Raw genomic sequence first — 55896 nt, 5'->3', positions numbered from 1 at the left:
GGCGGTCATCTGGCCGTACATGGCCAGGCCCTTGGCATCCAGTTCGTTGAAGTGTTCCCAGCTGGCCCAGTGTGGCACCAGATTGGAGTTGGCGATCAGCACGCGTGGCGCGTTGCTGTGGGTCTTGAACACGCCGACCGGCTTGCCGGACTGCACCAGCAGGGTCTCGTCGTCGTTCAGTTCCTTGAGGGTCGCGACGATCTTGTCGTAGCACTCCCAGTTACGTGCGGCGCGGCCGATGCCGCCGTACACCACCAGCTCTTTGGGGTTCTCGGCCACTTCCGGGTCGAGGTTGTTCATCAGCATGCGCAGCGGCGCCTCGGTCAGCCAGCTCTTGGCGGTCAGCTGGTTGCCACGCGGGGCGCGGATCTCGATGTCGCGAAACTTGCTCATGGGGGCTCCTTGTTCTTGTGCGGAGTGAGGTTCGGGCTAGAGGGTCAGCAGATGGATCAGGCGCGCCACCACGCGGGCGGTGCGGTTGTCGATGTCGTGTTGCGGGTTGAATTCGGCGAAGTCGATCAGGCGCAGCTTGCCGCTGCCCTTGATCCGCTCCAGCAGCGGCTCGAGCAGCGCCAGCGGCACGCCACGGGCGGCCGGAGCACTGACTCCGGGGGCCTCGCAGGCCGGCAGCACGTCGATGTCGAGGGTCAGGTAGAGGGCGTCGCAGCCGGCCATAAAGGCGTCCAGCTCGGCGCCGATGGTCTCCAGGCTCGACTCGCGAATCTCGCGGTCCTCGCGCACCAGCACCTGCAGTTCGGCGGCGCGGGCGAACAGCGCGCGGGTATTGCTGGCGCGGCTGACGCCCAGGCAGGCGTAGCGGAACGGCCAGCCGCGGGCGGTGCTGGCCTCGGCGATCTGGGCGAAGGGGGTGCCGGAGGAATGCACATGGGCCGGGTCGCGCAGGTCGAAGTGGGCGTCGAAATTGATGATGCCAATCTTTGGGGCGGCCATCCGCGGAGCAGACTCGCCGCCCAGATGCTCGGCCAGGCCGGACCAGCTGCCGAAGGCCACCTCGTGGCCGCCGCCCAGCACCAGCGGCAGGTGGCCGGCGTCCAGCAGGGTGCAGACGCCACGCGCGAGGCGCGCCTGGGCCGCCTCCAGGTCGCCGTCCGCGCAGACCACGTCGCCGGCGTCGTAGGCCGGGCCCTGGCGATGCCAGGCCAGGTTGGCCAGGGCCTTGCGCAGCAGCGGTGGGCCGCCGGCGGCGCCAACGCGGCCGTGGTTGCGGCGCACGCCCTCGTCGCAGGCGAAGCCGAACAGGACCACGCCGGCCGGGCTGTCGGCCTGCAGCGGCTGGATGCGCTGGTGCCAGCGCGGGCTGTCCGGCTCGGGGTCGGTGCGGCCGGTCCAGGCCTCCATGGAGAAACGATCAGCGTGCATGAGTGATGGCTCCGGCGAAGATGCGTTGGCGCAGGCGCCCCGGCTGCACGGCGTAGGCCAGCTCGGCGGGGTGCTGGATGTCCCACAGGCACAGGTCGGCGGTTGCGCCGACGGCGAGGCGGCCCAGTTCGGGATGGCCGAGGGCGCGGGCGCCATGCGCGGTCATGCCGGCCAGGGCCTCGCGCGGGGTCAGGCGGAACAGGGTGCAGGCCAGGTTGGCCAGCAGGCTGGGCATGCAGATCGGCGAGGTGCCGGGGTTGGCGTCGCTGGCCACGGCCATCGGCACGCCGTACTGGCGCAGCAGCTCGATGGGCGGCAGCTGGGTTTCGCGCAGGCAGTGGAAGGCGCCGGGCAGCAACACGGCCACCGTGCCGGCCTCGGCCATGGCGCGCACACCGGCCTCGTCGAGGTATTCGATATGGTCGGCGGACAGTGCGCCGTAGCGCGCAGCCAGGGCGCTGCCGCCGAGGTTGGAGAGCTGCTCGGCGTGGGCCTTGAGCGCCAGTCCATGGGCTTGCGCGGCCTGGAAGATGCGCTCGCACTGGGCCGCAGAGAAGCCGATGCCTTCGCAGAAGACATCCACCGCATCGGCCAGGCCCTCGGCCGCCGCGGCCGGGATCATCTGCTCGCAGACCAGGCGCACATAGCCATCGTCATCGCCGGCGTATTCCGGCGGCAGGGCGTGGGCACCGAGCAGCGTGGTGACGACCCGCAGCGGACGCAGCTCGCCGAGGCGGCGGGCCACGCGCAGCATCTTCAGTTCGTCGGCGAGGGTCAGGCCGTAGCCGGACTTGATCTCCACAGTGGTCATGCCATCGACCAGCAGCGCGTCCAGACGCGGCAGGCTGGCGGCGATCAGTTCATCCTCGCTGGCCGCACGGGTGGCACGCACGGTGCTGAGGATGCCGCCGCCGGCCTTGGCGATCTCGGCGTAGCTGACGCCTTCCAGGCGCCGCTCGAATTCGTCGGCGCGGTTGCCGGCATAGACCAGATGGGTATGGCAGTCGACCAGGCCGGGGGTCATCACCCCGCCGCGCCCGGCTTCTTCGGCGCTGGAGGCCTGGGACTGGTCGAACTCGCGCTCGGGCCACAGGCCGGCAATGCGCTCGCCCTCCACCAGCACGGCCATGGGCTCGGGCAGCTGCTGCAGGCCATCGAACAGGATGACGTCGCGCCAGAGGCGACGTGGCCGGGGAGACAAGGGCATCGGGTTGTCCTCTCGCTTCAATGTATATACATGTAAAGTCAACGCATGGTGCCGTCAAGCATTGTCATCGGCGAGCTTGCCACCTCTATGGCAAGAGCCATTCAAGACAGGCTGCCCGAACCCAGAAAAGACGGGGCCTCGGCGCCGATCGACCATTTGTATATACATTAGATCGGGAGACGAACGGTATGTCCTGCCGAATCATCGACCTGCAGACACTGCCCGCTACACCCTGGAAGAACGGCGGCGGCACCACTCGCCAGTTGGCCATCGCGCCGCGTGCGGCCGGGCTGGAGGATTTCGCCTGGCGCATCAGCTGCGCCCGGGTGGCCAGCGGCGGGCCCTTCTCGCCCTTCCCCGGAGTCGACCGCAGCCTGGCCGTGCTCGACGGCGCCGGTCTCGATCTGCAGCTGCTGGGCGCCAGCCGCACCCTGCGCCCCTGTGGCGAGGCGCTGGCGTTCGCCGGCGAGGACGAGGTGACGGCGCAGCTGATCGACGGGCCGGTGAGCGACCTCAATGTGATGACCCGCCGCGACACCTGGCAGCACCGCCTGTGGCATCTGCATCTGGAGGGCGAGCGGGCGCTGCACAACGACGCCGAGGTACTCCTGCTCCTGTGCCACGGCGGCCAGGTGGAGATGCGGGACCGGGCAGCGCTGCTCGCGGGCCAGGCCCTGTTGCTGGAAGGCGAACAGGGCGCGCTGCTGCTGCGCGGCCGCGCCGCCTGCCTGCAGGTGGCCCAGCTGTATCGCCGCTCCTGAAACGCGAAACCCCGCCATGGGGCGGGGTTTCGGCGAACGCGGCGTGGCTTACTCGGGCTGCAGCACCAGCGCCTGGTCCGGGTTGCGGTGCCACTGCGGCAGCAGCGAACCGACGATCATGGCGCCCAGGCTGAACAGCAGGCCGGCCAGCTGCGGCGGCCAGAAGGCATCGTCGGTCAGGCTGTATTCCAGGTACAGCCAGGAGCTCAGGCCGGCGACGATGGCCAGCAGCGCGCCCTGGGTGGTGGCGCGCTTCCAGAACAGCCCGGCGAACAGTGGCACCACGGCGGCGACCAGGGTCACCTTGTAGGCATTGCCGACCATCTCGTAGATGCTGGCGTCGGAGTACATGGCGAAGGTCAGGGTGGCGGCGGCGCAGACCACGATGCTGATGCGCATGGCCAGGAGGAACTGCTTGTCGCTCATCACCGGCACGAAGCGCTTGAGCACGTTCTCGGTGAAGGTCACCGATGGCGCCAGCAGGGTGCCGGAGGCGGTGGACATGATCGCCGAGAGCAGCGCGCCGAAGAACATGATCTGGGCGAACAGCGGGGTCTTCTCCAGGATCAGGTGCGGCAGGATCATCTGCGCGTCTTCGGCCAGCCAGCGCTGGACCATCTGCGGATCGATGATCGAGGCGGCGTAGGCGAGGAAGATCGGCAGCATGCAGAAGCACAGGTAGAAGGCGGCACCGAACATCGAGGCGCGCGCGGCGATGTTCTCGGTCTTGGCCGACATCACCCGGGCATATACGTCCTGCTGCGGGATGGAGCCGAGCATCAGGGTCACCGCGGCGCCGATGAAGGCGACGATGTCCTTGGGCTCGAAGCTGTGCATGAAGGTGAACTTGCCCTCGCTGGCCGCCTTGCCGATGACCACGTCGGCACCGCCGGCCATGTCACCGATCAGCCAGGTCAGGTAGATCAGGCCGACCACGATGATCAGCATCTGGAAGAAGTCGGTCAGGGCCACCGACCACATGCCGCCGAACAGGGTGTAGAGCAGCACGATGAAGGTGCCCAGCAGCATGCCCTGGGTGGTGCTGATGGCGCCGTCGGAGATCACGTTGAACACCACGCCCAGGGCGGTCAGCTGCGCCGCGATCCAGCCCAGGTAGGAGAACACGATGACCAGGCTGACGATCAGCTCGACGTTGCTGCCATAGCGCTTCTTGAAGTAGTCGCCGATGGTCAGCAGGTTCATGCGGTACAGCGGGCGGGCGATGATCAGACCGACCAGCATCAGGCAGCCAAAGGAGCCGAACGGATCCTCGATGATCCCGGCGAAGCCTTCCTCGATGAAGGTTGCGGGAATACCCAGTACCGCCTCCGAGCCGAACCAGGTGGCGAACACCATGGCCGCGACGATGGGGAAGCCCATGCTGCGTCCACCTGCAGCGAAATCCTTGGAGTTCTTGACGCGGGTGGCGGCGTAGAAGCCGATACCGACGGTGACCAGCAGGTAGAGCGCAACGAACCAGATCAGCATGTTTCCCGTTTCCAGAGGCATCGGCCCGCCACATGCTGCCCCGCGAGATGCAGGGGCTGGGAACGGCGGACCACAGGTTTTTGTTATGTCCGCCAGGCTCGTTCGAGCGGCCTGGCGGCACGGTCGCGCAGTCTGGCAAAAACGTAAAATATGTCAAACGAAAACGACGAAATACCTGCACATTTGTTTCAGCACCTGGCCGCGTATTTTGCTAAGAGCATGAGAAATAGCGATTTTCCCAATGGAAGTTCGCAGTCACAGTTTTAAATTTTTGACACCTACCAAGCTTCGCAGCGCCCGTGCCAGAGCGCGCCTCCGCCGGTTCGCCTTGTAACAGCCAGTAACGCCCGCCGAATACGCACGGCTTGAGCCGGGCGGCCGCCTCCGGGATACTGCACGCCGATTTGCGCACCGCCTGCCTGCCATACTGCGGATGCGCCAAGTGGCCAACGGATTGCCTTCAGATAGAGACGGGGAGCCATCGTCGATGATGAAAAGAAGCGACTGGATCTGGACCGTCATAGGTTTGGCCGCAGTCGTATTTTCCTGCTACCTGCTCTACAAGGAGATCCGCACGATCTCCCTGAACGAGCTGCAGGACAGCCTCAACGCCATCGCCCTGCACAACTGGCTGCTGGCGGCCGGCGCCACCCTCGGCGCCTACGTCGCGCTGGCCTGGTACGACCGCATCGCCATCGCCCACCTGGGCAAGAAGATTTCCTGGTGGTTCATCACCCTCTGTTCCTTCACCACCTACGCTCTGGCGCACAACATCGGCGCCTCGGTGTTCTCCGGCGCCGTGGTGCGCTATCGGGCCTACACCAGCAAGGGCCTGGTGCCGTCGGAAATCGGCGTGCTGATCGTGTTCTGCTCCTTCACCTTCGCCCTCGGCGTGCTGCTCTCCGGCGGTGCCGTGCTGGTCTGCCAGCCTGACCTGATCAAGCGCGTGGCGGATGTCGGGCCCTGGTTGTCGGTGGCCATCGGCCTGCTCCTGCTCGGCCTGGTAGCCCTCTACGTGCTCGGTTCCTGGCGCCATTTCAAGCCGTGGAAGTGGGGCAAGCTGCATGTCGAATATCCGCGCCTGGGCATAGTCGCCCGGCAGCTGCTGGCCGGGCCGCTGGAGCTGGCCTGCGCGGCGGCGATCATCTATTTCGCCCTTCCGGTGGAGGGCAATCCGGGCTATCTCGTCGTGCTCGGCGTGTTCCTCGCCTCCTTCTCGCTGGCGCTGCTGTCCCACGCCCCCGGCGGCCTGGGTGTGCTGGAAGTGACCTTCCTCGCCGCCATGCCGGAGCTGCCGACCGCCGACGTGCTGGCCGCGCTGATCGTGTTCCGTGTGTTCTACCTGCTGTTGCCGTTCGCCTTGTCGATGCTGGTGGTGCTCGGCTTCGAATGGAGCCAGTGGAATCAGAGGCGCCAACGGCGCGATTGACCAGGACGGGGACGAGGCATGAGCACACACAGCATCGAGCGGATCTACCCGCCTGACCTCGACCCGGAAAACCCCAGCGACCAGACCACCCTGCGCATCCACCTGGAACGCTACGAGTTCGCCGCCCAGCACCTGAGCGGCAACCGTGTGCTGGACATGGCCTGCGGCTGCGGCTACGGCACCGCCCTGCTGGCCGAGCGGCACCCGGACAAGCAGGTGACCGGCGTGGACATCGATCCCGAGGCCATCGCCTACGCCCAGCGCCACTACCGCCTGCCCAACCTGCGCTATGTCTGCGCCGACGCCGAGCGCTTCGAGGCCGAGTCTGGCTTCGACAGCATCGTCAGCCTGGAGACCATCGAGCACCTGCCGCACCCGCCGCGTCTGATCGCCAACTACGCGCGACTGCTGGCCGCCGGCGGCCGGGTGATCGCCTCGGTACCGATCACCCCGACCCTGGATGGCAATCCGCACCACCTGCACGACTTCAGCCGGCGCTCCTTCCTCGCCCTGTTCCGCCACCATCGCCTGCGTCCGCATGCGCAGCACCTGGAGCAGATCCAGTGGTGGCAGTTCCGCGGCCTGTTCTCACGCCGGCCGGACCACGCCAAGCGACATCGTTCCGAGGGCGTGGGCAATGCGGTGCTCGGTTACTACCGGCGGCACCCCACCTACCTGTTTTCCCGCCTCGCGGCGATGCTGCGCTACGGCTTCAGCAACCGTTATCTGACCTGCCTGTTCCTCGCCGAATAGCCCGATCCAGAGCGGCCCTGGCGTTACATTACTGACATCGATGGGCACCATCAGGACGATCAACTTTTGTCTCGGCGGCGCGTGAGTACCATTTGCTCCGTAGCCACTTTCCAGCCCCTTCGAGGAGGCCCGAGATGAACAAACAACTGATCGCCAGCCTGATCCTGTCCACCCTGACCAGCGCCGCATTTGCCCTGCCGGGTGACGAACAACCGCCACTGACCGAACTGCAGCACATCAGCGCTCCGGCCACCGTTGCCGAGGGTGGCGCGGATCGCCTGATCGATAGCCGTGACGTCGCCGAGAATGGCGCCGAACGCACCAAGGCCTTCCGTGTCGCCGAAGGCGGTGCAGATCGCCTGATCGACGGCCGTGACGTCGCCGAGAATGGCGCCGAACGCACCAAGGCCTTCCGTGTTGCTGAAGGCGGTGCCGACCGCCTGATCGACAGCCGTGACGTCGCCGAGAACGGCTCCGAGCGCACCAAGGCCTTCCGCATTGCCGAAGGCGGTGCCGACCGTCTGCTCGACGGCCGCGCAGTTGCCGAGAACGGCTCCGAGCGGGTCGGTCGTCAGACCGCCTGACGTGGGCAGCAGTACCCCGAAGCCCGGCGCCCGCCGGGCTTTTTTATTGGGCGGCCGCAGCCGGCGGCAGGCGATGGATCCAGATGCGTTTGAGCACGGTGGTGAACTGCGCCGACAGGGTTCCGCTGTTGTAGATCTGCCCGTAGCGCGCGGCGATCTCGCGCACCCGCGGTGCCAGCTCGGCATAGCGGCGCGCCGGCAGGTCGGGGAACAGGTGGTGCTCGATCTGGTGGCTGAGGTTGCCGGTGAGGATATGCAGCAGCTTGCCGCCCTCCAGGTTGCTGGAGCCGCGCAGCTGGCGCAGGTACCAGTGACCGCGGCTCTCGCCCGCCACCGACTCCTTGCTGAACACCGCGGCGCGTTCGGTGAAGTGGCCGCAGAAGATCACCAGGAAGGTCCACAGATTGCGCAGCAGATTGGCCAGCGCGTTACCGGCCAGCACGGCCAGGGCATTGGCGCCGACGGCCAGCGCCAGCAGCGGGAACAGCAGGTAGTCCTTGCCCCACAGGCGCAGCAGCTTGGCGCCGAACTGGCGCAGCAGCGGGCGCACCTCGGCGCCGTCGATCTTGCCCTTGTACCACTTGTCCAGCCGCAGGTGCTGGATGGCCACGGCGTACTGGAACAGCAGCGCCTGCAGGGTCACCCACAGCGGCTGCCAGCGATAGAACGGCTTCCAGCGCTGCTCGGGGAACAGCCGCACCACGCCATAGCCGACGTCGTCGTCCATGCCGATCACGTTGGTCCAGGTGTGGTGCACGTGGTTGTGGGTGTGCCGCCAGAAGTCGGCCGGGCCGACTATGTCCCACTCGTAGCGGCGCCCGGCCAGCTCGGGATCGTTCATCCAGTCGTACTGGCCGTGCATCACGTTGTGGCCCAGCTCCATGTTCTCGAGGATTTTGCCCAGGCCCAGCAGCAGGCTGCCGAGCAGCCAGGTGGGCGGGAACCAGCCGAGCATCAGCAGCGCGCGGCCGCTCCAGCAGCACAGCCGCACCACCCCGCGCACGCGGCGGATATAGCGCGCGTCGGCATCGCCGAGGTCGGCCATGGTGCGGCGGCGCAGGCCGTCCAGCTCGGCGGCGAAGGCCTCCAGTTCGGCGGCGTTCAGTTCACGGTCGATTCGCATGGCACGCTCCTAGATATCGAGTTGCACATCGCCCAGGGGGGCGCTGACACACAGCCGGATCGGCTGGCCCGGCTCGGCGAACGGCTCGCCACTGCGCAGGTCGCGTACCGTGCCGGCCAGCAGGGTGCAGGTGCAGCTGGCGCAGATGCCCTGGCGGCAACCGTGGGCCGGACGCAGGCCATGTTCCTCGGCCTGTTCCAGCAGGCTGCGGTTGCTGTCACCCAGGGCCGCGACGCGGCTGCGGGCGAAGTCCAGGCGCACCGCCTGGCCGGGCTCGCTGATCCGCTGCGGCGGGCTGAAGGCCTCGACCTGCAGGAAACCGTCCCAGCTGTTGCGCACCGCCTCGACGAAGCCGGCCGGGCCGCAGGCGAGCAGGCCGAAGTCGCTCATGTCGAGCAGATGGCCGGCCTGGAAGCGCCCGCCCTGGGGATCGTGCCGTGCGTCCTGGCCGGTCAGCAGCCAGCGCACCTGCAGGTTGGGGTGGCGCAGCATCAGTTGCTGCAGCTCTGCCTGGTAGGCGCATTGCCCGGCCTCGCGCACGTAGTGCAGCAAGGAGACCGGCGCCGCATAACCGCGTGCCAGCGCCTCGCGCAGCAGGCCGAGCAAGGCGGTGATGCCACTGCCGGCGGCCAGCAGACCGACACCGGCAGACTGCTCCGGCCACTGCAGTTCGCCCTCGGCCTGGGCCAGCTCCAGTACGGCGCCGACGGGCAGATGGTCGAGCAGCCGATTGGACAGCCTCCCACCCGGCTGGCGACGAACGCCCAGCTCGATCAGGCCGCCGGCAGCCACGCGGGTCAGGCTGTAGCTGCGGCCATGGCGCACGCCATCCATCTGCAGATACAGCTGCACGTGCTGGCCGGCGCGCCAGTCGCGGGCGTTGCCATTGCAGCGCAGGCGCAGGGCAAGCAGGTCGTCGCTGACCCACTCACGCCCGACTACCCGGGCGAACACCCGGTTCAGGCGCCAGGCCGGATGCAACCTGGCCAGCACGGCATCCACTTCCGCCTCGCGCAGCCAGGCCCGCGCCGTCAGGGCACGCAGCGGCCACAGCAGCGGCGTCAGCCAGCGAACGAGAAACAGCGGCAGGAGGGACATGGGCCAATATTCCAGTGAACGACTGTTCACACAGAATGGACGAGCTAGGCAGCTCAGTCAACAGTCGTTCACTGAACGTCATTCGACGCCGGCAAAATGCATTTGCTAGAGTGCGCCGCAACCTCGCCATCACCCGAATGTCATGCCGCCACGCGCCGAACAGAAACAGCAGACCCGCCAAGCCCTGATGGATGCCGCACTCAGCCTGATGGACAGCGGCCGCGGCTTCGGCAGCCTGAGCCTGCGCGAAGTCAGCCGCACCGCGGGCATCGTGCCGACCGGCTTCTACCGCCACTTCGACGACATGGACCAGCTCGGCCTGGCCCTGGTCGCCGAGGTCGACGCGACTTTCCGCAGCACCCTGCGCGAAGTGCGCCACAGCCAGTTCGAGATGGGCAGCATCATCGAGGCCAGCGCACGCATCTTCCTGGATGCGGTGAACGCCAACCGCAACCAGTTCCTGTTCCTCGCCCGCGAGCAGTACGGCGGCTCGCAGCCGGTGCGCCAGGCCATCGCCTGCCTGCGCCAGCAGATCACCGCCGACCTGGCCGCCGACCTCAAGCTGATGAACCGCACCCCGCAGCTGGACGAGCCGGCGCTGGAGGTGGTCTCCGACCTGGTGGTGAAGACCGTGTTCGCCACCCTGCCGGAATTTATCGACTCACCCGACGAGTCGCTGCCCGCCCACCTCACCCCCGAAGCCAAGATGACCCAGCAACTGCGCTTCATCTTCATCGGCGCCAAGGGCTGGCTGGGCCTGGGCCAGGGCCGCGAATAAGCGCACCAACCAGGCTCACGCCCCACAGCAACGCACCACAATTGCGCACACCGAAGCCCCAACTTCTGGCATAACGCCGCCAGATTGGGGCCGCGCCGGCTTGGCAAGGGCCTTGCTCTAGCGACAGGACCATTCCTGGCCGGAAGCCCAACATGCTGGTGATCCATCACCGCCTCGAACCCCAGCCCTACTGGGACGAAGAACTGCACCTGACCTTCGACGCCCGCAGCAAGAGCCGCCTGCGCTGCTTCAGCGCGGCCGGCGAAGACGTCGGCCTGTTCCTCGAACGCGGCCAGCCCGCGCTACGTGATGGCGACTGCCTGCGCGCCGAGGACGGCCGCATCGTCCGGGTCTGCGCCCGCCCGGAAACCCTGCTGCACGTCACCTGTGCGTCGAGCTTCGAGCTGATTCGCGCCGCCTACCACCTGGGCAACCGCCATGTGGCCCTGCAGCTGGGCGATGGCTGGCTGCGCCTGCTCGACGACTACGTGCTCAAGGCCATGCTCGACCAGCTCGGCGCCATCACCTGCACGGTCGACGCACCCTTCCAGCCCGAACAGGGCGCCTATGGCGGCGGCCACCACCATTCCCACGCCGGCGAGGCCGAGTTCAGCTACGCACCGCGTCTGCATCAGTTCGGCGTGCGCCCGTGAATAAGGCCTGGGCCCTGCTGCGCCTGGCCAGCCCGCAGCTGCCGAATGATCTGTTGGCTACAGCGCAGCGGGTGCGGCCATGCATGCCCCTCTGCACGGAGCGAATCCATGAATAAGGCATGGGCGCTGCTCAGGCTTGCCAGCCCGCAACTGCCTATCGGTGGCTACAGCTATTCCCAGGGCCTGGAAATGGCCGTGGAGCGGGAGCTGGTACATGACCAGCACAGCGCGCACAACTGGATCGCCGACCAGCTGCTGCTCAACCTGGCGCGCTTCGAGGCACCGCTGCTGCTGGCCCACTGCCGCGCCGCGGCAAACGCGGACTGGCCACGACTGGCCGAACTCGCCGGACAGCACCGTGCCAGCCGCGAGACCCGCGAGCTGGCCCTGGAAAGCCGGCAGATGGGCTACTCGCTGCGCCAGTTGCTGGAGGGACTGCCCGAACTGGACCAGGAAGCCCGCGACTTTCTCGCCGACCAGTCCGAGCTGGGCCTGGCCCCGGCCTGGGCCCTGGCCGCCCGTGCCTGGGCGATCAGCCCGGACGATGCCCTCGCCGCCTGGCTGTGGGGCTGGCTGGAGAACCAGCTGGCGGTGCTGATGAAGACCCTGCCGCTGGGCCAGCAGGCAGCCCAGCGCCTGACCTCCGAACTGCTGCCGCTGCTGGAACAGGCGCAGCAGCAGGCCACCACCCACGAACCACACCACTGGGGCAGCGCCGCCTTCGGCCTGGCCCTGGCCAGCATGGCGCACGAGCGCCAGTACAGCCGTCTCTTCCGCTCATGAGAAAAGGAAACACGCCATGAACAGCCAACCCCTGCGCGTCGGCATCGGCGGCCCGGTCGGATCGGGCAAGACCGCCCTGACCCTGGCCCTGTGCCAGGCCCTGCGCGAGCGCTACAACATCGCCGTGGTCACCAACGACATCTACACCCAGGAAGACGCCCAGTTCCTCGTGCGCAACGAGGCCCTGGCGCCCGAGCGCATCATCGGCGTGGAGACCGGCGGCTGCCCGCACACGGCGATCCGCGAGGACGCCTCGATCAACCTGGAGGCGGTCGACCAGCTCAACCGACGCTTCCCCGGCCTCGACCTGATCATCGTCGAATCCGGCGGCGACAACCTGTCCGCCACCTTCAGCCCCGAGCTGTCCGACCTGACCCTGTACGTGATCGACGTGTCCGCCGGCGACAAGCTGCCGCGCAAGGGCGGCCCGGGCATCTGCAAGTCCGACCTGCTGGTGATCAACAAGGTCGACCTGGCGCCCATGGTCGGCGCCTCCCTGGAAGTGATGGACCGCGACGCCCGCAAGATGCGCGGCGACAAGCCGTTCGTGTTCAGCAACCAGAAGGTCGGCCAGGGTCTCGACGAGATCATCGCCTTTATCGAACGCCACGGCATGCTCAGTGCCGCCTGAGCCATGACGCCCTCTCCCCTCGGGAGAGGGCTGGGGTGAGGGACACCCCGCCAACGCCATGCCTTACCAGGAGTACCCACCAATGAATCTGCGCAAAACCCTGTTCGCCATCGCCCTGTTCCTCAGCCCGGCGCTGGCCTTCGCCCATGCCGGCCACGACCACTCCGGCCTGATGGCAGGCGTCGCCCACCCGATCACCGGTCTCGACCACCTGCTGGCGATGCTCGCCGTCGGCCTGTGGGCCGCGCAGCAGAGCGGCGCGGCGCGCTGGGCGCTGCCGGGCACCTTCGTCGCCACCATGCTGCTCGGCGGCCTGCTCGGCTTCTCCGGCGTGGAAATCCCCCTGATGGAGACCGGCATCGCCGGCTCGGTGCTGGCCTTCGGCCTGCTGGTGGCGGTTGCCGCGCGCCTGCCGCTGGCGGTGTCGCTCGGCCTCACCGGCCTGTTCGCCCTGAGCCACGGCGTGGCCCATGGCCTGGAGCTGCCGGAGCTGGCCAGCCCCTGGGGCTATGCCGTCGGCTTCGTGGCCGCCACCGCCGCCCTGCACGGCCTGGGCTACGCGGTAGTGCGTTACCTGCCGCGTGCCGCCGCACCGCTGGTACGCCTGGCCGGCACAGCTTCGGCGGGTGCCGGGGTCTGGCTGCTGGCCAGCTGAGAAGATGCTCACGGGCGTGCCCGGCACGCCCTTGCTAGACTGGCGGGGTCCATCCCCACGGTTCCCGCCATGCCTGTTCGTCCTCGCCGCGCGCTGATCGGCCTGCTGCTGTTGTGCTCCTCGATCGCCCACGGTGCGCAGCCGCAAGGCCTGGAAGTGACCTGGAACATGAGCCCCTGGCCGGGCCTGATCAACATGCAGGACGGCCGGCCCAGCGACGGCATCATCGTCGACCTGCTGCAGCAGATCACTCAGCGACTGCCGCAATACCGCCACAACCTCCGCCTGAACAACCTCACCCGCGGCCTGGAGCAGCTCAAGCGCGAGCCGCTGAGCTGCTTCCTGCCGACCTTCCCCACCCCCGAGCGCGACCAGCACGGCTACTACGTCGGCCTGTTCGTCGCCATGCCGCACCAGCTGGTGGTGCGCACCGCCGACCTGCAGCGCTTCGCCCAGGGCAAGGACGAGGTGTCGCTCCGCCAGCTATTGCGCGACAGCCAGCTGCGCGGCGGCCTGGTTCGTGATCGCAGCTACGGACCGATCCTCGACCCGCTGCTGCAGGCTGCCGAAGCCCAGCCGCAGCTGCAGCGCATCCAGACCAGCAGCGCCGGCAGCAACCTCTACGGCATGCTCGAACACCACCGTATCGACTACCTGCTGGACTACGCCGAGGTGGTGCAGTACGTGCAGCGCCAGCAGGGCGTGGCCCAGGGCCTGAGCCTGCTGCCGCTGGCCGAGGCCAGCTCGCCCTATGTCAGCGGCATCTACTGCAGCAAGAACGCCGAGGGCGCCGAGCTGGTCCGCCAGATCGACCGCATCGCCCGCCTGCCCGAGGTCATCGCCCTGTTCATCGAGGCGCAGAAGGCCTATATGCCACCGCGCACCCTGGCCCATTACCAGCCCTGGCTGGATCGCTTCTTCGCCGAACGGCCGCACAAGGACCTGACCAACCTGCCGCGCTAATGGCTATGACGGCCATCGAGATAATCTACGGGCCGGTGCCGCAGGGTCGGCCTAATCTGACGGCCAGCCCCAAGCGGAGATGCCGCCATGCCCATCCACGATTTCCTCTACGCCCTGCTGGCCTGCTACGCGGCCGGCGCCAGCGGCACCTGCCCGCAAGAGCTCGCCTGACCGATCGGACAGGGTTACCCTGTGCAGCCTTTTTCGCCTGGGAGCACCCTGCATGAGCCTGAAGTCCGTCTGCGTGTTCTGCGGCGCCAGTCCCGGCGCGCGCCCGATCTACCGTGAGGCCGCCGAGAACCTCGGCCGCAGCCTGGCCGAGCGCGGCCTGACCTTGATCTACGGCGGCGGCGCCGTTGGCCTGATGGGCGTGGCGGCGGACGCGGCCCTGGCCGCCGGTGGCGAAGTGATCGGCATCATCCCGCAGAGCCTGGAGCGCGCCGAGATCGGCCACAAGGGCCTGACCCGCCTGGAGGTGGTGGACGGCATGCACGCGCGCAAGGCACGCATGGCCGAACTGGCCGACGCCTTCATCTCCCTGCCCGGCGGCCTCGGCACCCTGGAAGAGATGTTCGAGGTGTGGACCTGGGGCCAGCTCGGCTACCACGCCAAGCCCCTGGGCCTGCTGGAGGTGGACGGCTTCTACGCGCGCCTGACCGACTTCCTCGACCACCTGGTGGCCGAGCGCTTCGTCCGCGAACCGCACCGCGCCATGCTGCAGGTCGGCGAATCGCCGGCCGAGCTGCTCGACCGCCTGGAAGCCTGGCAGCCCACCGTGGCGCCCAAGTGGGTCGACCGCTCGTAACGCCCGCGGCGCCGATGACAGTGGCGCGGCGCCATGCTACACAGAGGCCCCACCCAACAAGGATGTTTCGCCCATGCCCCTGCTCGCGCTGCTGCTCATCGCCTGCCAGATCGTCTGTGGCCTGCACGTGGTCCGTAGCGGCCAGGAGCGCTACTGGCTGTACCTGATCATCGCCCTGCCCGGCCTCGGCTGCCTGATCTACTTCCTCGGCATCATGCTGCCGGACATGCTCGGCAGCCGCAGCGGCCGCCGCGCAATCAACCAGCTGCACGACCGCCTCGACCCGGAACGCCATCTGCGCGCCCTGCGCGACGCCCTGGACCTGAGCGACACCCGCGAGACCCGGGTGCAGCTGGCCGATGAGCTGCTGCGCCTGGAGCAGCCCGCCGAGGCCGCCGACCACTACCGCGCCGCCCTGCGCGGTGTGCACAGCCATGCGCCGGACATCATGCTCGGCCTGGCCCGCGCCCAGTTCGCCCTGGACAACGCCGCCGCTTGCCGCGAGACGCTGGACCAGCTGATCCAGCACAACCCGCAGTTCCGCTCCGCCGACGGCCACCTGCTGTATGCCCGCGCCCTGAGCCGGCTCGGCGAGCTGGCCAAGGCCGAGGAGGAGTTCCACGCCCTGCTCGGCCACTTCGCCGGCCCCGAGGCGCGCTACCACTACGCCCAGCTGCTGCGCCAGGCCAACCGCACCAATGAGGCCCGCGCCCAGCTGGAGCAGATCGAGCAGTACGCGCGGCGCGCGCCCAAGCACTACCGCAACCTGCACCAGGCCTGCCTGGCGCAGGTTCGTGAAGAGCTCAAGACGCTGGACGCCCCGCAGCAGCAGAGCGCCTGAGGCCGGCCCTCAGCCGGCAGCCTGCTGCACGATCACCGTCTGCGCCGCCATCGGCGCCGGGAAGCCGGCCTCGCCGAGGGCATCCTTGATCACCTTGTTGCTGTCGAAGTAGACCTGCCAGTAGTGATCGGTGTGACAGTAGGGCCGCACCGCCAGCACCGGGCCGACCAGGTTGAACTCGAGGATCTCCACATCCACCGCCGGCGTCGCCAGCACGTTGTCGATGGCCGCGATGCGCTGCCTGAGCAGGGCCGCGGCGCTCTTCCAGTCGGCCGCACCGGACAGCTGCGCTGTCAGGTCGACGCGGCGGAAGGCGTTGTGCGAGAAGTTCTGGATGTTGTCGCTGAAGATCTTGTTGTTGCCCACCAGGGTCAGCACGTTGTCCGGAGTGTTGATCGCGGTGACGAACAGGCCGATCTCGGTGACGGTGCCGGTGACCCCGCCCGCGCAGATGAAGTCGCCGACCTTGAACGGCCGCAGCACGATGATGAAGCCGCCCGCCGCCAGGTTGGCCAGCAGCCCGGACCAGGCCATGCCGATAGCCAGGCCGACCGCCGCGATCAGGGCGGCGAAGGTGGTGGTCTGCACCCCGAAGTAGCCGAGGATGCCGATCACCAGCAGGATGTTCAGGGTCACCGTGATGAAGTTGCCCACGTAGCGCAGTACGGTCGGGTCGACCTTCTGCTGGCCCAGGGCTTTCTGCAGCAGGCCGACGGCGAAGCCGATCAGCCAGCGTCCGATCACCCAGAAAGCGATGGCCGCGAGCATCTTCGCGGCGAAGGCGGCGCCGTACTGCGCCACCATGTCCATCAGCTGGTTGACCTTGGTGGTCCCCACCGTGATCAGCGATTCGCCCTCTTCCATTTCCCTGCCCTCGCATGCCGTGAATGACAGCAAGAACGCTAGCACGCCATGGCCGAAACGCCCTGGCGGAGCGTCCGCTTTGCCGTTAGGGCAAGGCACTTGGCCATCGTATACACTGCTGAAGCGCCCCCTCGCTTCCCGGTCCACCCCATGCGCCCGATCCTGGTGTTGCTCGCAGTTCTGCTACCCCTGGCCCCGGGCTTCGCCGCTGCCAGCGAGGCGGTGCTGCGGCTGCTGACCTGGCCCGGCTATGCCGACGCCGACCTGGTGGCGCAGTTCGAGCAACGGCACGACGTGCGGGTGGAAGTCACCCTGGTCGGCAACGACGATGTGCTGCGCAGCAAGCTGGCGGAGAACAAGGGCGGCAACTACGACCTGATCGCCGCCAACACCGCGGAGATCGATCGCTACATCGACCAGGGCCTGTTGCAGCCGCTACAGCCGACACGCATCGCCAACACCACCCGCCAGCTCTGGCGCTTCCGCGATTACCCGAAGATTCCCGGCATCAGCCGCGCCGGCAAGGTCTACGCCGTGCCCTACACCTATTCGGAGATGGGCCTGATCTACGACCGCAGCCAGTTCACCGAGCCGCCGCAGTCCATCACCAGCCTGTGGGACCCGCAACTGCAGGGCCGGGTGCTGGCCTTCAACGGCAGCAGCCACAACTTCTCCCTGGCCAGCCAGGCACGCGGGCGCGACCCGTTCCGAATCGAGCCCGACGACTTCCCCCAGCTCACCGAGCAGCTGATCGCCCTGCGCCGCAACGTGCTGACCTTCTATTCGCTGCCCGAGGAGGCCGCCAGCCTGTTCAAGGACCACAAGGTGGCGCTGCTGTTCGCCAACTACGGGCGTCAGCAGCTCAAGCAGCTGCGCGACAACGGCGCCGACGTCGGCTACGTGATCCCCCGCGAAGGTGCCCTGGCCTGGCTCGACTGCTGGGCGATCAGCCGCGGCGCCCAGGACGTGAAACTGGCCGAGGCCTGGATCGACTTCACCCTGGAGCCGCCGATGAGCCGCGCCCTGGTCGAGCGCCAGGGCCTGTCCAACACCCTCCAGGAGGAAGAAAGCAGCGGCGTGCCCGGGCGCATGATCTGGCTGCGCCCGGTGGAGGACGCCGAGCGCCGCACCCGCCTGTGGGATCGCATTCTCTCCGGCGAACGCCCGCCGTTGACGGAGGCGCCATGAAGTTCGGCATCGCCTTCAAGCTCGGCTGTCTGCTGGCGGTGTTCGGTGTGCTGGTCTGCGGCCTGACCGGCTACTACTCCTACAGCAGCAGCCGCACCACCCTGCTCAAGGCCGCCGAGCGTGACCTGCTCACCGCCACCCAGGTGCTCGGCCGCAACCTGCGCGGCAGTATCGACGGCGTGGCCCGCGACGCCCTGCTCATGGCCGAAGTCTCCAGAGCGCGCGATCTGCCCCGGGTGTCGGACGAGGATCACCGCGAACACAGCGAAGATGACCTGGCCGAGCTGTTCCGCGCGCAGATGCAGGTGCACCCGGAATACATGCAGATTCGCCTGATCAGCGCCACCGGCCATGGCCTGGAGCAGGTGCGCATCGACCGCGCCGGCGAGCGTCTGCTGCACATCAGCGGTGCCAAGCTGCAGGAGAAGGGCCACTACGCCTATGTGTTCGACACCCTGCGCCTGCCGCCGGGCGAGGTGCGCCTGTCGCCGATCGTGATCAACCATGAGCTGGGCGCCCACTCGGGCCTGGGCAAGCCGACCCTGCACGTGTCCACCCCGGTGGCCGATGCCGACGGCAAGGCCGGCGCCCTGATCGTGATCAACGTCGACCTGGACCAGCTGTTCGCCCAGATCAAGAGCGATCTGCCCAGCCACTACCAGGTGTACCTGAGCAACCGCTGGGGCGACCTGCTGATCCACCCCGACCATCGCCGCACCTTCGGTTTCGACCAGGGGCGCCGGCTGTTCATCCAGGAGGAGTTCCCCGAGGTCGCCACCCTGCTCGGCGACGGCAAGCAGAGCAGCCTGGTCAGCCACACCGACGACAGCGGGCACGACCTGGTGGCCGCGTTCGTCCGCCTCGGCGTCAATGCCAGCACACCGGAACGCTTCATCATTCTCGGCCTGGCCCAGCCGGAAGACCATGTACTGGCGGAAACCACCCGCCTCGGCCAGCGCATCATCCAGGTGGTGATCCTCTCCAGCCTGCTGGCCGTGGCCATCGCCATCGTCGCCTCGCGAGCCATGACCCATTCGCTGAAGAGCATCACCCTGGCCGTGGAGCAGTTCACCCGCGAGCGCCGCAGCGGCCCCCTGCCGGTGCAGCGCCAGGACGAACTGGGCCAGCTGGCGCGCAGCTTCGCGCAGATGCAGGAGGAGATCCTCGACCAGCTCGACGAGCTCAACCAGAGCCGCAACGCCCTGGAGCACCTGGCGCGCCACGACGCGCTCACCGGCCTGCCCAACCGGCGCATGTTCTTCGAGCGCCTGGAACACGCCCTGGCCAACGCCCGGCGCAGCGCCATGCCGCTGGCCGTGCTGTTCGTCGACCTGGATCACTTCAAGCAGCTCAACGATAGCCTCGGCCACGGCGCCGGCGACCGCGTGCTGCAGGCGGTGGCCAACCTGCTGCGTTCGGCCACCCGCGAGAGCGACACGGTGGCGCGCCTGGGCGGCGACGAGTTCGTCATCCTGATCGAGCAGATGGACGATCCGCAGCGGGTGATCGCGGTGTTGCACAAGCTGCACGAGCGCTTCCAGCTGCCCATGCTGATGGACGGCCACGAGGTGCAGGTGCAGGCCAGCATGGGCGTCAGCCTGTTCCCGCGTGACGGCGACGACATCGAATCGCTGCTGCAGCAGGCCGACCGCGCCATGTACGCCGCCAAGAACGCCGGGCGCAACACCTACAGCTACGAGGCCAACGAACAGCGCTGAGCGCCGCCAGCGCACCGGGTACTTGTCACCGCTGCCCCCTCATGTTTTCCCCTATCGCGACCCGGCCGACACGCCGTCTATGCTTGCCCTAACGCTTATCACCAGGTGACTCCAGTGCTTCCACTGCTGGTCTGCGACGACTCGACCATGGCGCGCAAGCAGCTGATCCGCGCCCTGCCCCCGGAATGGCCGGTGACCATTACCCAGGCCAGCCAGGGCGAGGAAGCCATGGCCGCGATTCGCCAGGGCCTGGGCGAGGTGGTGCTGCTGGACCTGACCATGCCGGTGATGGACGGCTACCAGGTGCTGGCCAAGGTGCGCGAGGAAGGCCTGGCCTGCCGCATCCTGGTGGTCTCCGGCGATATCCAGGACGAGGCCCAGCGGCGTGTCGCCGAACTCGGCGCCCTGGGCTTCATTCAGAAGCCGGCGCCGGCCGAGGAGCTGCGCGCCACCCTCGAACGCCTCGGCCTGTTCCAGCCACCCGCCAGCGGCGAGACGGCGCCGGCCCACGAAGAGCCGCTGTTCAAGGTCGGCTTCCGCGACGCTCTGCGCGAGGTCAGCAACGTCGCCATGGGCCGCGCCGCCGCCCTGCTGGCTGCCGAGCTGGGCGTGTTCGTGCAGCTGCCGATTCCCCAGGTCAACCTGTTCGAGGTCAGCGAGCTGCACATGGCCCTGGAGGACGCCCGGCGTGGCGAGCACCTCAGCGCCGTATGCCAGGGCTTCATCGGCGAGGCCATCGCCGGCGAGGCGCTGCTGCTGTTCCATGACTCGGAAGTGGCCGACATCGCCCAGCTGCTCGGCTGGCAGCCGAAGGACGCCGGCGAGACCTCGGAGATGCTCCTGGACCTGGCCAGCATCCTGATCGGCGCCTGCCTGGCCGGCATCGCCGAGCAGATCGACATCCGTTTCTCCCAGGGCCATCCGCAGCTGCTCGGCCAGCACGCCGCCATCGGCGAGCTGATCCAGCTCAATCGCGAGCGCTGGAAGAAGACCCTGGCGGTGGAGATCAGCTATGGCCTGGAGGGCCACGCCGTGCACTTCGACCTGCTCCTGCTGTTCACCGAGGACTCGCTGCCCCGGCTGACCGGCAAGATCCAATACCTGATGGAGTGACCCATGACCGGCCGCGCGCAGATCGACATGCAGGAGCTGCACTGGCTGCTCGACATCGTCCAGTGCCTGGACGTGGGTGTGCTGGTGCTCGATCGCCAGTACCGCATCGAGGTGTGGAACAGCTTCATGGAGAACCATTCCGGCCTGGGCGCCGACCAGGTGCAGGGCCGCGAGCTGTTCGAGCTGTTCCCGGAGATCGACCGGGCCTGGCTGGAGCGCAAGGTCAACAGCGTGCTGCGCCTGGGCACCCGCGCCTTCAGCCTGTGGCAGCAGCGCCCGTACCTGCTGCGCTTCAAGAGCTACCGGCCGATCACCGGCCAGGCCGACTTCATGTACCAGAACCTCACCGTGCTGCCGCTGGCCGCCTCCCGGGGCCAGGTCGAGCACGTGTGCCTGGTGATCTACGACATGACCGACGCCGCCGTCGGCCAGCTGCGCGGCGGCTAGCGGGTCAGCGCTTCTTCGTCGGTTTGGGCTTCTCGCCGAACTTGGGCACCGCGCGCACGGCCTTGGCCTTGGGCTTGTCGTCGTCGGCCTCGAACCAGTTGCCCATGTGGATCTTGCCCTTGCCGGCCCCGGGGATCACCTTGACCTTGGGCTTCTTCGGCTTCTTCAGCACCGCGCCGCCGGGGGCGGTCTGCGGTACCCGGTGATCCGGCACAAAGCCCGGCTCGTCCTCGCGGCGGATGATCTGGCCGATCAGCGTCTCGATGGCCGCCAGCAGCTCGACTTCGTCGGCGCAGACCAGCGACACCGCCTCGCCGGTGGCGCCGGCGCGACCGGTACGGCCGATGCGGTGCACGTAGTCCTCGGCGACGATGGGCAGGTCGAGGTTGACCACCCGCGGCAGCTCGCTGATGTCCAGGCCACGCGCGGCCACGTCGGTGGCGGCCAGTACGCGTACCTCGCCGGCCTTGAACCGCTGCAGCGCGCGCAGGCGCGACGGTTGCGGCTTGTCGCCGTGGATCGAGTCGGCGGCGATGCCTTCAGCCAGCAGCAACTGCTCCAGCTCGTCGACGCCCTTGCGGGTCTTGGCGAATACCAGCAGCTGGTCCCAGCCGCGTTCGCGGTACAGGTGCAGCAGCAGCTCGCTCTTGCGCTTCTTGTCCACCGTCACCAGCCACTGTTTGACGCTCTTGGCCGCCGCGTTGCGCGGGCTGACCTCGATGGACAGCGGGTCGCGCAGCAGCTCCTTGGCCATCAGGCGGATGGCGTCGGAGAAGGTGGCTGAGAACAGCAGGGTCTGGCGCTTGCGCGGCAGTGCGCTGAACAGCTCGTCCAGCTCCTTGGCGAAGCCGAGGTCGAGCATGCGGTCGGCCTCGTCCAGCACCAGCGCCTGCAGCTGGTCGAAGCGCACCGCGTTCTGCCGGTACAGGTCGAGCAGGCGGCCGGGGGTGGCCACCAGCAGGTCGATGCCCTTGCGCAGCTTCATCATCTGCGGGTTGATGCTAACCCCGCCGTACACCGAGTAAGTGCGCAGCGGCAGGTTCTGCGCGTACTGCTGCACCGCCTGCGCCACCTGCTCGGCCAGTTCGCGGGTTGGCACCAGCACCAGCGCGCGCACCGAGTTGGCTGCCACCTGGCTGCCTTCCATGGTCAGCTTCTGCAGCAGCGGCAGGGCGAAGCCGGCGGTCTTGCCGGTGCCGGTCTGCGCCGCGGCGAGCACGTCGCGCCCCTTGAGCACGGCGGGAATGGCCTGTTTCTGCACCGGCGTGGGCTCGCGGTAGTCGAGCGCCTCCAGGGTACGCAGCAGGGGTTCGATCAGGCCGAGGGGTTCGAAGGACATGGGGGAGCAACCGGAAACGGAAAGACGCAAGTTTAACCGTTCGCTCAGTCGTGCTCGACCACCACGCGCAATCCGTCCTCTCCTACCTGGGCACGCAGACGGATCGCCGCCGGGTCCTGCAGCACGCAGTCGGCGATGGCTGGTTCCAGTTCGGTACGCACCCGCCGTGCCAGAGCGCGGGCGCCATAGCGCGCGTCGTGGGCGCGGCACAACCACTCCACCGCGCCCTCCTCCAGCCACAGCGAGCGGCCCTGGCGACCCAGGCGCTGGTTGAGCTTGGTCAGCTCGATCTCCAGCAGCGCCTCCAGCCAGTCGTCGTCGAGGCTCTGGAAGTCGAGGATGCGGTCGATGCGGTTGAGGAACTCCGGGTCGAAGCTGCGCGTAAGCGCGCGTTCGCGCTCGCCGGCCTCGTCGGCGCGCAGGCCCAGCCAGCTGCGCCAGCCACGGGCGAAGCGCTCACGCAGGCGCTGCACCGGCTGCGCGCCGACGTTGCTGGTCATGAAGATCAGGCTGTTGCGGAAATCCAGGGTGCGGCTGCCGGCGGTCAGAGTCAGGCGGCCGTTCTCCAGCACGCCGAGCAGGCTGCGCAGCACCTCGGGGCTGGCCTTCTCCAGTTCGTCGAACAACACGATACCGGGCCGACCGAAGCTACCGGCGATGGCCTCGGCGTCGAACAGGGTGGTGCCCTCCTTGCTGCCGACATAGCCGGGCGGCGCGCCGGTCAGGGCGGCGGCGTAATGCTCCTGGGCCAGGGTGTGCATGTCGATGCGGCAGAAGGCGTCGGCGCGGCCGTGGATGGCCTGGGCCAGCAGGCGCACCACCTCGGTCTTGCCGACGCCGGTGGGGCCCATGAACAGGTTGACCGACAGCGGCCGCTCACGCTCGCCGATATCGGCCTTGACCACCTTGAGCAGCGCCTCGACCTGCTCCAGCACTGCATCCTGGCCGACGATGCGCTCGCGCAGCAGGGCCATGACCTTGCCCGGCTCGAACAGGAAGCGCGACTGCAGGGTGGCCGCCGGCGCTGCCTCGGCCAGGCGCTGGCGGTTGTGTTCGAGCAGGTCGTTGGCGAAGGGCATGGCTCAGCCTGCGACCTTTTCCTTGCCGGAGTGCGGCAGTTCGCCCACCGGGCAGTCGGCCACGCCGATGGTCGAGCGGGTCAGCTTCTCCACGTCCTCCTGGGCCTTCTGCGCGTCCAGCACCCAGGTGCGGTAGAACTCGAACGGGCAGTCGGCCACGCCCTTGTCGCCGTCGCCGGAGTTGTACATGCCGGTGTAGCCACGATGGAGCAGCTTGAACAGGTGGTTCTGCGACTGGTCGTTGGCCCGCGCATCGCGGATCTGCGAGACCGACAGCTGGGCGTACTGGATGCCCATTTCCTCCTCGCCGCATTCACCGAGGGTGCGGCCGTCGAAGCCGATGATCGCCGAGTGGCCGAAGTAGCTGTACACGCCGTCGAAGCCGGCGGCGTTGGCCACCGCCACGTAGCAGTTGTTGGCCCAGGCCATGGTCTTGGACATCAGCACCTGCTGCTCCTTGGCCGGGTACATGTAGCCCTGGCAGCGCACGATCAGCTCGGCGCCCTTCATAGCGCAGTCGCGCCAGATTTCCGGGTAGTTGCCGTCATCGCAGATGATCAGGCTGATCTGCATGCCCTTGGGGCCTTCGGAGACATAGGTACGGTCGCCCGGATACCAGCCCTCGATGGGGCACCAGGGGATGCACTTGCGGTACTTCTGCACGATCTCGCCCTGGTCGTTGATCAGGATGAGGGTGTTGTACGGCGCCTTGTGCGGGTGTTCCTCGTGGCGCTCGCCAGTGAGCGAGAAGATGCCCCAGGTCTTCGCCTCGCGGCAGGCGGCGGAGAAGATCGCCGTTTCCTCGCCGGGGATGGTCGCCGCGGTGGCCATCATCTCGTCCTTGTCGTACATGATGCCCATGGTGCTGTACTCGGGGAACACCACCAGGTCCATGCCCGGCAGGCCGAGCTTCATGCCCTTGATCATCTCGGCGATCTTGCGCGCGTTGTCGAGCACTTCGGCCTTGCTGTGCAGGCGCGGCATCTTGTAGTTGACGACGGCGACGCCGACGGTATCGGGACTGCTGGAAATATCGCCGTGACGCATGACGGAACTCCTGTGTTGAGGCTGGAAACTAGTGGCTGATCATCCACGGCCGCGCCGAGGGGCTGGCCTTGAGGCCGTGGGGGTTGGCCTTGGTCCGCTCGACCGGCTTGCTCGGGCCACAGCAGCTGCAGCCGGCCGGGTGCTTGCGGTTGGCCTTGTACTCTTCGAGGGTCTGCGGCGCGTGGCGCGAGCGCTCGTTGGTCTCGTGCACGCGGCGCTGGCTGCCGGGCATGGTGGCCAGGCCCGGGGCGCTGAGAATCACCCGCTCGCTGGTGGTCTCGCAGTAGGGGCAGGCGCAGGGCGTGTCGCGTTCGGCCATCGGCCGCAGCACGGTGAAGTCGCCGCACTGCGGGCAGTCGTATTCGTAGATCGGCATATCGACCTCCTGGGAAGCGGAGCGCACGACGCACGCGGCGCCGTGCGCGGGTGCATCACTTGTCGTAGGCGATGGGCATGTCGGTGCTGCCGTCCAGGTACTTGGTCGGGCCGCTCGCGCTGGGGTTGATGTCGAACTCGAAGATGTCGGTCGGCAGCCACAGGGTGGCGCAGGCGTTGGGGATGTCGACCACGCCGCTGATATGCCCCTGCACCGGCGCCGAGCCGAGCAGCGAGTAGCCCTGTGCCGGCGAGTAGCCGAACTTGGTCAGGTAGTTGATGGCGTTGAGGCAGGCCTGCTGGTAGGCCAGGTTGACGTCCAGGTAGTGCTGCTTGCCGGCGTCGTCGACCGAGATGCCTTCGAAGATCAGGAAGTTGTTGTAGGTCGGCACGATCGGGCTGGGTTTGAAGATCGGGTTCTTGATGCCGTACTTGGCCATGCCGCCCTTGATCAGCTCGACCTTCATGTGCACCCAGCCGGCCATCTCGATGGCGCCGCAGAAGGTGATTTCGCCGTCGCCCTGGCTGAAGTGCAGGTCGCCCACCGACAGGCCGGCGCCGTCGACATAGACCGGGAAGAAGATCTTCGAGCCGCGCGACAGGTCCTTGATGTCGCAGTTACCGCCATGCTCACGCGGCGGCACGGTGCGCGCGCCGGTGGCGGCGGCCATGTCACGCGCGGCGCCGGTCATCTTGCCCATGTGCGCAGTGCTGGCGAACGGCGGGTTGGCCAGCGGCGGCACGCGGGTCGGGTTGGTGTCGATCAGTTCCTGCTCGCGGCGGTTCCACTCGGCGAGCATCTTGGGGTCCGGCAGGCAGCCGATCAGGCCGGGGTGGATCAGGCCGGCGAAGCGCACGCCGGGGATGTGCCGGCTCTTGGTGAACATGCCCTCGAAGTCCCAGATCGACTTCTGCGCGGACGGGAAGTAGTCGGTGAGGAAGCCGCCGCCGTTGTTCTTCGAGAAGAAGCCGTTGAAGCCCCACTGCGACTCGGCCTTGGCGCCGATATCGAGCAGCTCGACGATCAGCAGGTCGCCCGGCTGGGCGCCATGCACGCCCACCGGGCCGGACAGGTAGTGCACGGTGGACAGGTCGACGTCGCGCACGTCGCTGGCGTCGTCGTCGTTCTTGATCGCGCCACCGGTCCAGTCGTAGGTTTCCAGGATGAAGTCGTCGCCCGGTTTGACCCAGCAGGCCATCGGGATGTCCGGGTGCCAGCGGTTGTGGACTTGTTCGTTCTCGGTGGCGGCCTGGTTGAGGTCGACCTTGATCAGGGTGTCGGTCATGGCAGTGCTCCTGGGACCTGTGGTGGTGCCCGGCGCATTGAAGCGCCGGGGTACGGTGGCCAGTCTCGGGGAGCGCAGCGAGGGCGAAAATACGTTGGATAACGTATGCGTGGCGCCAGCAATGGAGAGGCTTGCAGCAGCTTTTTGTGCAGACACGAAAAAGCGGCCGGCGCATGGAGAACACGCCGGCCGTAAACAGGTGAAGCGCTGCCCTCCCCCGGCCGGGAGAGGGGCTGAAATCACACCGAGAGGTAGCGGCTGATGGTCGCCTCGTCGACCCTGTCGCGTGCCTCCTCGATGACGAACTTGCCCTTCTCGATGACCAGGAAGCGGTCGGCGATTTCCATGGTGAAGGACAGCACCTGCTCGGAGACAATGATGGTCAGGTCACGCAGGTTGCGGATCTCCTTCAGGGTGCGGGCGATGTCCTTGATGATCGACGGCTGGATGCCCTCGGTCGGCTCGTCGAGCAGCAGCACCTTGGGGTTGGTGGCCAGCGCGCGGGCGATGGCCAGCTGTTGCTGCTGGCCGCCGGAGAGGTTGCCGCCCTTGCGGTGACGCATCTCCTGCAGCATCGGGAACAGCGCGTAGAGGTCGTCCGGCACCTGGCCCTTGGCCGACGCCGGCAGGCCGGTCTGGATGTTCTCCAGCACGGTCATGCTGGGGAAGATCATCCGTCCCTGCGGCACGTAGGCGATGCCGGCCTCGACGCGCTGGTGGGTCTCCAGCTTGGAGATATCCTGGCCGTCGACGCTGATCTGCCCGCCCCACTGTGGCAGCACGCCCATCAGGCTCTTGAACAGGGTGGTCTTGCCCATGCCGTTGCGGCCCATCACGGCGACGATTTCCTTCTTCGCCACGTCGAGATTGAGTTCGTGGAGGATCTGGCTCTGGCCGTAGCCGGAGACGAGGTTATTGATCTGGAACATTACCGATACTCCTTTCAGAAGACCCCCAGCCATGAGCCGGGCGCCACGCAATCCGTCCCCTCTCCCCCTGGGAGAGGGTTAGGGTGAGGGATGTGCAACCCGAATCACCCTCACCCCCGGCCCCTCTCCCGGAGGGAGAGGGGAGCTGTTAGTGCCCCAGGTACACCTCGATGACCTTGGGATTGCTCTGCACCGCGTCCATGCTGCCCTCGGCCAGCACTTTGCCCTGGTGCAGCACGGTGACCTTGTGCGCGATGCTCTTGACGAACTCCATGTCGTGCTCGATGACCAGCACCGAGCGACCCTGGCTGATGCGCTTGAGCAGCTCGGCGGTGGCCACCCGCTCGCTGACGCTCATGCCGGCCACCGGCTCGTCGAGCATCAGCAGCTGCGGGTCCTGCATCAGCAGCATGCCAATCTCTAGCCACTGCTTCTGGCCGTGCGAGAGCAGGTCGGCCTGCATGTGTAGGTGCTCGCCGAGCATGATCTCGGTGGCCACCTGCTCGACCCGCTCGATCACCGCCTGCGAACGTTTGAAGAACAGCGCGCCGAACACCTTGCGCCCGGCCGGGTAGGACATTTCCAGGTTCTCGAACACCGTCAGGTTCTCGTAGATCGACGGGTTCTGGAACTTGCGCCCGACACCGGCGCGGACGATGTCGAACTCGCGCATCTTGGTCAGCTCGCGGTTCTCGAACTGGATGCTGCCGGCGGTGGCCTTGGTCTTGCCGCAGATCAGGTCGAGCACCGTGGTCTTGCCGGCGCCGTTGGGGCCGATGACCACGCGCACCTCGTTGCGGTCGATGTACAGGTTGAGGTCATCGACCGCCTTGAAGCCGTCGAAAGAAACGGTCAGGCCCTCGATGGCCAGCACCGGTTTGGGCATCTGGAAGCCAGCGGGATTGGGGCTCATGGGGTGGTCTCCAGTTCGGGAGTGGGTGCGGCCTTGGCGACCGGCTTGGCCACCGACTCAGTCTTCACCGGCGCCTTGGCCTTCGGCTTGAGGCGCGCCAGCCAGCGCTTGCCGTGGCTGTCCCACAGGCCGGCGAGGCCGTTGGGGAAGTACATGACCACGGCGATGAACAGGCCGCCCATCAGGTACAGCCACAGTTCGGGGAAGCTCTCGGAGAAGTAGGTCTTGCCGAAGTTGACCAGCAGCGCGCCGTATACCGCGCCGAGCAGCGACAGGCGCCCGCCTACGGCGGCGAAGATGACCATCTCGATCGACGGCACGATGCCGACGAAGCTCGGCGACATGAAGCCGACCTGCAGGGTGAACATCGCCCCGCCGATGGCAGCGAAGGCGGCGCCCACGCAGAACACGAAGATCTTGAAGCTGGCCACGTCGTAGCCGGAGAAGCGCACGCGTTCCTCCTTGTCGCGCATGGCCAGCAGCAGGCGGCCGAGCTTCGAGGCGATGATGAAGCGCGCCAGCAGGATGCAGCCGAACAGCAGGAAGGCGCTGACGAAGTACAGGATCAGCTTGGCCTCGTCGGTGCGGATATCCCAGCCCATCAGGGTCTTCAGGTCGGTGATGCCGTTGACCCCGCCGGTATAGCCTTGCTGGCCAATGATCAGCACAGTGAGGATCAGCGCGATGGCCTGGGTGACGATGGAGAAGTACACGTCACCGACGCGGCGCTTGAACATGGTCAGGCCGATCACCAGGGCCAGCAGCACCGGCACCGCGATCACCGCCAGCACGGTGAAACCGAAGCTGTGGAACGGCTGCCAGAGCATCGGCAGCTCGGTGATCTGGTTCCAGTCCATGAAGTCCGGGATGCCGGGGGTGGACTGGATCTTGGTGCTTTCCGGGTCGGATGCCTCGAGCTTGAGGAACATCGCCATGCAGTAGCCGCCGAGGCCGAAGAAGATGCCCTGGCCGAGGCTGAGGATGCCGCCATAGCCCCAGCACAGCACCAGACCGACGGCGACGAAGGCATAGGTCAGGTACTTGCCGACCATGTTCAGGCGGAAGGCGTCGAGCAGCAGCGGGAACACCACCAGGATCAGCACGGCTAGCACCGCCAGGCCGATGGCGCCCTGCTTGCCGCCCAGGAGTTTGTCGAGAGTCGGGTTCATGGGCGGTTCCTCATTTACGCACTTTGATCGAGAACAGGCCCTGCGGGCGCATCATCAGAATCAGAATCACCGCCGACAGGGTCAGCACCTTGGCCATCGAGCCGCTCATGAAGAACTCCATGATCGATTGGGCCTGGGCGATGGAGAACGCCGAGGCGATGGTGCCGAACAGGCTGGCCGCGCCACCGAAGACCACCACCAGGAAGGTATCGACGATGTATAGCGAACCGGCAGTCGGGCCGGTGGAGCCGATGGTGGTGAAAGCCGCGCCGGCCACGCCGGCCACGCCGCAGCCGAGGGCGAAGGTCATGCGGTCGACGCGCTTGGTATTGATGCCCACCGCGCGGCTCATCACCCGGTTCTGCATGGTGGCGCGCACCTGCAGGCCCCAGCGCGAGCGGTACAGCATGAGGAAGATGGTCGCGGTGAGGAGAATGGTCAGGCCCATCACGAACAGGCCGTTACGCGGAATGTCGATGGTCTCGGTAGGGTTCCACGAGCCCATCAGCCACTCCGGCAGGGTGGCGCTGACCTCGCGCGCCCCGAAGATCGAGCGGAACGCCTGCTGCATCACCAGGGACAGACCCCAGGTGGCCAGCAGGGTATCCAGCGGGCGCTGGTACAGCTTGCTGATCATCGCCCACTCCACCAGCCAGCCGATGGCACCGGCGATGACGAAAGACAGGGCGATGGCGAAGAAGAAGTAATAGGGCCCGAAGGCCGGGGCGTACTGTTCGGTCAGCGAGGACACCACGAAGGTGGTGTAGGCGCCGATGGTGAGGAACTCGCCGTGGGCCATGTTGATCACGCCCATCTGGCCGAAGATGATCGCCAGCCCCAGAGCCATCAGCAGCAGGACGCAGAACACGGACAAGCCGTTGAAGCCCTGCATGGCCGCGATGGCACCAAATTCCGATAGCCATTCCATGTTGATGGTCTCCTGGCGGGAAGAATGGCGAGAGCGGTTCAGCCCTCACCCCGGCCCTCTCCCGAGGGGAGAGGGGGTTGTACGTAGCCACTGGAAGGCACGACGCCAACCGGCGGCGCGCTCTGCTCCCTCTCCCGATGGGAGAGGGCTGGGGTGAGGGACTAGGCCCCACCCCAACCAGCGCTTACTGGTAGCCTTTCGGGAAGGGGTTCGGCTCAATCAGGCCGGACTCGTAGACCACCTTGAACTGACCGTCTTTCTGCACTTGGCCGATGCGGGTCTTGCTCCACAGGTGATGGTTGTCGTGGACCTTCACGTAGCTTTCCGGAGCGCTGTTCAGCTCGATACCTGGCGAGGCGGCGGCGACCTTGTCGACGTCGAAGCTGCCGGCTTTCTCGACCGCGGCCTTCCACAGCCACGGGCCGAGGTAGGCGGCCTGGGTCACGTCACCGATAACTGCATCCTTGCCGTACTTGGCCTTGAAGGCCTCGACGAAGGCGGCGTTGTTCGGGTTGTCCAGGCTCTGGAAGTACTTCATGGAGGCGTAGAAGCCTTCCATGTTCTCGCCGCCGATGCCGAGCAGCTCGTCCTCGGTGACCGACAGGGTCAGAACGTTCTGCTTGGCGGCGGTGACGCCGGCGGCTTTCATCTGCTTGTAGAAGGCGACGTTGGAACCACCGACCACGGCGGTGAACACCACATCAGGCTTCTTCAGCTTGACCTTGTTGATCAGCGAGCCGAACTGGGTGTTGCCCAGCGGGTAGTACTCCTCGCCCACCACCTTGCCGCCGAGCACGTTCTCGATGTGCTTGCGGGCGATCTTCATCGAGGTACGCGGCCAGATGTAGTCGGAGCCGATCAGGTAGAAGGTCTTGGCGCCCTTCTCCTTGGCAATCCAGTCGAGGCCGGCGAGGATCTGCTGAGTCGCTTCCTGGCCGGTGTAGATGACGTTCTTCGACTGCTCCAGGCCCTCGTAGAAAGTCGGGTAGTAGAGCAGGCCGTTTTCCTTCTCGAACACCGGCAGCACCGCTTTGCGCGAGGCCGAGGTCCAGCAGCCGAACACGGCGGCGACCTTGTCACCTACCAGCAGCTTCTTGGCCTTCTCGGCGAAGGTCGGCCAGTCGGAGGCGCCGTCCTCCTGGATCACCTTGATCTGCCGACCGAGGATGCCGCCGGAGGCGTTGATCTGCTCGATGGCCAGGCGCTCGGCCTGGATCGAACCGGTTTCCGAGATGGCCATGGTGCCAGTGGCCGAGTGCAGCTGGCCGACGATCACTTCGGTGTCGGTCACGGCCAGGCCGGTGGTGTTGGCGCTATCGGCCATGACGCCCTGGCTGAATACGCTGGCGGCCAGCAGCGAGAGCGCGGCGGCGCCCAGCGCCAGCCGGCGGGGTAGAAGTCGGGTCGGTTGTGCATCCATCGTCGTGCTCCTCGTGCGGTTGGGTCGTTGCCGGCCTGTCTGCGCAGGTCTGCTCCGGGTTCGCCGCAAGAATGCGTGCGCCCTCCCCGCCGGGGTATACGCAGCATGACGTAAGCGCATACGTCATCTGACGTACAGCGCCAGGCACCAGCCTGGTGCACTCTCGGCCCGAGCAGGAAGCCAGACAGAAGCTCGGGCGCGCACGCACGCGGCCCGCAGCTGGGGGCATGGATGTTGCAAATTCGCAGAGCAAACGGCACCACCAGGAGCAATGGCGTGCAACCCACCGGAACCCAGCGAATCGTCAAGATTCGCCGCGACTACAACAGCTGGGTCGCCGACGAGACCATGGAGGACTACGCCCTGCGCTTCACCCCGCGGGCGTTCCGCAAGTGGTCGGAGCTGCGCATCGCCAACACCGCCCTCGGCGCGGTGTCGTTCCTCGCCCTGGAGGCCATCGGCGGCGCCCTGGCGCTGTCCTACGGTTTCACCAACACCCTGTGGGCGATCCTCGCGGTGAGTCTGGTGATCTTCCTCACCGGCCTGCCGATCAGCTATTACGCAGCGCGCTACGGCGTGGACATGGACCTGCTGACCCGCGGCGCCGGCTTCGGCTACATCGGCTCGACCATCACCTCGCTGATCTACGCCAGCTTCACCTTCCTGTTCTTCGCCCTCGAGGCGGCGATCATGGCGCTGGCCCTGGAGCTGTACTTCGACATCCCGCTGGCGCTGGCCTACGTGATCTGTTCGGTGATCATCATTCCCCTGGTGGCCTACGGCATCACCCTGATCAACCGCCTGCAGACCTGGACCCAGCCGGTGTGGCTGGTGCTGCTGTTCCTGCCCTACATCTTCGTCATCGCCAAGAACCCCGAGGCGATCAGCGACTGGACCAGCTTCGCCGGCCGCGAGGGCGAGGCCGGCAACTTCAACCTGCTGCACTTCGGCGCCGCCTGCACCGTGGCCCTGGCCCTGGTCACGCAGATCGGCGAGCAGGTCGATTACCTGCGCTTCCTGCCGGAGAAGACCGCGCAGAACCGCAAGCGCTGGTGGGCCGCGCTGCTCATGGCCGGGCCCGGCTGGATCATCCCCGGTGCGCTGAAGATGCTCGCCGGCGCCTTCCTCGCCTTCCTCGCCCTGCAACACGAGATCCCCATCGAACGCGCCGCCGAGCCGACGCAGATGTACCTGGTGGCCTTCCACTACGTGTTCGCCTCGCCGCAGTGGGCGCTCGGCGCCATGGTGCTGTTCGTCATCGTCAGTCAGGTGAAGATCAACCTGACCAACGCCTATGCCGGCTCGCTGGCCTGGTCCAACTTCTTCGCCCGCGTCACCCACAGCCATCCAGGACGCGTGGTGTGGCTGGTGTTCAACGTGGCCATCGCCCTGATGCTGATGGAGCTGGGCGTGTTCGAGGCGATCGAGGAGGTGCTCGGCCTCTACGCCAACATCGCCATCGCCTGGATCGGTGCGCTGGTCGCCGACCTGGTGATCAACAAGCCGCTGGGCCTGTCGCCGCGCTACATCGAGTTCAAGCGTGCGCACCTGTACGACATCAACCCGGTCGGCGTCGGCGCCATGCTGTTCGCCTCGCTGCTCTCGGTACTGGCGCACTTCGGCCTGTTCGGCGCCCTGGCCCAGGCCGCCTCGCCCCTGGTGGCGCTATTCTCCGCCTTCCTCTGCGCGCCGCTGCTGGCCTGGTTCACCGGCGGCCGCTTCTATATCGCCCGCACCAGCACGGCGGCACTGGTCCACCCGCCGAGCACGACCGACGCCGGCCGCTGCGGCCTGTGCAACAACGCCTTCGAGAGCGAGGACATGGCCTTCTGCCCGGCCTACAGCACGCCGATCTGCTCGCTGTGCTGCTCGCTGGACGCGCGCTGCGGCGACGCCTGCAAACCCCATGCGCGGCTCAGCCGGCAGGTCGATGCGCTGCTGCACTGGCTGCTGCCCTGGGCCAGCATCCCGCGCCTGCACAGCCGCCTGGCCCAATACCTGGGCTTCCTCGTCCTGCTGGTAGTGATGCTGTTCGGCGCCCTGGCGCTGATCTACAGCCAGGTCTCCCACGGCCTGGTGCCACACTCGGCGGAGGTGCAGCAGACGCTGTACCAGGCCTTCATCAAGGCCTTTCTCACCCTCTCGCTGTTCGCCGGCATGCTCGCCTGGTGGATCGTCCTGACCCGCGAGAGCCGCCAGGTGGCGCAGCAGGAGTCGGACCGCCAGACCCTGCTGCTGATGCAGGAGATCGAGGCCCACGGCAAGACCGACGAGGCACTGCAAAAGGCCAAGGTGCTGGCCGAGAACGCCAACGCGGCGAAGAGCCGCTATGTCACCGGCCTGTCCCACGAGCTGCGCACGCCGCTCAACAGCATCCTCGGTTACACCCAGATCCTGCAGCGCGACGCGGCCATGCCCGAGCGCCATCACGACGCCCTGGCCACCATCTACCGCAGCGGCTCGCACCTGCTGTCGCTGATCGACGGCCTGCTCGACGTGGCCAAGATCGAGGCCGGCAAGCTGCACCTGGAACTCTCGGAAATCGCCCTGCCCGAATTCGTCGGCCAGCTCGAACGCATGTTCGCACCCCAGGCCGCCGAGAAGGGCCTGGCCTTCCGCCTGGAGACGGCTGGGCGGATTCCCGCGGTGGTACGCGGCGACGAGAAGCGCGTGCGGCAGATTCTGATCAATCTGCTCGGTAACGCGGTGCGCTTCACCGAGCAGGGCGAGGTGCGCCTGCGCGTCAGCTACCTGCGCGAGACCGCCTGCTTCGAGATCGTCGACACCGGCATCGGCATCGCCCCCGAGCAGATCGAGCGCATCTTCCAGCCCTTCGAACGCGGCGACCTGATGCGCCAGGACAACGGCGTCGGCCTCGGCCTGACCATCACCCGCATGCTCACCGCGCTGATGGGCGGCGAGCTGTCGGTGCACAGCGAGCCGGGCAAAGGCACGCGCTTCCAGGTGCGCCTGTTCCTCTCCGAGGTACGCGCGCCGCAGGCGGTGGTGCACGTGGCGCACGACATCATCGGCTACCAGGGCCCGCGCCGCCTGGTGCTGGTGGTGGACGATCATCTGGAACACCGCCGCGTGCTGGCCGGCATGCTCGAACCGCTGGGCTTTCGCGTCGAGCAGGCGGCCAGCGGCCAGGAGGCGATCCGCCAGGCCGCGCTGCTCAGCCCCGACCTGATCCTCATGGACCTGTCGATGCCGCAGATGGACGGCTTCGAGACCAGCCGCCTGATCCGCCGCAATTCCCTGTGCCAGGCGCCGATCATCGTCATCTCGGCGAATGCCTTCGCCGACGACCGCGAACGCAGCATCGCCGCCTACTGCAACGATTACCTGGCCAAGCCGGTGCACACCCCGGCGCTGCTCGAACGCATCCAGCAGCAGCTCGACCTGCAGTGGCTGCACCGCGTGGCCGAGGCGGAGGCGGCGCAGCCACAGGTCGAGGCACTGCCCAGCGCCAGCGAACTGGCCGAGCTGCGCGAGCTGGCAGCGCTCGGCTACATGCGCGGCATCCAGGACAAGCTGGACGCCATCGAACGCCAGACCCCGGCCTGCGCGCCCTTCACCAAACGCCTGCGGGCCCTGGCCAAGGGCTTCCGTCTGGATGAACTCAACCGCCAACTCAAGGAGGCCGAACATGAATGCAGCCACGCAGCTTGCTGAGCGCGGTACGGTGCTGATCGTCGACGACACGCCGGACAACCTCGCCCTGCTCTCCGACGCCCTCGACGCCCAGGGCTACATGGTGCTGGTGGCGCTGGATGGCCAGAGCGCGCTGAACCGCATCCAGCGCCGGCGCCCCGACCTGATCCTGCTCGACGCGATGATGCCCGGCCTGGACGGTTTCGAGACCTGCCGCAGGATCAAGGCCGAGCCGGACAGCGCCGATATCCCGGTGCTGTTCATGACCGCGCTGACCGACAGCGAGCACGTAGTGGAAGGCTTCGCCGCCGGCGGCAGCGACTACGTGACCAAGCCGATCCACACCGACGAGGTGCTAGCGCGGGTCGCCGCCCACCTGCGCACCGCACGCACGCTGCAGTCGGCACGCGCCGCCGCGCAGCCGGTGGACCTGACCCTGAGCAACGAGCCGACCTTCGAGACCCTCTCGGCGCGCTTCCAGCTCACCGAGCGCGAGGTCGAAGTGCTGCGCTGGGTGGCCTGCGGCAAGACCAACCGCGACATCGGCGACATCCTCGGCCTGTCGCCGCGCACGGTGAACAAGCACCTGGAACACGTCTACGTGAAGCTCGGCGTGGAGACCCGCACCGCCGCCGCCGCGGTGGCCATTTCCGCCAGCGTAGCGCGCTAGAACAGTATCGTTAGAGCATCAGCTCTTGCCGCCCTGCTGCATCTGCCGCAGCAGCGGCGCGCACTGGCTAGGCTCGTCGCCACTGCTGGGCGCCACCAGTGCCAGCAGGCCTGCCGCCGGTGCCACCGCCACGCCCAGCGCCACCAGGCCGACGCCACGCAGGGCCAGCGGTGTGCCCTTGACCCCGGCGTCGGGGTTCTTGAAGGTGCCGCGCACGAAGAGCGGCGAGCGCAGGGAGAAGATGCGCAGGCCCTTGGCCGCCGGGGTGACGACGAAATCGAGACGCTCGTTGGCGAAGCTGGCGCTGCCGTCGACCTTGATCAGCGCATTCTCAGTATCGACCACGAACAGCCGGCTGCTCATCAGCCCGTTGCGGATACCGAAGTCGGCGGCGGCGCAGTTGATGGTCACCTCGTCGTCGCCGAACAGCTTGCCGACCAGATAGTTGCCGACGTTGAGCCCGGCGATTTCCAGCAGGCCGCGGCTCACCGCGCCATCGTTGATCAGCATCTGCAACTCGCCGTCGGCACTGCCGAGCAGGGCCGCCACCGAGTTGCCGGTGCCGCTCAACCTGGCGTCCCCATTCAGTGCACCGAGGCTGGTCTGCATCGGCGCGAAGGTGGGAAACAGCTGCTTGAGCTTAAGATCGCGGGCGCTAAGCCGTGCCTGCCCACGCATCGGCACCTGCGCACCGTTCAGACGGATCTGCGCATCCAACGTGCCACCGGCCATGCCGAAGCGCAGGGGCTCCAGGCTGAGCACGCCGTCGTTGAGCACCAGGTGGGTGTCCAGGTCGCGGATCGGCAGCTTCTCGTCATGCACAATGCGCTTGCCGGTGAAGCGCACGTCGGCGTCCATGCTGCGCCAGCGCTCGGTACGGAATTCCTCCACCGGCAGCACCTTATTGGCCGGCTGGCTGACGGCGGCGCCGCGGGCCTTCTTCTCGGCATTGGAATCGGCGCCGATCAGCGGCGCCAGGTCGGCGAACAGCAGCTGCTTGGAGGTGAGCTGGCCGGACAGCTTGGGCCGCGGCTGGCGGTTGACGAAGGTGAGGTCGCCGTGGATATCGCTGTCGCCGATGCGGCCGTTGAAGTCCTGGTAGCGGAACAGCGCGCCGCCGGCGTCGCGCAGGTCCGCCTGCAGGCGGCCGTCGGTGCTGTACGGCGGGGTGTCCGGCAGGGTCACGCCGGTCAGCGGATAGAGTTGGCTCAGGCTGGTGCCGGCCAGGCGCAGGCGCAGGTCGAGGGCGCCCAGGTGCTGCGGATCGGTCAGGCTGCCGGCGACCCGGATGCGCGTGCTGCCGATGCGTACATCGGCCTGCAGCGGAAACGGCAGGCTGGCGTCCTGCAAGGCGAGCAGGCCGCCGACCTTGCCGCTGCCACTCACCGCCTGGCCCTGGAAACGGCCCTTGGCGCGCCAGGCGAAGGCGTAGTCCTGGGCCGCCGCATGTTCGTCGGCCAGGCGCTTGGCAGCGCTGTCGCCGACTATCTGGGCAAACGGGATGGGCGCGCCGAGCGGGTCGATCTGCGCCTCGAGGCGGGTCTTCGACACCTGGTCATCGAGGCTGACCACGCCCTGATCGAAGCCGATGGTACCGATATCCAGGGTCCAGGGGCTCGGCTCGGCGGACTCATCCGGTTGCTGGCCACCCAGGTCGAAGGTCCAGTTGGCGCGGCCATCGGCCAGGCGCTGCAGGCTGACGTAGGGCGCGCCGAGCTCGATGCGCGGGATGCTCAGGGTCTTCCACAGCAACGGCAGGGGTGCCAGGCGGAACTGCACCCGGTCCAGGCTGACGAAGGTGTCGCCCTCGGCCCACTCGGGATTGCCCAGGTTCAGCTGTTCGGCGGCGAAGTGCGGCCACGGCAGCCAGGCGCGCCAGCCACCCTCCTCCGGCTCGCGCTGCCACACCACGCTGAGGTTGCCCTCGATGGCGAACGGCCGGTTCAAGGCCTGCGACACCTTGTCGTTGATGCTCGGGCGCAGCAGGTTCCAGTCGAACAGCACCAGGAACAGCATGAGCGCCGCGACCGCCAGAAGCAGTACGGCCAACGCCCCGCTCAACCACTTGCGAATCCGCAGCATCCCTCGGTTTCCTTTCTGACCACTGCTGTTTCGACTGACGAAACGCGGGAACGCTCCCCAGGCTGGTGCACTCGAGTGAAATACCCGATGCTGGAGCCTTCAACCGGACCCGCCCATGCAGCTGATCGACACCCACACCCACCTCGACTTCCCCGACTTCGACGCCGATCGCACCGAGCTGCTGGCGCGCAGCCGTGCGGCGGGAGTGGAGAAGCTGGTGGTGCTCGGCGTGTACCGGGACAACTGGCAGCGCTTGTGGGATCTGGTGCAGGGCAATGAGGGCCTGTACGCCGCCTTCGGCCTGCACCCGGTGTATCTGCAGCAGCATCGCCCCGAGCATCTGGATCAGCTGCGCGAGTGGCTGCAGCGCCTGGCCGGGCACCCGCGCCTGTGCGCGGTGGGCGAGTTCGGCCTGGACTACTACGTGGAGAGCCTGGACCGCGAGCACCAGCAGCAGCTGTTCGAGGCGCAGCTCGGCCTGGCCGCCGAGTTCGATCTGCCCGCCCTGCTGCATGTACGGCGCGCCCACGCGGCGACCATCGCCACGCTCAAGCGCTACAAGCTGCCCCGCGGCGGGGTGATCCACGCCTTCGCCGGCAGCTACGAGGAGGCCCGCGAATACCTTCGTCTCGGCTTCAGGCTCGGCCTAGGCGGCGCGCCGACCTGGCCCCAGGCGCTGCGCCTACGCAAGGTGATCCCGCGCCTGCCGCTGGAGGCCATAGTGCTGGAGACCGACTCGCCGGACATGGCCCCGGCCATGCACCCTGGTGTGCGCAACAGCCCGGAACACCTGCCGGACATCTGTGCCGCCCTGGCCGAACTGTGCGGCGTGACAGCCGAGGAGCTGGCCCAAGCCAGCAGCCGCAATGCGGCCGAGCTGTTCGGCTGGCCGCACTGAGAGAAGAGCGATACTCGCACGCGGCTTTTCACCCACTCTAGAAACGACAAGGCCCGCCGATTGGCGGGCCTTGCTTGGCGAAGTGACGATCAGACACGGAAGGCGCCGATCAGCTCCTTGAGTCGCGCCACCTGGTCGGACAGCGCGCGGCTGGCCTGCTCGGTCTCGACGGCGCCCTCGGCAGTGCGCTCGCCGGCCTGGTTGATCTCGACGATGTTCATGTCGATATCGTGGGCCACGGCGGTCTGCTGCTCGGCGGCGGCGGCTATCTGCTGGTTCTGGTCGACGATCATGCCGACCGCACCGAGGATGTTTTCCAGCGCGTGCTGCACCTGGGCCGACTGGCTGACGGTGCTCTCCACCATCTGGTGGCTGCCATTCATGGCGGTCACCGTGGCGCCCACGCCGTTCTGCAGGCGACCGATCATCTGCTCGATCTCTTCGGTGGACTGGTGGGTACGCTTGGCCAGGTTGCGCACCTCGTCGGCCACCACGGCGAAACCGCGCCCCTGCTCGCCGGCCCGCGCCGCCTCGATGGCCGCGTTGAGCGCCAGCAGGTTGGTCTGCCCGGCGATGCCCTTGATCACGTCCAGCACCTGGCTGATCGAGGCGCTGTCGGCGGCCAGCTGGTTGATCACAGTCACCGACTGGTCGATCTCGCTGGCCAGGCGCTGGATGCTGCCGACCTGGGACTCGACCATGGCACGACCGCTGACGGTCTCGTCGTTGACGCTCTGCGCGCTGCCCACCGCGGCAGCGGCGCTGCGCGCCACCTCCTGGGCGGTGGCGGACATCTGGTTCATCGCGGTGGCCACCTGCTCGATCTGCCCGCGCTGGGCGGACACGGCCTGGCTGCTCTCACCGGAGACCAGCTCGACGCGATCGGCCTGGCGCTCCACCTCGGTGACGGTCTGGCCGACCAGCTCGATCAGGTCGCGAATCTTCGCCACGGTGCCATTGAACACCTCGCCCAGCTCGCCCAGTTCGTCCTGGCTCTTGACGTTGACACGCACGGTCATATCGCCGGCGGCGACCTGGCCGAGGGTCTTGCCGAAGCCCTTGAGGGTGGTGCGGGTGGACACGTAGAAGCCGCCGTACAGGTAGCCGATGGAGAGGAACAGCACCACCAGGGCCACGACCAGCAACACCATCTGGGTACGCTTCTGGTCCAGACGCTGGCTCAGCTCCTGGTCGAGGAAGTCGAGTACCGAGTCGTTCAGCGCGTAGGTCTTGTCGATGGCCACGCTGAGCTGGTCGAAGAAGCCCTGCCAGGGCGCGTCCAGGCTGTCGGCCATGAGCAGCTGCTCTTCCAGCACGGCGCTGATCTCGGTCAGGCTGTTGCGGCTGGCCTCGGCTTTGTCACTCAGCTCGCGCTTGGCGTGCGCATTGCCATCCAGCGCGCTTTGCAGCTTATAGCCGTACTCGGCGTGCAGCTTTTCCAGCTCCAGCAGCAGCTCGTCGAGCTTGGTGCTGTCGGAAGAACCGAGAATGCCCTGGCCGAGGGAATAGGAGCCCAGAGCGCGGCCCTTGCTCAGGGCCTCGGTCACCGGCGGGCTGGAGGTGGTCATCAGCTCGGTCATCTGCCGCACGGTCAGATCGCTGTCCTGGCTGAGGCCGGACTGGCTGGCGACGAACTTGATGAACACCTCGGAGTTGTCCAGCGCCTTGACCACCAGGCCGGCCTTGCTGCGCAGGGAGGACTCGGCCGCCACCGCATCCATGGCCGACTTGATGGCATCGCGCTGGGCGTTGAATTCCTCGACCTTCTGCGCGTCATCGCTGGGCGACTCGAGCGCTCCCAGCGTCTCGCCGATGCCGGTCTCCAGCGGGCCGATCAGCGCGGTCAGCTTTTCCGCTTCACCAGACTGGCCGAGCACGGCATTGATCTCGTAGAGGTCGTTGAGACGCTCCAGGTCCTGGCGCATCTTCATGCTCTGCTTGAGCAGCGCGAGGCTCTGCAGCTCGGTGCGGGTATCGACGAAGGCGTCGTAGGACTCGCGCACCAGGAAGTAGTTGGTGACCAGCATGGGCAGGAAGAACAGCACGCTGATCAGGCTGAACTTCATGCCGAAGCTCATGCGGTTCATCAGGGCGATGGCAGGGTACAACACGCTATTCACTAGACGTCTCCTATTGCCATTATTGTTTTTTGCCAGCCGGGAGCGGGCTGATCTATTGAACGGCAAGGTAGCGGTATATCTGAAATTCTAGCGGGAGTGGCCATTTGCCAGGCACAGTGCCCCCACAGCCTGTATACCGGATATCGGCCTTTGCCTCTGTAACTTAAGGTTAAGAATGCGCACACCTTTTCGCCTCGGCATTGATCTGGGTGGGACAAAGACGGAAATCATCGCCCTCGAAGGTTCCAACGAGCGGTTGCGGCATCGCCTGCCCACCCCGCAGGGTGACTATCAAGCCACTCTACACACCATAGTGCAGCTGGTGAGGGAAGCCGAGCGGCAACTAGGAGATAGCGGCAGCATCGGTGTCGGCATCCCCGGTACCCGCTCACCGGACCACGGCCGGATCAAGAACGCCAACTCCATCTGCCTGATCGGCGAGGACCTGCAGGGCGACCTGGAGCACCTGCTGCAGCGCCCGGTCCGTCTGGCCAACGATGCCGACTGCTTCACCCTGTCGGAAGCCACCGACGGCGCCGGGGCCGGCGCGGCCAGCGTATTCGGGGTCATTCTCGGCACCGGCGTGGGCGGCGGCATCGTCATCCACGGCCGCCTGCTGAGCGGCCCGAATGCCATTGCCGGTGAGTGGGGCCATAACGCCCTGCCCTGGCGCAGCGCGGACGATGGTCCGACAAGGCGCTGCTATTGCGGCCTGGACGACTGCATCGAGACCTTCCTCAGCGGCCCCGGCTGGGCCGCCCGCAGCGACCTGGGACTGAACGCAACCCAACTGGCCGAGGCGGCACAGCGTGGCGAGGCAACCGCCGTCGCGGCGCTGCAACGCTACTGCGAGCAGTTGGCGCGAGCGCTGGCCTCGGTGATCAACGTCATCGATCCGGAGGTGATTGTGCTGGGCGGCGGGCTGTCGAACATGCCGGCGCTGTACCAGGAGGTGCCGCGTCTGCTGGTGCGGCACGTGTTCTCGGACCGGGTCAACACGCGCCTGGTGCAGGCCCGCCGCGGTGACTCCAGTGGCGTGCGCGGCGCCGCCTGGCTCTGGCCGGAATAGCGCCTGCTACAGCAGCAGGATCCACACGGCGAAGGCGGCATACCACAGCACCGCGGCACGGATCAGCAGCTGCCACAGCTCGTCCAGGCTGCTGGCGCCCTGCTCTCCCGTCTGCGGCTCGGCCAGCTCGCTGGCGGCGCGGCCGGCGTTGGCCACCAGCCGCGCGGCCGGTAGTTCCCAGGCCAGCAGATCGTGCAACACGGCGCGACTGACCGCGGCAAAGTTGCCCACCAGGGCGAAGCTGGCGGCCAGCACCCGTACCGGCAACCAGTCCATGGCATGGCGCAACTGCGCCGCCCGTTCGGCCACGCCAGGGCTGGCATGCTCGGCGCTCAGCGCCAGCAGCCGATAGGCCAGGGCCGGCAGCGGGCCGAGCAAGGCATACCAGAAGATCACCGCGAAGAAGCCCTGATAGGCCTGCCACAGCTCATAGTCCTGCACCCGTTCGAGCAACTCGGCCTCGCCATCGGCGGCCACGCCCAAATCGCGCTCGGCCACATGCAGCGCGGCCTGGTCGTCGCCACGACGCCAGGCATCGCGGAACGGCCCCAGCGCCGCCAGCACATCGCCACGGCCGAGGCTGTAGACCAGCACCAGCAAGTGCACCGGCAGCGTCAGCCAGCCATAGGCCAGCGGTTCGAGCGCCAGCAGCAACAGGCCGAGCAGCGCTACCGGCAGCAACACCGCCAACAGCAAGGTTTGCCACGGCGACGGCCCCTCGCTACGCGCCAGCCATTGCAACCAGGGGCCATCCTGCTGGATACGACGGCGCCCGGAGGAGAATTTCTCCACCCAGAGCGCCAGCAGAAGCACCAGAAAATTCATCTACCGCTCTCCTCGGTCTGCAGAGCCGCGCGCAGGCGTGCCCAGTCGAAAAAGGGTCCGGGGTCGGTCTTGCGCCCCGGCGCGATGTCGCTATGGCCACGGATGCGCTCGACGCTTAACTCAGGATAGGCATGCAGCAGCTCTCTCGTCAGGGCCACCAGAGCCTGGTACTGGGCGTCGCTGAAGGGCAGCTCGTCGGTGCCCTCCAGCTCGATGCCGATGGAAAAATCGTTGCAGTTCTCCCGCTCCTCGAAGCGCGACACGCCGGCATGCCAGGCCCGCTGTCCACAAGAGACGAACTGGGTAACGGCACCATCACGCTCGATCAGAAAGTGGGCGGAAACAGTGAGCTGGGCGATACCGGCGAAGTAGGGATGCTCGTCGACCGGCAGGCGGTTCTGGAAGAACTGCTGCACCTTGCCGGTACCGAACTGGCCCGGGGGCAGGCTGATGTTGTGGATCACCAGCAGGGAGACCTCTCCCAGCGGGCGCTCGTTGAAGTTCGGCGAGGGGCAGTGACGGGCTCCGTCACACCAACCGCTGGCAGGGTCCAGCCGCATTGCAGGCTCCTTGAAGACTGGCGCCACTCTAGCAGACTGCACCAACGAAAACGCCCGGCACAGAGCCGGGCGTTTCATCTAACAGGCGGCGCTTAGGCGCCCTTGAGCTTGCGCAGGTTGCCGATCACCGACTCCAGGGCACGATCGAACAGCAGCGCGTCGTCGAGCAAGCGAATGGCGCCGCGACGGAATTCCACGGCCAGGCCCATGCGGGTCTTCTCCATCACCTTCATACCGGTGCGGTTGACGAAGATGAACTTGCCGGTGGGCTTGATGATCGCTGCCAGCTTGCCACGCAGCTTGTGCTCCTCGTCCTCCTGGATTTCCACCCAACTGCCGACGCGCAGGCTGTCCACCTTCTCCAGCGCCTCGTCATCGTCCGGCAGGCTGGCCTCGGGCTCCTGCGTACGGCTCTCGCCCGGCGCCAGCAGAACAATCTCCTCGACCACCTCGACCATGGCCGGAGCATCGACCTCAGGCTCCAGTGGCGGCAGCTCCAGCAGCGGGCCGGCGCCCAGCTCGACCACGACCTCGGCAGACGCCTCGGCACCCTCCTCGACTTCGGCCGGGACCGGAGCCGGAACAGCCTGTGGCTCGATGCTTTCACGCTTGAAGCGCTGGAAGGCCTGCACATGCACGGCCTCCAGCTTGCTGAAGAATTCGCTGGTGATGAACGGGTCGATGGCGGCACTGGACAGACCATCGCGCAGCGACTTGAGCAGGCTCGGCACCAGCTCCAGCAGGCGCAGGCGATCTTCCGGGGACTCGTGGGGCTCCACGCTCCACACCAGATCGTCCATCACCGTCAGCGCCGCTTCCCACTCGGCGGACTCGGCGCCGTGCTTCAGGCAGGTCAGCTGCAGTACCTTGCTCCAGCCTTCCTGCAGCAGGCGCACCACCACTTCCGGCAGGGTCTTACCGAGTAGACGGGAGTTCAAGGCCTGCTCCACCTGCTGGCGAGCCAGCTCGGCCTTGGCACGACCTTCCTCGGCATCGCGGGTGCGCTGCTCCAGCAGCTCGCTGCGGCGCTTCTCGTCGCCGGTGAAGGCGAGGAACTCGGCCAGCACGTCGGAGAAGATCGCCGGATCGTCGGTGAAATCGTTGAGCAGGCGTTGCACCACCTGCTCGATACGCTGATACAGGGCATCGCGCTGCTCGTCGCCCTGAGCGCTCCAGCCCAGAGCCGCGGTGGCGATCTCGTTGAGCAGACGGCGGGCTGGGTGGCTGCCGCGACTGAAGAAGGTCTTGTCCAGCACCGCGACCTTGAGCATCGGGATCTGCAGGCGACCAATCAGCGCCTTGAGCGAGTCCGGCAGGGTGCGGTCGTCGAGGATGAACTCGAACAGCATGGCGACCAGATTGATCACATCCTCGTCGACTTCACCGACGATGCGCGCCTTGCCACTCTTGGCACTGGCGCGGGACAGCAGACCTTCCAGCTGATTGCGCAAGTCGTAGTCATCGCTGACCTGAGGGCCACCGACCGGGAAATGCTGCTGCATGTGCGAGAGCAGGCGCATCAGGTCGTTACTGGAGATCGGCACCGCATCGGCAGGGATATTCCGCCGCGGCAAGACGCTGGTACCGCGAACCTGGGACAACAGCTCCTGCAGCGCGCCGAAAACTTCCTGCACGCCCTCATCACCGTAACCACCGGCCGCGGCGGCGCCCTGCGCCTCTGCGGATTCGTCGCGCTGCGCGCGGCCACCGGCTTGCGCTGGCCGCCCCGGCTGACGGCGGGCTGGCGGCGCGGATTTCAGCTCAGGCAGCACACCTGCCTCGACCAGTTGCTGATTGGCATTGGCGTAGAGCTGATCGAGATCACCCAGCACGTACTTTTCGAACAGCTTGAGGATGATCAGTTTGACGCGAATCTCCACCCCCAGACCTTCGCAGGAGCCAAGGAACTGTTCACACAGCACACGCGGGCCTAGGGGGTTGGTCTTGTCCTCGACCTTCTTGCTGATCATTGCGTTGAAGCGTGTGGTCAGGTGCCCCAAGGCCACTCCATCACGATTCAGGACGCGCGAGACCATCGCATCCAGCGCCACCGACTCTTCCAGCACGTCGTCCTGAACTAGGGACAGGCTCTCGAAGGAAACACCATCCAACTGGGGGGCCGGCTTACCGATTTCATACTGGTTCAGGGTGGAGAAGCTTTCGAATACACGCTGCAGAAAACCACGCTCGATGGTCTTGCGCTTCAATCGCAGGTCGCGCATGGCTTCGAAGAAGGAGTTCTGTTCGGCGTTACTGGACGCGCGGTCGGCCATTTCGAACAGGGTATCGTCCGCATTGTCGAAGAGACCTTGCAGAGCCTGCTTGAGCTGCTGGGCAGCCTTGTCGCGCACCTGGGTCAGGGCCACGGGAAGCCTTCCTGCCGGCGAAGTTGGCGAATGCTCGGGGGCGACCTTGTTCAGGTGCACCACTTTCGCGTCGGTCTTCATTGCGAGTCTCCCGCAGACTGCTTGATCAGAGCAGCCATGCATACAATCAGCTGGGCGTTATCCGTAACGTCAAAGGTATGGCGCCAAACTTTATGGCCAACCTGAGTATAGGGGGAGGCGAAGCATGACCAAATCCCCCCTTTCATAGACATGACCCAGATCACAGAGTGCAGAAGCCAAGGTTACGAACGGTCATTTCGGACCGACATAAACCATCTGTCTAGCATAAAGGCTCGGCATTCTCCCGCGCCCGCTGCGCCAGCCGTCGCCTGCCCCTATAATCGCGCATCGGAATGCGGAGGATAAAATGCCCAACCTGACCCTCGCCGAGCTCGGCGCCGAAATCGAAGCCAACGTACGCACCGCGCTGCGCGAGGATATCGGCAGCGGCGACATCACGGCGCAGCTGATCCCAGCCGAGCGCCTAGCCCACGCAACAGTGATTACCCGCGAAGCGGCAGTCATTTGCGGCACCGCTTGGGTCGATGCAGTGTTCCGCCAACTCGACCCTCGCGTGGCCGTACACTGGCAGGTAGCTGATGGTGATCGAGCCGAGGCCAATCAGGCACTTTTCCACCTTGAAGGCCCCGCACGCGCGCTGCTCAGCGGCGAGCGCAGCGCCCTGAACTTCCTGCAGACCCTGTCTGCCGTCGCCACTCGCTGTCGCCACTTCGCCGACTTGGTCGAAGGCACCCAGGTAAAACTGCTGGATACCCGCAAGACACTTCCCGGTCTGCGCCTGGCACAGAAGTACGCGGTGACCTGTGGCGGCTGCCACAACCACCGAATCGGCCTCTACGACGCCTTTCTTATCAAGGAAAACCATATCGCCGCCTGCGGCGGTATCGCCCAGGCAATTACAGCCGCCCACGGCATCGCTCCCGGCAAGCCGGTAGAGATCGAGGTGGAAAGCCTGGAAGAACTGCAGCAGGCGCTAAAGGCCGGCGCCGATATCGTCATGCTGGACGAGCTGAGCCTGAAGGATATGCGCACCGCCGTTTCTCTAACAGCGGGGCGCGCCAAGCTGGAAGCTTCGGGAGGCATCAATGAAGCGACTCTATGCACCATTGCCGAAACCGGAGTGGACTACATCTCCATTGGTAGCCTGACCAAAGACATCAAGGCCATCGATCTGTCGATGCGTCTGAGCCTGTAAACAGATAAGAGACAGAAATACAAAGCCCCGCATCTAGCGGGGCTTTCTTTTATTTAGTGCCGAAGACAGAAGCCGAACCTGCGACCCTCGCATTTTACAAATGCGCTGCTCTACCAACGGAGCTACGGCGCGGCCAGCTTATAGACCTCTGACACAACTCAAGAACTACAAGCTTGCACACCGGGCCAAAGGCGCTCCCGATATCGACGAGCCGCTGCCTCCACAGTGTTGAAGCTTACCCATGCAAGGGCATAAGACAACACGGCCCCGATACAGAAAACCACGGCCCAATGCAGGCGACACTGCACCAGATAAAGCATGATTGGGTAATGGAAGAGATAGAGGCCGTAAGACAACTTGCCAAAATGAGTCACCAGCCGCCCTGCAAACAGTTCCTGCCTTCCAGTCAAAATCGAAACGACCAATAGAGCAGCACCGATCTCCGCGAGCGGGACAAAAAGAGCAAGATGAAGCCCATCCGACTGAGGTGAAATCAACGCAACGACCAATAACAGCCAACCCAACTTCGCTGTCCACGCGGTACCGTCCACCTCTTTTTGCTGTCGCCACCAGGCAGCAAGCGCAGCCCCTAGAACCAGCCCTCCAGCATGCAGATCTGGACGGTAGTAAGCCTGGCCACCCGGCGCTCCCATACCGTAAAGGCACCAAATCCGCCACGCAAAAAGCAGGACATATAGCCCCAGCAAGACTCGCCAAAGCATGCCCCCACTTAGCAGCCTAAAAGCGGCAAGCAGTACCAAAGGCCAGACTAGATAAAACTGCTCTTCAAGCCCAAGCGACCAACCATGTAGCAACTTCTCCGGCGCATATCCCGCAGCAGCTGCCAAATTGGCCACATACAACAAGACAGCCAGTACATCTCGCAAATGAAAGAAGTACTCCGGCCAAAGCAGCGGCGCAAACAACGAATAGAAAAAAAGCATCAATAACAGCGCTGGCGTTAAACGCCAGGCCCGCCTCAGATAGAAGCGTTTTAACCCAATCGTTCCGCTGCAGCCCTGCTCCTCCAGCAGCAAGGAAGTAATCAGAAATCCACTAAGAACCAGGAACAGGTCGACGCCAATATTGCCACCAGGCAATCCCGGCACCTTTGAATGAAAGAACAGCACCAGCAAGATGGCTAATGCCCTCAGACCATCCAACCCAGCAACGTAGTGCATATTTCTTATGCCTGTGCCGCCTCACCCACCACGCTATCAAACAGCTCCTCAAGAGAGTTGAGCGGGTGAATATTCAGCAGAACTCCGTGCATAGCCTCGATCTGAGCCAGCACTGCCGGCAGTGCTGGACGACTTAATAGCCCCTTCCAGACCTGCCCAGCGTCTCGTTCGAAGCCCGGCAATCCAGCGTCACCCAAATAGCGAATCACCATATCCCCCTGACTCGCCAAGAGCTCGGCAACGCCTTGCTGCGCCCTCACCTGGCCTCGGTCGATCATCACGAAGTAGTCCGCCAAGCGCTCCACGTCATGCAGGATATGCGTACAGAAGAACAACGTTCCTCCTGCCAAACGATACTCCTGCATCAGGTCAGCTACCTGACGTCGTCCGACCGGGTCCAGACCGGACATGGGTTCATCGAGCACCAGCAACTTGGGCTCAATGGCAAAAGCATGGGCCAACGCCGTACGCTGCGTCATGCCCTTGGACAAGTTGCGAATACGCTTGTCGGCAGCGTAGGCAATGCCCAGCTTCTCGAGCCAAAGCTCCGTGCGCCGCACGTTCTCGGCACCACGAACACCATGCAAGCGCAAACCGCTGCTAACCACCTCGCGCGGAGTTAGCTGTTCGTACAGATAAGGATTTTCCGGTACATAGCCCACACCCAGGCGCGAGGCGGCATCGTCTGCCGGCAACCCCATCAAGCGCGCATCGCCCGAGTCGGCACGCAAGGCACCAAACAGAATTTTGATAGTGGTGCTCTTGCCAGCCCCGTTCTGCCCGATAAAGCCAACCGACTGCCCCAGCTCCACGGAAAAGCTCACATCATCGAGCGCCTTGATAGCTTTGCCCTTGAGCTTGAAGGCCTTGTGCAGCCCAGAAACTTCGATTGCCTTCATTGTGTATCCCGTTGCACGACGTGATCGGCCAGCTGCGGCTGACCCTGTTGATCCAAGCCATAACCAATTTGCAGAGGGTCCTGCGGCAACTGCTCTAGCCCGGCATAGCCAAGGAGCTGCTCCAAACTCTGCGCAGCTCTACCGTTGCGGGACTGGTACTCAGTGGCGGCATCACGCAATGCAGCTAAACCAGCCAGGCGCTGCATACGCGCCTGCAACAAAGCACGAAAGTTCTCGTCACCGCTCTGCTCACGCATTGCTTGCAGTATTCCCATCGCATCCCGCGGATCGTCACCCCGCTCGTACCAGGCTGCAGCCATGCTGCGCAGGGCTGGCGCATTACGCGGATGCCTCTGCGCAGCAACCTCGGCCCAACGCCCAGCACGGGCCATATCATGCTCGAAGTACATGGCATTGAAGGCATAGTAGAAAGCGGGCCACATATCCCAGTTACGAGCCTGAGCGGCATTCAGCAGCACGAACTGTCCAGCCTCAACCTGGCCGTTCCAGGGCAGGATCGCCGCACCGACGTAGTAGTTGTCTTCGTGCCAAGGGTTGAAGCGAGCTGCATCCACCTGCAACTGCCCCTGAATTCGATAGGTCTCACCCTCGGTCACCTTCGCATCCACCATCAGGCTGCGGAAGACATTGGTATTAGCCGCCAGGAAGGGGTCGCCCCCCGAATATGCCAGCTGCACCAGCAGCGGCAAACGCACCCTGAGCAATTCGCTCTGCACCTCCAACCGCTGATTTTCACGCTGCACATACCCAGCCCCGGCAAATGCTCCCCATGCCAAAGCCACGCACAGCAAGCCACGCCAGAGACTCATGTGAAGTTGCGCCGCTGGAAAATCAGCGCTGCCAAGCCCAGCATGATGCCCGCAAAACCAAGGGCATTGATCACCGCCAGCCCCAGCGCATACCAGGGCACCGGCAGGTCATACAGCGCCAACGGGCGCCAATCTAGCCGCGACAGGTCCGGTAGCCAGACATAGGAGTACTCCAGCACGGGGCCGAACAGCGAGACATGCAGAGGATCGGAGCGCGAACCATGCAGAAAGTCCAACGCCGGCCCCAGCCCTCGCGCGGCCAAGCCGAAAGCAAAGCCCAGCAGCAATGGCAGAAAAGGAGTAGTGGACAAGCTAGCCAGGAACAGCGCGAAGCTGCAGACCACCAGCGCATCCAGCCAGATGGATAGAAGCACTAGCAGGTACTTGCCTCCCAGATCCACGGGCTGGAACTGCGTATATTCAAACTCACGCTGCAGCGATAACCAAAGAAGGCCGCCGATCACGACCAAGGCCAGCAAGGCCAGCAAGGCCACAGTAATGAAGCGTGACAGTAGGTATTGCCAGCGAGTAATGGGATAGGCGAGTACGAAGTAGACCGTCTTGCGCTCGATATCGCGGGCAAACAGATCCTGAACCCAGAGCAGAACCAGAATCAGCATGGCGAAGCGCAGGCCACTGAGCCCGACATCCAGCGCTACTGTAGTCGGTTGGCGCCCAGAAAACCCTGAAGCCAAAAGGCTGACCGCCAGTACCAGCCCGGCCACCATCAAGAGTACTCGCAGTCCGACACCGCGAATACCGGCTTTGACTCCCAGCGAAACCAGCTCCCCCATCAGATCCCCCCTTAAAATCTCTAGGCAAAAAAAGACAGGCCACCAGGGCCTGTCTTTATGACCACAGTCTCTTACAGAGGACGGTTGCAACCGTTGGCGTTATCTAGGTCGATCGAGCCTTCTGCGACTTCGGCAGCGGCGAGATCAGCGCCATCGGCTTTATCAACCGAAGCGCCGCACTGCGAAATACTACCGCCGACCGAAGAACCGGTGAAGACGTTATAACCCTTGTTGGAGCCAGAAATGACACCGAAACGGTTGGCGGCGGCATCGTCGACAGCGCCAAGCACCACGTTAGCCGAAATGGTGAAGTCGAAGTTGTTTTTTACAAATCCGTCGCGAGCAGCGATCGCGGTCATAGTACCGGCCTGTGCCAGGTTGATTTCACGATCCAGCGGTGCAACGGCGTTGTATCCAGGGGCAAGAGTCAGATCCAGACGCTCGGTACCAGAGCTGGCAGCGAAAGCGTTAGAGCTCATCAGACCGGCAACAGCCAGGGAAGCAACAATAAACTTTTTCATTCTAGGTTCCCTTCTCTATCAGTTCGAGTTGGCGATGGCGCCGGTCAGGATATTGCGGGCGTCGGACTGAGCCGATTTGTCATAGCCCTTGGCCTGGTAGTCCTGGAACTGCGGAATGGCAACGGCAGCGAGGATACCGATGATCGCAACCACGATCATCAGCTCGATGAGGGTAAAGCCCTTCTGAACTTTCTTCGACATTTCAATTGTCTCCTAGTGACTACGTAACGAAGCCTGTGCTCCGCTTACGATTCACGATACAAGGTGCGTGCCAACTCACCGAAACCCCTTGCTAGCTCGACAACCACCTCCCCCCCCTTTTCAACGACATTCATATTCGGCCCAAAACTGACAATTACCGTCACCCACCAAACCTTCGGTGGCAGCCCTCTGGCTTCTAAGTTATAAATCCGGGCATCTGCCCTGAAGCCAGCATCCCATGACCACTACCCCCCCCCTGACAGGCCTAGCCAGGCAATTAGTACTTGCCGAGCTAATAGACGAAGCCACTGCCAGTCGTGCAGCACAGCAGGCACAGCGCAACCAGATCCCCCTGGTCAGTTACTTGGTGCAGAACAAGCTGGTGAACAGCAAGGCTCTTGCAAGCCAGGCCGCAGAACAGTTTGGCGTTCCCTATTTCGACATTGGGTCACTGGATAAAGAGCAGCAACCTAAAGAACTGATCAGCGAAAAGCTGGCACGCCAGCATAGGGCGATACCTCTTTGGAGACGGGGAAACAAGCTCTACATCGGTATGTCAGACCCCACGCAACAGCAGGCGGTTACTGACATCCAGTTCAGCACGGGACTGAATACTGAAATGGTGCTGGTGGAGGATGATCGCCTGGATGGAGCCATCGATCGCTATTTCGAAAGCGATAACAAGGCCATGGAGGGCCTAGACGACATCGACCTCGACGGCGGCCTTGAGATCGAAAGCGGAGCGGATGAGCGTGACGATAGCGGAGGCTCGGATGCAGACGATGCTCCGGTAGTGAAGTTCGTCAATAAAATGCTTTTAGACGCCATCAAGGGCGGCTCATCGGACCTGCATTTCGAGCCATACGAAAAAACTTATCGAGTACGCTTCCGTACCGATGGCGTTCTCCACGAAGTCGCCAAGCCCCCAATTCAATTGGCGCCACGCATCTCGGCACGCTTGAAGGTAATGGCCAGCATGGACATTTCCGAGAGGCGGAAACCCCAAGATGGCCGCATCAAAATGCGCATCTCCAAGACCAAAGCCATCGACTTTCGCGTCAATACCTGCCCTACACTCTGGGGCGAAAAGATCGTTATGCGGATTCTCGATCCCACAAGCGCACAGATGGGCATCGATGCGCTGGGCTACGAAGAGGATCAGCGCCAACTCTACATGGACGCGTTGGCAAAGCCGCAGGGCATGATCCTGGTAACCGGCCCGACCGGCTCCGGCAAAACCGTATCTCTCTACACGGGCCTGAACATCCTCAACACTGTGGACGTCAACATTTCCACCGCTGAGGACCCAGTGGAGATCAACCTGGAAGGCATCAACCAAGTCAATGTCAACCCCAAACAGGGAATGGACTTCGCCCAAGCGTTGCGCGCGTTCCTCCGCCAGGACCCAGACGTGATCATGGTCGGCGAGATCCGCGACCTTGAAACCGCATCTATCGCCGTCAAGGCCGCTCAGACCGGGCACATGGTTATGTCCACGCTCCATACGAATAGCGCGTCAGAAACATTGACCCGCCTTCGTAATATGGGCGTGCCGTCCTTCAACATCGCCACATCCGTAAACCTAATCATCGCCCAGCGCTTGGCACGCAAGCTTTGCAGCAGTTGCAAGAAGGAGATCACCGTCCCACCTGAAACCCAGGCGGCTGAGGGCTTTCCAGCAGAGAAAGTGGGCAACATCAAGCTCTTTGGTCCGGTTGGCTGCGAGCACTGCAAGAACGGTTACAAGGGGCGCGTGGGGATTTATGAAGTAGTTAAAATCACGCCCGCACTGCAAAGAATTATCATGGAGGAAGGTAACTCCATCGATATTGCCGAGCAGATGCGCAAAGACGGCTTTAACGACCTGCGCACCTCCGGACTGCTAAAGGCCATGAACGGCCTCACCAGTCTTGAGGAAATCAACCGCGTAACCAAGGATTAAAAAAATGGCGGAGAAAGCGCTCAAGACCACTACCTTCCAGTGGGAAGGTAAGGACAAAAGAGGCAACAAGCTCAAGGGCGAAGTGTCCAGTACAGCAATGCCTCTGGTGCGCGCGCAGCTACGCTCGCAGGGCATCATCGTCGACAAGGTGAAAAAGAAGCCGAAACCGCTCTTTGGCGGAGGCGGCAAAAAGATCAAGCCGATGGACATCGCCCTGTTCACCCGGCAAATGGCGACGATGATGGGGGCAGGCGTTCCCCTACTGCAGTCCTTTGACATTATTTCCGAAGGCTGTGAGAACCCTAACGTCCGAACGCTTATTGAGAACGTGAAGCAGGAAGTGGCTGCCGGTAACAGCCTGGCCAACTCTCTGCGTAAATTCCCGCTCTATTTCGATGACCTGTATTGCAATCTGGTCGACTCCGGCGAGCAGTCCGGCGCCCTCGAGCAGTTGCTCGATCGAGTAGCAACCTATAAAGAAAAGACAGAAGCACTTAAGGCGAAGATAAAAAAGGCAATGACTTACCCAATTGCGGTAATCGTTGTTGCAGTGATAGTCACCGCAATCCTGCTTATCAAAGTTGTCCCAACCTTTCAGGGTGTTTTTGCTGGGTTTGGCGCAGAACTCCCCGCATTTACGATGATGGTAATTCGCCTCTCTGAATTCATGCAGGAATGGTGGTTCCTTATTCTCCTCGCAATCATTGGCTCTATCTTCGGATTTAAAGAACTACACCGACGAAGCGAAAAATTCCGCGATGGGCTTGATCGGACAATGCTTAAGCTCCCCATTTTTGGCGGCATCCTCTACAAGGCAGTAGTTGCACGCTTCGGCCGCACCCTGGCAACCACCTTCTCGGCAGGCGTGCCGCTGGTTGATGCCCTGGACTCGGTTGCAGGCGCCACGGGCAACGTGGTTTTCCGCAATGCGGTGAACAAAATCAAGCAGGATGTTTCGACAGGTATGCAGTTGAACTTCTCAATGCGCACTACCGGCGTTTTCCCTGCCATGGCCATACAAATGACAGCCATCGGCGAAGAATCTGGCGCCCTAGATGAAATGCTAGACAAGGTTGCCTCCTACTATGAAGCCGAGGTCGACAATGCCGTAGATAACCTCACGACACTTCTTGAGCCACTGATCATGGCCGTTCTGGGTGTGCTCGTCGGCGGCCTCATTATCGCAATGTACCTTCCAATCTTCAGTCTCGGCGGCGTTATTGGATAATGACGCTAGTTGAATTCATGGCCGGCAATTCGCCGGCTTTTGTTTTGTGCTCTGCCGTACTGGGCATGCTTGTCGGCAGCTTCCTCAACGTAGTGATCTACCGTCTTCCAGTCATGATGCAACGCGACTGGCGGCAGCAAGCCCGGGAGATTCTTGAACTCCCCGAGGAGCCCAAGCAGGACACTTTCAACCTGATCCTGCCGAACTCCTGCTGCCCCAACTGCGGCCATCAGATTCGCCCTTGGGAGAACATCCCGGTGGTGAGCTATCTGTTTCTGCGCGGCAAATGCTCGAGCTGCAAGGCACCGATCAGCAAACGCTATCCGTTGATCGAACTAGCCTGCGGCCTGCTGTCCGGCTATGTGGCGTTCCACTACGGATTCGGCTGGCAGGCAGCCGGAGTTCTGGTGCTGACCTGGGGCCTGCTGGCGATGAGCATGATCGATTGCGATCACCAGCTTCTGCCAGATGCCCTGGTACTTCCGCTGCTGTGGATGGGCCTGATCGCCAACCTCTTCGGTGTTTTCACCAGCCTGGAGGACGCCCTGTGGGGTGCCATCGCCGGCTACCTGAGCCTGTGGTCGGTGTACTGGCTGTTCAAGCTGCTGACTGGCAAGGAAGGCATGGGCTACGGCGATTTCAAGCTGCTGGCCATGCTCGGCGCCTGGGGTGGCTGGCAGATTCTGCCGCTGACCATCCTGCTGTCCTCGCTGGTCGGCGCCGTGCTCGGGGTGATCATGCTGCGCCTGCGCAATCAGGAAACCAGCACGCCCATCCCCTTCGGCCCCTATCTGGCCATTGCCGGCTGGATCGCATTGCTCTGGGGTGATCAAATAACCGGGACCTATCTGCATTTCGCCGGTTTTAGATGAGCAAACCCTGGATTCTCGGCCTTACGGGCGGCATCGGTAGCGGCAAGAGCGCCGTTGCCCAACTCTTCATCGACCTCGGCGTGCATCTGGTGGACGCCGATCACGCCGCTCGCTGGGTAGTCGAGCCGGGGCGCCCTGCCCTGGCGACGATTGTCGAGCGCTTCGGCGCGCAGGTGCTGCAGGCCGACGGCACGCTGGAT

53 protein-coding genes, 1 tRNA gene and 1 pseudogene (2 of these 55 cut by a window edge) are annotated in these 55896 nt (G+C 65.3%); 25 read left to right on the top strand and 30 right to left on the bottom strand.

Features of this window, described 5'->3' with window-relative positions; translation table 11 throughout:
- The 3 genes in view from hutU to hutI are tightly spaced (at most 36 nt apart) and all read right to left on the bottom strand, a layout consistent with a single transcriptional unit that may run on beyond the window.
- Positions 1–393, bottom strand: the beginning of a protein-coding gene (gene hutU / locus FFS62_RS01030) for a urocanate hydratase (RefSeq protein ID WP_137970961.1). The gene continues 1269 nt to the left of window position 1, outside the view; the window shows 393 of its 1662 coding nt (coding positions 1–393); the start codon lies at positions 391–393; its stop codon lies beyond the left edge, outside the window.
- A 36-nt stretch (positions 394–429) separates the two neighbouring features.
- Positions 430–1380 (bottom strand): formimidoylglutamase, encoded by a 951-nt coding sequence (gene hutG, locus FFS62_RS01025; protein WP_137970960.1) that lies wholly within the window; start codon positions 1378–1380, stop codon positions 430–432.
- Positions 1370–2587, bottom strand: coding sequence for an imidazolonepropionase (gene hutI / locus FFS62_RS01020; protein ID WP_137970959.1), 1218 nt, complete (start codon positions 2585–2587; stop codon positions 1370–1372). The genes hutG and hutI overlap by 11 nt, the downstream gene beginning before the upstream one ends.
- A gap of 188 nt (positions 2588–2775) precedes the next feature.
- Here hutI and FFS62_RS01015 point away from each other — a divergent pair, with 188 nt between their 5' ends.
- The gene (locus FFS62_RS01015) at positions 2776–3348 is read left to right on the top strand and encodes a HutD family protein (protein WP_137970958.1); all 573 of its coding nucleotides are present in this window, start codon (positions 2776–2778) and stop codon (positions 3346–3348) included.
- 48 nt (positions 3349–3396) lie between these two features.
- Here FFS62_RS01015 and FFS62_RS01010 read toward each other — a convergent pair whose 3' ends face one another.
- Positions 3397–4836: a sodium:solute symporter family protein gene (locus tag FFS62_RS01010; RefSeq protein WP_137970957.1), complete on the bottom strand. Its 1440-nt coding sequence runs from the start codon at positions 4834–4836 to the stop codon at positions 3397–3399.
- 487 nt (positions 4837–5323) lie between these two features.
- On the opposite strand from FFS62_RS01010, the gene FFS62_RS01005 reads away from it, so the two are divergent.
- The 3 genes from FFS62_RS01005 (at position 5324) to FFS62_RS00995 (ending at position 7602) form a co-directional block, all read left to right on the top strand.
- Positions 5324–6265 (top strand): lysylphosphatidylglycerol synthase domain-containing protein, encoded by a 942-nt coding sequence (locus tag FFS62_RS01005; protein WP_137970956.1) that lies wholly within the window; start codon positions 5324–5326, stop codon positions 6263–6265.
- Between the two features lie 18 nt (positions 6266–6283).
- Positions 6284–7018: a bifunctional 2-polyprenyl-6-hydroxyphenol methylase/3-demethylubiquinol 3-O-methyltransferase UbiG gene (locus FFS62_RS01000; protein WP_137970955.1), complete on the top strand. Its 735-nt coding sequence runs from the start codon at positions 6284–6286 to the stop codon at positions 7016–7018.
- A gap of 134 nt (positions 7019–7152) precedes the next feature.
- Positions 7153–7602, top strand: a complete 450-nt coding sequence (locus FFS62_RS00995; RefSeq protein ID WP_137970954.1) for a phage infection protein — start codon at positions 7153–7155, stop codon at positions 7600–7602.
- 43 nt (positions 7603–7645) lie between these two features.
- Here the strand turns inward: FFS62_RS00995 and FFS62_RS00990 are convergent, their stop codons facing one another.
- Both FFS62_RS00990 and FFS62_RS00985 read right to left on the bottom strand, forming a co-directional pair.
- Positions 7646–8725: an acyl-CoA desaturase gene (locus FFS62_RS00990; RefSeq protein ID WP_137970953.1), complete on the bottom strand. Its 1080-nt coding sequence runs from the start codon at positions 8723–8725 to the stop codon at positions 7646–7648.
- A 9-nt stretch (positions 8726–8734) separates the two neighbouring features.
- Positions 8735–9823, bottom strand: coding sequence for a flavin reductase family protein (locus tag FFS62_RS00985; protein WP_137970952.1), 1089 nt, complete (start codon positions 9821–9823; stop codon positions 8735–8737).
- A 142-nt stretch (positions 9824–9965) separates the two neighbouring features.
- On the opposite strand from FFS62_RS00985, the gene fabR reads away from it, so the two are divergent.
- The 8 genes from fabR to FFS62_RS00945 all read left to right on the top strand — a co-directional run bounded on the left by fabR (position 9966) and on the right by FFS62_RS00945 (position 15932).
- Complete coding sequence (fabR, locus tag FFS62_RS00980; RefSeq protein ID WP_137970951.1) at positions 9966–10601, top strand: HTH-type transcriptional repressor FabR; 636 nt, start codon at positions 9966–9968, stop codon at positions 10599–10601.
- A gap of 152 nt (positions 10602–10753) precedes the next feature.
- On the top strand, positions 10754–11254 hold the full coding sequence (gene ureE / locus FFS62_RS00975; protein WP_137970950.1) for an urease accessory protein UreE: 501 nt from the start codon (positions 10754–10756) through the stop codon (positions 11252–11254).
- Between the two features lie 108 nt (positions 11255–11362).
- Complete coding sequence (locus FFS62_RS00970; protein WP_137970949.1) at positions 11363–12037, top strand: urease accessory protein UreF; 675 nt, start codon at positions 11363–11365, stop codon at positions 12035–12037.
- A 16-nt stretch (positions 12038–12053) separates the two neighbouring features.
- On the top strand, positions 12054–12668 hold the full coding sequence (ureG, locus tag FFS62_RS00965) for an urease accessory protein UreG (protein ID WP_137970948.1): 615 nt from the start codon (positions 12054–12056) through the stop codon (positions 12666–12668).
- Positions 12669–12750: 82 nt separating this feature from the next.
- Positions 12751–13323, top strand: a complete 573-nt coding sequence (locus FFS62_RS00960; protein WP_137970947.1) for a HupE/UreJ family protein — start codon at positions 12751–12753, stop codon at positions 13321–13323.
- Positions 13324–13392: 69 nt separating this feature from the next.
- Complete coding sequence (locus FFS62_RS00955; protein WP_137970946.1) at positions 13393–14286, top strand: hypothetical protein; 894 nt, start codon at positions 13393–13395, stop codon at positions 14284–14286.
- Positions 14287–14509: 223 nt separating this feature from the next.
- On the top strand, positions 14510–15091 hold the full coding sequence (locus tag FFS62_RS00950; RefSeq protein ID WP_137970945.1) for a TIGR00730 family Rossman fold protein: 582 nt from the start codon (positions 14510–14512) through the stop codon (positions 15089–15091).
- Between the two features lie 73 nt (positions 15092–15164).
- Positions 15165–15932, top strand: a complete 768-nt coding sequence (locus tag FFS62_RS00945; RefSeq protein ID WP_137970944.1) for a tetratricopeptide repeat protein — start codon at positions 15165–15167, stop codon at positions 15930–15932.
- A gap of 9 nt (positions 15933–15941) precedes the next feature.
- Here the strand turns inward: FFS62_RS00945 and FFS62_RS00940 are convergent, their stop codons facing one another.
- Positions 15942–16796 carry a mechanosensitive ion channel family protein gene (locus FFS62_RS00940; RefSeq protein ID WP_137970943.1) on the bottom strand — a complete coding sequence of 285 codons (855 nt, stop codon included), beginning with the start codon at positions 16794–16796 and terminating at the stop codon, positions 15942–15944.
- 150 nt (positions 16797–16946) lie between these two features.
- On the opposite strand from FFS62_RS00940, the gene FFS62_RS00935 reads away from it, so the two are divergent.
- The 4 genes from FFS62_RS00935 (at position 16947) to FFS62_RS00920 (ending at position 21262) form a co-directional block, all read left to right on the top strand.
- Positions 16947–17984 carry a PotD/PotF family extracellular solute-binding protein gene (locus FFS62_RS00935; protein ID WP_137970942.1) on the top strand — a complete coding sequence of 346 codons (1038 nt, stop codon included), beginning with the start codon at positions 16947–16949 and terminating at the stop codon, positions 17982–17984.
- Entirely contained in the window at positions 17981–19702 is a 1722-nt protein-coding gene (locus FFS62_RS00930) for a diguanylate cyclase domain-containing protein (protein ID WP_137970941.1), read from the top strand. The genes FFS62_RS00935 and FFS62_RS00930 overlap by 4 nt, the downstream gene beginning before the upstream one ends.
- Positions 19703–19816: 114 nt before the next feature.
- Positions 19817–20815, top strand: a complete 999-nt coding sequence (locus tag FFS62_RS00925; RefSeq protein ID WP_137970940.1) for a response regulator — start codon at positions 19817–19819, stop codon at positions 20813–20815.
- Positions 20816–20818: 3 nt separating this feature from the next.
- Complete coding sequence (locus FFS62_RS00920; protein WP_137970939.1) at positions 20819–21262, top strand: PAS domain-containing protein; 444 nt, start codon at positions 20819–20821, stop codon at positions 21260–21262.
- A gap of 4 nt (positions 21263–21266) precedes the next feature.
- Here the strand turns inward: FFS62_RS00920 and FFS62_RS00915 are convergent, their stop codons facing one another.
- From FFS62_RS00915 to urtA, 10 genes are all read right to left on the bottom strand, one after another.
- Entirely contained in the window at positions 21267–22601 is a 1335-nt protein-coding gene (locus FFS62_RS00915; RefSeq protein ID WP_137970938.1) for a DEAD/DEAH box helicase, read from the bottom strand.
- 44 nt (positions 22602–22645) lie between these two features.
- Positions 22646–23680, bottom strand: coding sequence for an AAA family ATPase (locus FFS62_RS00910; RefSeq protein WP_137970937.1), 1035 nt, complete (start codon positions 23678–23680; stop codon positions 22646–22648).
- 3 nt (positions 23681–23683) lie between these two features.
- On the bottom strand, positions 23684–24727 hold the full coding sequence (locus tag FFS62_RS00905) for an aliphatic amidase (protein ID WP_137970936.1): 1044 nt from the start codon (positions 24725–24727) through the stop codon (positions 23684–23686).
- A gap of 28 nt (positions 24728–24755) precedes the next feature.
- Positions 24756–25103, bottom strand: coding sequence for a zinc ribbon domain-containing protein (locus tag FFS62_RS00900; RefSeq protein WP_043308868.1), 348 nt, complete (start codon positions 25101–25103; stop codon positions 24756–24758).
- Between the two features lie 55 nt (positions 25104–25158).
- On the bottom strand, positions 25159–26388 hold the full coding sequence (fmdA, locus tag FFS62_RS00895; protein WP_137970935.1) for a formamidase: 1230 nt from the start codon (positions 26386–26388) through the stop codon (positions 25159–25161).
- A 239-nt stretch (positions 26389–26627) separates the two neighbouring features.
- Positions 26628–27317 carry an urea ABC transporter ATP-binding subunit UrtE gene (urtE, locus tag FFS62_RS00890; protein ID WP_137970934.1) on the bottom strand — a complete coding sequence of 230 codons (690 nt, stop codon included), beginning with the start codon at positions 27315–27317 and terminating at the stop codon, positions 26628–26630.
- 148 nt (positions 27318–27465) lie between these two features.
- A complete protein-coding gene (gene urtD, locus FFS62_RS00885) occupies positions 27466–28230 on the bottom strand; it encodes an urea ABC transporter ATP-binding protein UrtD (RefSeq protein WP_137970933.1) in 765 nt (254 codons plus the stop codon).
- Complete coding sequence (gene urtC / locus FFS62_RS00880) at positions 28227–29399, bottom strand: urea ABC transporter permease subunit UrtC (RefSeq protein WP_137970932.1); 1173 nt, start codon at positions 29397–29399, stop codon at positions 28227–28229. The genes urtD and urtC overlap by 4 nt, the downstream gene beginning before the upstream one ends.
- 10 nt (positions 29400–29409) lie before the next feature.
- A complete protein-coding gene (gene urtB / locus FFS62_RS00875) occupies positions 29410–30327 on the bottom strand; it encodes an urea ABC transporter permease subunit UrtB (protein WP_171016244.1) in 918 nt (305 codons plus the stop codon).
- 184 nt (positions 30328–30511) lie between these two features.
- Positions 30512–31747, bottom strand: a complete 1236-nt coding sequence (urtA, locus tag FFS62_RS00870) for an urea ABC transporter substrate-binding protein (protein WP_137970931.1) — start codon at positions 31745–31747, stop codon at positions 30512–30514.
- 276 nt (positions 31748–32023) lie between these two features.
- On the opposite strand from urtA, the gene FFS62_RS00865 reads away from it, so the two are divergent.
- Positions 32024–35422, top strand: a complete 3399-nt coding sequence (locus FFS62_RS00865; RefSeq protein WP_137970930.1) for an ATP-binding protein — start codon at positions 32024–32026, stop codon at positions 35420–35422.
- Entirely contained in the window at positions 35397–36071 is a 675-nt protein-coding gene (locus FFS62_RS00860; protein WP_043308876.1) for a response regulator, read from the top strand. The genes FFS62_RS00865 and FFS62_RS00860 overlap by 26 nt, the downstream gene beginning before the upstream one ends.
- Positions 36072–36089: 18 nt before the next feature.
- On the opposite strand, the gene FFS62_RS00855 is transcribed toward FFS62_RS00860, so the two are convergent.
- Positions 36090–38153 (bottom strand): AsmA family protein, encoded by a 2064-nt coding sequence (locus FFS62_RS00855; RefSeq protein WP_137970929.1) that lies wholly within the window; start codon positions 38151–38153, stop codon positions 36090–36092.
- A gap of 115 nt (positions 38154–38268) precedes the next feature.
- On the opposite strand from FFS62_RS00855, the gene FFS62_RS00850 reads away from it, so the two are divergent.
- Positions 38269–39051 (top strand): TatD family hydrolase, encoded by a 783-nt coding sequence (locus FFS62_RS00850; RefSeq protein WP_137970928.1) that lies wholly within the window; start codon positions 38269–38271, stop codon positions 39049–39051.
- A gap of 89 nt (positions 39052–39140) precedes the next feature.
- Here the strand turns inward: FFS62_RS00850 and FFS62_RS23585 are convergent, their stop codons facing one another.
- Both FFS62_RS23585 and FFS62_RS23580 read right to left on the bottom strand, forming a co-directional pair.
- Positions 39141–39845 carry a methyl-accepting chemotaxis protein gene (locus tag FFS62_RS23585; RefSeq protein WP_371920100.1) on the bottom strand — a complete coding sequence of 235 codons (705 nt, stop codon included), beginning with the start codon at positions 39843–39845 and terminating at the stop codon, positions 39141–39143.
- 150 nt (positions 39846–39995) lie between these two features.
- Positions 39996–40202 (bottom strand): annotated as a pseudogene (locus FFS62_RS23580) (HAMP domain-containing protein); the annotation flags it as partial.
- Between the two features lie 1144 nt (positions 40203–41346).
- Between FFS62_RS23580 and FFS62_RS00840 the strand changes: the two are divergent.
- Entirely contained in the window at positions 41347–42240 is an 894-nt protein-coding gene (locus FFS62_RS00840; protein ID WP_137970927.1) for an ROK family protein, read from the top strand.
- Between the two features lie 6 nt (positions 42241–42246).
- Here the strand turns inward: FFS62_RS00840 and ampE are convergent, their stop codons facing one another.
- From ampE to FFS62_RS00825, 3 genes are all read right to left on the bottom strand, one after another.
- A complete protein-coding gene (gene ampE / locus FFS62_RS00835; RefSeq protein WP_137970926.1) occupies positions 42247–43065 on the bottom strand; it encodes a regulatory signaling modulator protein AmpE in 819 nt (272 codons plus the stop codon).
- Positions 43062–43625 carry a 1,6-anhydro-N-acetylmuramyl-L-alanine amidase AmpD gene (ampD, locus tag FFS62_RS00830; RefSeq protein WP_137970925.1) on the bottom strand — a complete coding sequence of 188 codons (564 nt, stop codon included), beginning with the start codon at positions 43623–43625 and terminating at the stop codon, positions 43062–43064. The genes ampE and ampD overlap by 4 nt, the downstream gene beginning before the upstream one ends.
- A 92-nt stretch (positions 43626–43717) precedes the next feature.
- Complete coding sequence (locus tag FFS62_RS00825) at positions 43718–46072, bottom strand: DUF1631 domain-containing protein (RefSeq protein WP_137970924.1); 2355 nt, start codon at positions 46070–46072, stop codon at positions 43718–43720.
- Between the two features lie 307 nt (positions 46073–46379).
- On the opposite strand from FFS62_RS00825, the gene nadC reads away from it, so the two are divergent.
- Positions 46380–47228, top strand: a complete 849-nt coding sequence (nadC, locus tag FFS62_RS00820) for a carboxylating nicotinate-nucleotide diphosphorylase (protein WP_137970923.1) — start codon at positions 46380–46382, stop codon at positions 47226–47228.
- A 57-nt stretch (positions 47229–47285) separates the two neighbouring features.
- Here nadC and FFS62_RS00815 read toward each other — a convergent pair.
- From FFS62_RS00815 to FFS62_RS23515, 7 genes are all read right to left on the bottom strand, one after another.
- Positions 47286–47357, bottom strand: a tRNA-OTHER gene (locus FFS62_RS00815).
- A gap of 29 nt (positions 47358–47386) precedes the next feature.
- Positions 47387–48409 carry an acyltransferase gene (locus FFS62_RS00810; RefSeq protein ID WP_137970922.1) on the bottom strand — a complete coding sequence of 341 codons (1023 nt, stop codon included), beginning with the start codon at positions 48407–48409 and terminating at the stop codon, positions 47387–47389.
- A gap of 5 nt (positions 48410–48414) precedes the next feature.
- Complete coding sequence (locus FFS62_RS00805; RefSeq protein ID WP_137970921.1) at positions 48415–49308, bottom strand: ABC transporter ATP-binding protein; 894 nt, start codon at positions 49306–49308, stop codon at positions 48415–48417.
- Positions 49305–50138 carry a hypothetical protein gene (locus tag FFS62_RS00800; protein ID WP_137970920.1) on the bottom strand — a complete coding sequence of 278 codons (834 nt, stop codon included), beginning with the start codon at positions 50136–50138 and terminating at the stop codon, positions 49305–49307. Before FFS62_RS00800 ends, FFS62_RS00805 begins: the two co-directional genes overlap by 4 nt.
- Positions 50135–50932 (bottom strand): ABC transporter permease, encoded by a 798-nt coding sequence (locus tag FFS62_RS00795; protein WP_137970919.1) that lies wholly within the window; start codon positions 50930–50932, stop codon positions 50135–50137. The genes FFS62_RS00800 and FFS62_RS00795 overlap by 4 nt, the downstream gene beginning before the upstream one ends.
- A gap of 71 nt (positions 50933–51003) precedes the next feature.
- Positions 51004–51453, bottom strand: coding sequence for a hypothetical protein (locus FFS62_RS00790; protein ID WP_137970918.1), 450 nt, complete (start codon positions 51451–51453; stop codon positions 51004–51006).
- A gap of 18 nt (positions 51454–51471) precedes the next feature.
- Positions 51472–51654, bottom strand: coding sequence for a type IV pilin protein (locus tag FFS62_RS23515; RefSeq protein WP_110680823.1), 183 nt, complete (start codon positions 51652–51654; stop codon positions 51472–51474).
- A gap of 238 nt (positions 51655–51892) precedes the next feature.
- Between FFS62_RS23515 and pilB the strand changes: the two genes are divergently transcribed.
- The 4 genes in view from pilB to coaE are tightly spaced (at most 4 nt apart) and all read left to right on the top strand, a layout consistent with a single transcriptional unit that may run on beyond the window.
- Positions 51893–53596 carry a type IV-A pilus assembly ATPase PilB gene (pilB, locus tag FFS62_RS00780; RefSeq protein WP_137970917.1) on the top strand — a complete coding sequence of 568 codons (1704 nt, stop codon included), beginning with the start codon at positions 51893–51895 and terminating at the stop codon, positions 53594–53596.
- Positions 53597–53600: 4 nt separating this feature from the next.
- A complete protein-coding gene (locus tag FFS62_RS00775) occupies positions 53601–54824 on the top strand; it encodes a type II secretion system F family protein (protein WP_137970916.1) in 1224 nt (407 codons plus the stop codon).
- On the top strand, positions 54824–55696 hold the full coding sequence (locus FFS62_RS00770; RefSeq protein WP_137970915.1) for an A24 family peptidase: 873 nt from the start codon (positions 54824–54826) through the stop codon (positions 55694–55696). The genes FFS62_RS00775 and FFS62_RS00770 overlap by 1 nt, the downstream gene beginning before the upstream one ends.
- Positions 55693–55896: the beginning of a dephospho-CoA kinase gene (coaE, locus tag FFS62_RS00765; protein WP_137970914.1), read on the top strand. Its footprint extends 408 nt past the window's final position; only the first 204 of its 612 coding nucleotides appear in the window; the start codon lies at positions 55693–55695; its stop codon lies beyond the right edge, outside the window. The genes FFS62_RS00770 and coaE overlap by 4 nt, the downstream gene beginning before the upstream one ends.

Origin of the sequence: Pseudomonas sp. F(2018), from assembly GCF_005508865.1 — a bacterium.
In the GTDB taxonomy this organism is placed as follows: Bacteria; Pseudomonadota; Gammaproteobacteria; order Pseudomonadales; family Pseudomonadaceae; genus Aquipseudomonas.
Note: the sequence above shows the minus strand (reverse complement) of the source record. Positions and strands in the feature narration are given on the sequence as shown.

Bases quoted from the DNA above. Each gene is read 5' to 3' on its own strand.
- hutG (WP_137970960.1), bottom strand. From the start codon at position 1,380: ATGCACGCTGATCGTTTCTCCATGGAGGCCTGGACCGGCCGCACCGAC.
- hutI (WP_137970959.1), bottom strand. From the start codon at position 2,587: ATGCCCTTGTCTCCCCGGCCACGTCGCCTCTGGCGCGACGTCATCCTG.
- FFS62_RS01015 (WP_137970958.1), top strand. From the start codon at position 2,776: ATGTCCTGCCGAATCATCGACCTGCAGACACTGCCCGCTACACCCTGG.
- FFS62_RS01010 (WP_137970957.1), bottom strand. From the start codon at position 4,836: ATGCTGATCTGGTTCGTTGCGCTCTACCTGCTGGTCACCGTCGGTATC.
- FFS62_RS01005 (WP_137970956.1), top strand. From the start codon at position 5,324: ATGATGAAAAGAAGCGACTGGATCTGGACCGTCATAGGTTTGGCCGCA.
- FFS62_RS01000 (WP_137970955.1), top strand. From the start codon at position 6,284: ATGAGCACACACAGCATCGAGCGGATCTACCCGCCTGACCTCGACCCG.
- FFS62_RS00995 (WP_137970954.1), top strand. From the start codon at position 7,153: ATGAACAAACAACTGATCGCCAGCCTGATCCTGTCCACCCTGACCAGC.
- FFS62_RS00990 (WP_137970953.1), bottom strand. From the start codon at position 8,725: ATGCGAATCGACCGTGAACTGAACGCCGCCGAACTGGAGGCCTTCGCC.
- FFS62_RS00985 (WP_137970952.1), bottom strand. From the start codon at position 9,823: ATGTCCCTCCTGCCGCTGTTTCTCGTTCGCTGGCTGACGCCGCTGCTG.
- fabR (WP_137970951.1), top strand. From the start codon at position 9,966: ATGCCGCCACGCGCCGAACAGAAACAGCAGACCCGCCAAGCCCTGATG.
- ureE (WP_137970950.1), top strand. From the start codon at position 10,754: ATGCTGGTGATCCATCACCGCCTCGAACCCCAGCCCTACTGGGACGAA.
- FFS62_RS00970 (WP_137970949.1), top strand. From the start codon at position 11,363: ATGAATAAGGCATGGGCGCTGCTCAGGCTTGCCAGCCCGCAACTGCCT.
- ureG (WP_137970948.1), top strand. From the start codon at position 12,054: ATGAACAGCCAACCCCTGCGCGTCGGCATCGGCGGCCCGGTCGGATCG.
- FFS62_RS00960 (WP_137970947.1), top strand. From the start codon at position 12,751: ATGAATCTGCGCAAAACCCTGTTCGCCATCGCCCTGTTCCTCAGCCCG.
- FFS62_RS00955 (WP_137970946.1), top strand. From the start codon at position 13,393: ATGCCTGTTCGTCCTCGCCGCGCGCTGATCGGCCTGCTGCTGTTGTGC.
- FFS62_RS00950 (WP_137970945.1), top strand. From the start codon at position 14,510: ATGAGCCTGAAGTCCGTCTGCGTGTTCTGCGGCGCCAGTCCCGGCGCG.
- FFS62_RS00945 (WP_137970944.1), top strand. From the start codon at position 15,165: ATGCCCCTGCTCGCGCTGCTGCTCATCGCCTGCCAGATCGTCTGTGGC.
- FFS62_RS00940 (WP_137970943.1), bottom strand. From the start codon at position 16,796: ATGGAAGAGGGCGAATCGCTGATCACGGTGGGGACCACCAAGGTCAAC.
- FFS62_RS00935 (WP_137970942.1), top strand. From the start codon at position 16,947: ATGCGCCCGATCCTGGTGTTGCTCGCAGTTCTGCTACCCCTGGCCCCG.
- FFS62_RS00930 (WP_137970941.1), top strand. From the start codon at position 17,981: ATGAAGTTCGGCATCGCCTTCAAGCTCGGCTGTCTGCTGGCGGTGTTC.
- FFS62_RS00920 (WP_137970939.1), top strand. From the start codon at position 20,819: ATGACCGGCCGCGCGCAGATCGACATGCAGGAGCTGCACTGGCTGCTC.
- FFS62_RS00915 (WP_137970938.1), bottom strand. From the start codon at position 22,601: ATGTCCTTCGAACCCCTCGGCCTGATCGAACCCCTGCTGCGTACCCTG.
- FFS62_RS00910 (WP_137970937.1), bottom strand. From the start codon at position 23,680: ATGCCCTTCGCCAACGACCTGCTCGAACACAACCGCCAGCGCCTGGCC.
- FFS62_RS00905 (WP_137970936.1), bottom strand. From the start codon at position 24,727: ATGCGTCACGGCGATATTTCCAGCAGTCCCGATACCGTCGGCGTCGCC.
- FFS62_RS00900 (WP_043308868.1), bottom strand. From the start codon at position 25,103: ATGCCGATCTACGAATACGACTGCCCGCAGTGCGGCGACTTCACCGTG.
- fmdA (WP_137970935.1), bottom strand. From the start codon at position 26,388: ATGACCGACACCCTGATCAAGGTCGACCTCAACCAGGCCGCCACCGAG.
- urtE (WP_137970934.1), bottom strand. From the start codon at position 27,317: ATGTTCCAGATCAATAACCTCGTCTCCGGCTACGGCCAGAGCCAGATC.
- urtD (WP_137970933.1), bottom strand. From the start codon at position 28,230: ATGAGCCCCAATCCCGCTGGCTTCCAGATGCCCAAACCGGTGCTGGCC.
- urtC (WP_137970932.1), bottom strand. From the start codon at position 29,399: ATGAACCCGACTCTCGACAAACTCCTGGGCGGCAAGCAGGGCGCCATC.
- urtB (WP_171016244.1), bottom strand. From the start codon at position 30,327: ATGGAATGGCTATCGGAATTTGGTGCCATCGCGGCCATGCAGGGCTTC.
- urtA (WP_137970931.1), bottom strand. From the start codon at position 31,747: ATGGATGCACAACCGACCCGACTTCTACCCCGCCGGCTGGCGCTGGGC.
- FFS62_RS00860 (WP_043308876.1), top strand. From the start codon at position 35,397: ATGAATGCAGCCACGCAGCTTGCTGAGCGCGGTACGGTGCTGATCGTC.
- FFS62_RS00855 (WP_137970929.1), bottom strand. From the start codon at position 38,153: ATGCTGCGGATTCGCAAGTGGTTGAGCGGGGCGTTGGCCGTACTGCTT.
- FFS62_RS00850 (WP_137970928.1), top strand. From the start codon at position 38,269: ATGCAGCTGATCGACACCCACACCCACCTCGACTTCCCCGACTTCGAC.
- FFS62_RS23585 (WP_371920100.1), bottom strand. From the start codon at position 39,845: ATGTCCGCCACCGCCCAGGAGGTGGCGCGCAGCGCCGCTGCCGCGGTG.
- FFS62_RS00840 (WP_137970927.1), top strand. From the start codon at position 41,347: ATGCGCACACCTTTTCGCCTCGGCATTGATCTGGGTGGGACAAAGACG.
- ampE (WP_137970926.1), bottom strand. From the start codon at position 43,065: ATGAATTTTCTGGTGCTTCTGCTGGCGCTCTGGGTGGAGAAATTCTCC.
- ampD (WP_137970925.1), bottom strand. From the start codon at position 43,625: ATGCGGCTGGACCCTGCCAGCGGTTGGTGTGACGGAGCCCGTCACTGC.
- FFS62_RS00825 (WP_137970924.1), bottom strand. From the start codon at position 46,072: ATGAAGACCGACGCGAAAGTGGTGCACCTGAACAAGGTCGCCCCCGAG.
- nadC (WP_137970923.1), top strand. From the start codon at position 46,380: ATGCCCAACCTGACCCTCGCCGAGCTCGGCGCCGAAATCGAAGCCAAC.
- FFS62_RS00810 (WP_137970922.1), bottom strand. From the start codon at position 48,409: ATGCACTACGTTGCTGGGTTGGATGGTCTGAGGGCATTAGCCATCTTG.
- FFS62_RS00805 (WP_137970921.1), bottom strand. From the start codon at position 49,308: ATGAAGGCAATCGAAGTTTCTGGGCTGCACAAGGCCTTCAAGCTCAAG.
- FFS62_RS00800 (WP_137970920.1), bottom strand. From the start codon at position 50,138: ATGAGTCTCTGGCGTGGCTTGCTGTGCGTGGCTTTGGCATGGGGAGCA.
- FFS62_RS00795 (WP_137970919.1), bottom strand. From the start codon at position 50,932: ATGGGGGAGCTGGTTTCGCTGGGAGTCAAAGCCGGTATTCGCGGTGTC.
- FFS62_RS00790 (WP_137970918.1), bottom strand. From the start codon at position 51,453: ATGAAAAAGTTTATTGTTGCTTCCCTGGCTGTTGCCGGTCTGATGAGC.
- FFS62_RS23515 (WP_110680823.1), bottom strand. From the start codon at position 51,654: ATGTCGAAGAAAGTTCAGAAGGGCTTTACCCTCATCGAGCTGATGATC.
- pilB (WP_137970917.1), top strand. From the start codon at position 51,893: ATGACCACTACCCCCCCCCTGACAGGCCTAGCCAGGCAATTAGTACTT.
- FFS62_RS00775 (WP_137970916.1), top strand. From the start codon at position 53,601: ATGGCGGAGAAAGCGCTCAAGACCACTACCTTCCAGTGGGAAGGTAAG.
- FFS62_RS00770 (WP_137970915.1), top strand. From the start codon at position 54,824: ATGACGCTAGTTGAATTCATGGCCGGCAATTCGCCGGCTTTTGTTTTG.